Origin of the sequence: Nostoc sp., assembly GCF_036919495.1 — a bacterium.
Taxonomy (GTDB): Bacteria; Cyanobacteriota; Cyanobacteriia; order Cyanobacteriales; family Nostocaceae; genus Nostoc.
Map to the genome: position 1 here is coordinate 1 of NZ_JBALBZ010000029.1, position 57,671 is coordinate 57,671.

General features: G+C 41.5%; 54 protein-coding genes, 1 tRNA gene and 1 pseudogene (1 of these 56 running past the window's edge). 28 read left to right on the forward strand and 28 right to left on the reverse strand.

What is annotated here, in order from left to right; translation table 11 throughout:
• The 11 genes from der to V7K25_RS03705 form a co-directional block, all read left to right on the forward strand.
• The coding region (gene der, locus V7K25_RS03655) for a ribosome biogenesis GTPase Der (RefSeq protein ID WP_335155165.1) at positions 1-1,314 on the forward strand (1,314 nt) is incomplete at its 5' end.
• 159 nt (positions 1,315-1,473) lie between these two features.
• Positions 1,474-2,391, forward strand: coding sequence for an energy-coupling factor transporter transmembrane component T family protein (locus tag V7K25_RS03660; RefSeq protein WP_335155167.1), 918 nt, complete (start codon positions 1,474-1,476; stop codon positions 2,389-2,391).
• A 22-nt stretch (positions 2,392-2,413) separates the two neighbouring features.
• A complete protein-coding gene (locus V7K25_RS03665; RefSeq protein WP_335155169.1) occupies positions 2,414-3,952 on the forward strand; it encodes an anthranilate synthase component I in 1,539 nt (512 codons plus the stop codon).
• A 694-nt stretch (positions 3,953-4,646) separates the two neighbouring features.
• Positions 4,647-4,925, forward strand: coding sequence for a transcriptional coactivator PipX (pipX, locus tag V7K25_RS03670; RefSeq protein ID WP_109010971.1), 279 nt, complete (start codon positions 4,647-4,649; stop codon positions 4,923-4,925).
• Positions 4,922-5,590 (forward strand): YggS family pyridoxal phosphate-dependent enzyme, encoded by a 669-nt coding sequence (locus V7K25_RS03675; RefSeq protein WP_335155171.1) that lies wholly within the window; start codon positions 4,922-4,924, stop codon positions 5,588-5,590. Before pipX ends, V7K25_RS03675 begins: the two co-directional genes overlap by 4 nt.
• Positions 5,591-5,954: 364 nt before the next feature.
• On the forward strand, positions 5,955-6,557 hold the full coding sequence (locus tag V7K25_RS03680; protein WP_334744616.1) for a cell division protein SepF: 603 nt from the start codon (positions 5,955-5,957) through the stop codon (positions 6,555-6,557).
• A 106-nt stretch (positions 6,558-6,663) separates the two neighbouring features.
• Positions 6,664-7,482 carry a pyrroline-5-carboxylate reductase gene (gene proC, locus V7K25_RS03685; RefSeq protein WP_335155173.1) on the forward strand — a complete coding sequence of 273 codons (819 nt, stop codon included), beginning with the start codon at positions 6,664-6,666 and terminating at the stop codon, positions 7,480-7,482.
• Positions 7,483-7,602: 120 nt separating this feature from the next.
• Positions 7,603-10,281 carry a DEAD/DEAH box helicase gene (locus V7K25_RS03690; protein ID WP_335155175.1) on the forward strand — a complete coding sequence of 893 codons (2,679 nt, stop codon included), beginning with the start codon at positions 7,603-7,605 and terminating at the stop codon, positions 10,279-10,281.
• Positions 10,282-10,615: 334 nt separating this feature from the next.
• Complete coding sequence (locus tag V7K25_RS03695; RefSeq protein WP_335155177.1) at positions 10,616-11,218, forward strand: hypothetical protein; 603 nt, start codon at positions 10,616-10,618, stop codon at positions 11,216-11,218.
• 33 nt (positions 11,219-11,251) lie between these two features.
• Positions 11,252-11,554: a helix-turn-helix domain-containing protein gene (locus V7K25_RS03700; RefSeq protein ID WP_335155178.1), complete on the forward strand. Its 303-nt coding sequence runs from the start codon at positions 11,252-11,254 to the stop codon at positions 11,552-11,554.
• A gap of 129 nt (positions 11,555-11,683) precedes the next feature.
• Positions 11,684-14,374 carry a TonB-dependent siderophore receptor gene (locus V7K25_RS03705; RefSeq protein WP_335155180.1) on the forward strand — a complete coding sequence of 897 codons (2,691 nt, stop codon included), beginning with the start codon at positions 11,684-11,686 and terminating at the stop codon, positions 14,372-14,374.
• 317 nt (positions 14,375-14,691) lie between these two features.
• Here V7K25_RS03705 and V7K25_RS03710 read toward each other — a convergent pair whose 3' ends face one another.
• On the reverse strand, positions 14,692-15,075 hold the full coding sequence (locus V7K25_RS03710; RefSeq protein ID WP_335155182.1) for a hypothetical protein: 384 nt from the start codon (positions 15,073-15,075) through the stop codon (positions 14,692-14,694).
• A 17-nt stretch (positions 15,076-15,092) separates the two neighbouring features.
• Between V7K25_RS03710 and V7K25_RS03715 the strand changes: the two genes are divergently transcribed.
• The 4 genes from V7K25_RS03715 to V7K25_RS03730 all read left to right on the forward strand — a co-directional run bounded on the left by V7K25_RS03715 (position 15,093) and on the right by V7K25_RS03730 (position 18,689).
• A complete protein-coding gene (locus V7K25_RS03715; RefSeq protein WP_335155184.1) occupies positions 15,093-15,275 on the forward strand; it encodes a hypothetical protein in 183 nt (60 codons plus the stop codon).
• Positions 15,276-15,594: 319 nt separating this feature from the next.
• Positions 15,595-17,571, forward strand: a complete 1,977-nt coding sequence (locus V7K25_RS03720; RefSeq protein WP_335155186.1) for a heavy metal translocating P-type ATPase — start codon at positions 15,595-15,597, stop codon at positions 17,569-17,571.
• Positions 17,572-17,682: 111 nt separating this feature from the next.
• Entirely contained in the window at positions 17,683-18,378 is a 696-nt protein-coding gene (locus V7K25_RS03725; RefSeq protein WP_335155188.1) for a hypothetical protein, read from the forward strand.
• A 182-nt stretch (positions 18,379-18,560) separates the two neighbouring features.
• The gene (locus V7K25_RS03730; protein ID WP_335155189.1) at positions 18,561-18,689 is read left to right on the forward strand and encodes a hypothetical protein; all 129 of its coding nucleotides are present in this window, start codon (positions 18,561-18,563) and stop codon (positions 18,687-18,689) included.
• Positions 18,690-19,114: 425 nt separating this feature from the next.
• Here V7K25_RS03730 and V7K25_RS03735 read toward each other — a convergent pair whose 3' ends face one another.
• Positions 19,115-20,203 carry an aromatic ring-hydroxylating dioxygenase subunit alpha gene (locus tag V7K25_RS03735; protein ID WP_335155191.1) on the reverse strand — a complete coding sequence of 363 codons (1,089 nt, stop codon included), beginning with the start codon at positions 20,201-20,203 and terminating at the stop codon, positions 19,115-19,117.
• A gap of 336 nt (positions 20,204-20,539) precedes the next feature.
• On the opposite strand from V7K25_RS03735, the gene V7K25_RS03740 reads away from it, so the two are divergent.
• Positions 20,540-20,974, forward strand: coding sequence for a heavy metal-responsive transcriptional regulator (locus V7K25_RS03740; RefSeq protein ID WP_335155193.1), 435 nt, complete (start codon positions 20,540-20,542; stop codon positions 20,972-20,974).
• A 242-nt stretch (positions 20,975-21,216) separates the two neighbouring features.
• Here the strand turns inward: V7K25_RS03740 and V7K25_RS03745 are convergent, their stop codons facing one another.
• From V7K25_RS03745 to V7K25_RS03755, 3 genes are all read right to left on the reverse strand, one after another.
• Positions 21,217-21,444 carry a hypothetical protein gene (locus V7K25_RS03745; protein WP_335155194.1) on the reverse strand — a complete coding sequence of 76 codons (228 nt, stop codon included), beginning with the start codon at positions 21,442-21,444 and terminating at the stop codon, positions 21,217-21,219.
• Positions 21,445-21,463: 19 nt separating this feature from the next.
• Positions 21,464-23,773, reverse strand: coding sequence for a heavy metal translocating P-type ATPase (locus V7K25_RS03750; protein WP_335155196.1), 2,310 nt, complete (start codon positions 23,771-23,773; stop codon positions 21,464-21,466).
• Between the two features lie 238 nt (positions 23,774-24,011).
• Positions 24,012-24,206: a heavy-metal-associated domain-containing protein gene (locus tag V7K25_RS03755; RefSeq protein WP_194042273.1), complete on the reverse strand. Its 195-nt coding sequence runs from the start codon at positions 24,204-24,206 to the stop codon at positions 24,012-24,014.
• A 386-nt stretch (positions 24,207-24,592) separates the two neighbouring features.
• Between V7K25_RS03755 and V7K25_RS03760 the strand changes: the two genes are divergently transcribed.
• A complete protein-coding gene (locus tag V7K25_RS03760; RefSeq protein ID WP_335155198.1) occupies positions 24,593-26,032 on the forward strand; it encodes an RtcB family protein in 1,440 nt (479 codons plus the stop codon).
• A 1,378-nt stretch (positions 26,033-27,410) separates the two neighbouring features.
• Here V7K25_RS03760 and V7K25_RS03765 read toward each other — a convergent pair.
• Positions 27,411-27,611, reverse strand: coding sequence for a hypothetical protein (locus tag V7K25_RS03765; RefSeq protein WP_335155200.1), 201 nt, complete (start codon positions 27,609-27,611; stop codon positions 27,411-27,413).
• A gap of 261 nt (positions 27,612-27,872) precedes the next feature.
• Between V7K25_RS03765 and V7K25_RS03770 the strand changes: the two genes are divergently transcribed.
• Positions 27,873-28,235, forward strand: coding sequence for a response regulator (locus V7K25_RS03770; RefSeq protein ID WP_335155202.1), 363 nt, complete (start codon positions 27,873-27,875; stop codon positions 28,233-28,235).
• 38 nt (positions 28,236-28,273) lie between these two features.
• Here V7K25_RS03770 and V7K25_RS03775 read toward each other — a convergent pair whose 3' ends face one another.
• Both V7K25_RS03775 and V7K25_RS03780 read right to left on the reverse strand, forming a co-directional pair.
• A complete protein-coding gene (locus V7K25_RS03775; RefSeq protein ID WP_335155204.1) occupies positions 28,274-29,398 on the reverse strand; it encodes a hybrid sensor histidine kinase/response regulator in 1,125 nt (374 codons plus the stop codon).
• Positions 29,399-29,433: 35 nt separating this feature from the next.
• Positions 29,434-30,765: an ATP-binding response regulator gene (locus V7K25_RS03780; RefSeq protein WP_335155206.1), complete on the reverse strand. Its 1,332-nt coding sequence runs from the start codon at positions 30,763-30,765 to the stop codon at positions 29,434-29,436.
• Positions 30,766-31,872: 1,107 nt separating this feature from the next.
• Between V7K25_RS03780 and V7K25_RS03785 the strand changes: the two genes are divergently transcribed.
• Entirely contained in the window at positions 31,873-32,598 is a 726-nt protein-coding gene (locus V7K25_RS03785; protein ID WP_335155208.1) for a response regulator transcription factor, read from the forward strand.
• Positions 32,599-32,677: 79 nt separating this feature from the next.
• Here V7K25_RS03785 and V7K25_RS03790 read toward each other — a convergent pair whose 3' ends face one another.
• Positions 32,678-34,039, reverse strand: coding sequence for a lipid-A-disaccharide synthase-related protein (locus tag V7K25_RS03790; RefSeq protein ID WP_335155210.1), 1,362 nt, complete (start codon positions 34,037-34,039; stop codon positions 32,678-32,680).
• A 553-nt stretch (positions 34,040-34,592) separates the two neighbouring features.
• Here V7K25_RS03790 and V7K25_RS03795 point away from each other — a divergent pair.
• Positions 34,593-35,306 (forward strand): type 1 glutamine amidotransferase domain-containing protein, encoded by a 714-nt coding sequence (locus tag V7K25_RS03795; protein ID WP_335155212.1) that lies wholly within the window; start codon positions 34,593-34,595, stop codon positions 35,304-35,306.
• Positions 35,307-35,945: 639 nt separating this feature from the next.
• Positions 35,946-37,583, forward strand: coding sequence for a serine/threonine protein kinase (locus tag V7K25_RS03800; protein WP_335155214.1), 1,638 nt, complete (start codon positions 35,946-35,948; stop codon positions 37,581-37,583).
• 114 nt (positions 37,584-37,697) lie between these two features.
• On the opposite strand, the gene V7K25_RS03805 is transcribed toward V7K25_RS03800, so the two are convergent.
• The 4 genes from V7K25_RS03805 to V7K25_RS03820 all read right to left on the reverse strand — a co-directional run bounded on the left by V7K25_RS03805 (position 37,698) and on the right by V7K25_RS03820 (position 39,980).
• Positions 37,698-38,864: a CapA family protein gene (locus V7K25_RS03805; protein ID WP_335155216.1), complete on the reverse strand. Its 1,167-nt coding sequence runs from the start codon at positions 38,862-38,864 to the stop codon at positions 37,698-37,700.
• A 246-nt stretch (positions 38,865-39,110) separates the two neighbouring features.
• Positions 39,111-39,195: transfer RNA gene (locus tag V7K25_RS03810), tRNA-Ser, on the reverse strand.
• Between the two features lie 251 nt (positions 39,196-39,446).
• Complete coding sequence (locus V7K25_RS03815; RefSeq protein ID WP_335155218.1) at positions 39,447-39,617, reverse strand: hypothetical protein; 171 nt, start codon at positions 39,615-39,617, stop codon at positions 39,447-39,449.
• A gap of 171 nt (positions 39,618-39,788) precedes the next feature.
• Entirely contained in the window at positions 39,789-39,980 is a 192-nt protein-coding gene (locus V7K25_RS03820) for a BP74-related protein (protein ID WP_442948058.1), read from the reverse strand.
• 363 nt (positions 39,981-40,343) lie between these two features.
• Here V7K25_RS03820 and V7K25_RS03825 point away from each other — a divergent pair, with 363 nt between their 5' ends.
• Complete coding sequence (locus V7K25_RS03825; RefSeq protein ID WP_335155221.1) at positions 40,344-41,366, forward strand: serine hydrolase; 1,023 nt, start codon at positions 40,344-40,346, stop codon at positions 41,364-41,366.
• A gap of 124 nt (positions 41,367-41,490) precedes the next feature.
• The gene (locus tag V7K25_RS03830; protein WP_335155223.1) at positions 41,491-42,495 is read left to right on the forward strand and encodes a 2-hydroxyacid dehydrogenase; all 1,005 of its coding nucleotides are present in this window, start codon (positions 41,491-41,493) and stop codon (positions 42,493-42,495) included.
• 43 nt (positions 42,496-42,538) lie between these two features.
• On the opposite strand, the gene V7K25_RS03835 is transcribed toward V7K25_RS03830, so the two are convergent.
• The 6 genes from V7K25_RS03835 to V7K25_RS03860 all read right to left on the reverse strand — a co-directional run bounded on the left by V7K25_RS03835 (position 42,539) and on the right by V7K25_RS03860 (position 47,260).
• The gene (locus V7K25_RS03835) at positions 42,539-42,799 is read right to left on the reverse strand and encodes a hypothetical protein (protein WP_335155225.1); all 261 of its coding nucleotides are present in this window, start codon (positions 42,797-42,799) and stop codon (positions 42,539-42,541) included.
• Positions 42,796-43,539 (reverse strand): M50 family metallopeptidase, encoded by a 744-nt coding sequence (locus V7K25_RS03840; protein WP_335155227.1) that lies wholly within the window; start codon positions 43,537-43,539, stop codon positions 42,796-42,798. The genes V7K25_RS03835 and V7K25_RS03840 overlap by 4 nt, the downstream gene beginning before the upstream one ends.
• 175 nt (positions 43,540-43,714) lie before the next feature.
• Positions 43,715-44,593 carry an FHA domain-containing protein gene (locus V7K25_RS03845; protein ID WP_335155229.1) on the reverse strand — a complete coding sequence of 293 codons (879 nt, stop codon included), beginning with the start codon at positions 44,591-44,593 and terminating at the stop codon, positions 43,715-43,717.
• A 213-nt stretch (positions 44,594-44,806) separates the two neighbouring features.
• Positions 44,807-45,529 carry a 6-phosphogluconolactonase gene (gene pgl / locus V7K25_RS03850; protein WP_335155231.1) on the reverse strand — a complete coding sequence of 241 codons (723 nt, stop codon included), beginning with the start codon at positions 45,527-45,529 and terminating at the stop codon, positions 44,807-44,809.
• Between the two features lie 258 nt (positions 45,530-45,787).
• Positions 45,788-46,531 carry a ribonuclease PH gene (gene rph, locus V7K25_RS03855; protein WP_335155233.1) on the reverse strand — a complete coding sequence of 248 codons (744 nt, stop codon included), beginning with the start codon at positions 46,529-46,531 and terminating at the stop codon, positions 45,788-45,790.
• 105 nt (positions 46,532-46,636) lie between these two features.
• Entirely contained in the window at positions 46,637-47,260 is a 624-nt protein-coding gene (locus tag V7K25_RS03860; RefSeq protein WP_335155235.1) for an adenylate kinase family protein, read from the reverse strand.
• A gap of 344 nt (positions 47,261-47,604) precedes the next feature.
• Between V7K25_RS03860 and V7K25_RS03865 the strand changes: the two genes are divergently transcribed.
• Both V7K25_RS03865 and dcd read left to right on the forward strand, forming a co-directional pair.
• A complete protein-coding gene (locus V7K25_RS03865) occupies positions 47,605-48,141 on the forward strand; it encodes a P-loop NTPase family protein (RefSeq protein WP_335155237.1) in 537 nt (178 codons plus the stop codon).
• Positions 48,142-48,227: 86 nt separating this feature from the next.
• Positions 48,228-48,797, forward strand: coding sequence for a dCTP deaminase (gene dcd, locus V7K25_RS03870; protein ID WP_335155322.1), 570 nt, complete (start codon positions 48,228-48,230; stop codon positions 48,795-48,797).
• Positions 48,798-48,815: 18 nt separating this feature from the next.
• Here dcd and dut read toward each other — a convergent pair whose 3' ends face one another.
• The 4 genes and pseudogenes from dut to thyX all read right to left on the reverse strand — a co-directional run bounded on the left by dut (position 48,816) and on the right by thyX (position 51,400).
• Positions 48,816-49,256, reverse strand: coding sequence for a dUTP diphosphatase (gene dut, locus V7K25_RS03875; protein ID WP_335155239.1), 441 nt, complete (start codon positions 49,254-49,256; stop codon positions 48,816-48,818).
• Positions 49,257-49,291: 35 nt separating this feature from the next.
• Entirely contained in the window at positions 49,292-50,092 is an 801-nt protein-coding gene (locus V7K25_RS03880; RefSeq protein ID WP_335155241.1) for a dCTP deaminase domain-containing protein, read from the reverse strand.
• Between the two features lie 205 nt (positions 50,093-50,297).
• A pseudogene (locus tag V7K25_RS03885) lies at positions 50,298-50,504 on the reverse strand (DUF2887 domain-containing protein); the annotation flags it as partial.
• A gap of 173 nt (positions 50,505-50,677) precedes the next feature.
• Positions 50,678-51,400 (reverse strand): FAD-dependent thymidylate synthase, encoded by a 723-nt coding sequence (gene thyX / locus V7K25_RS03890; RefSeq protein ID WP_335155242.1) that lies wholly within the window; start codon positions 51,398-51,400, stop codon positions 50,678-50,680.
• 239 nt (positions 51,401-51,639) lie between these two features.
• Here thyX and V7K25_RS03895 point away from each other — a divergent pair, with 239 nt between their 5' ends.
• On the forward strand, positions 51,640-51,855 hold the full coding sequence (locus tag V7K25_RS03895) for a chlorophyll a/b-binding protein (protein WP_099101899.1): 216 nt from the start codon (positions 51,640-51,642) through the stop codon (positions 51,853-51,855).
• A gap of 141 nt (positions 51,856-51,996) precedes the next feature.
• Positions 51,997-52,578, forward strand: a complete 582-nt coding sequence (locus V7K25_RS03900; RefSeq protein WP_335155244.1) for a thioredoxin family protein — start codon at positions 51,997-51,999, stop codon at positions 52,576-52,578.
• Positions 52,579-52,658: 80 nt separating this feature from the next.
• Here V7K25_RS03900 and V7K25_RS03905 read toward each other — a convergent pair whose 3' ends face one another.
• From V7K25_RS03905 to V7K25_RS03925, 5 genes are all read right to left on the reverse strand, one after another.
• Positions 52,659-53,171: a hypothetical protein gene (locus V7K25_RS03905; protein WP_322654766.1), complete on the reverse strand. Its 513-nt coding sequence runs from the start codon at positions 53,169-53,171 to the stop codon at positions 52,659-52,661.
• An 810-nt stretch (positions 53,172-53,981) separates the two neighbouring features.
• Complete coding sequence (locus V7K25_RS03910) at positions 53,982-54,950, reverse strand: glutathione S-transferase family protein (RefSeq protein WP_335155248.1); 969 nt, start codon at positions 54,948-54,950, stop codon at positions 53,982-53,984.
• Between the two features lie 208 nt (positions 54,951-55,158).
• On the reverse strand, positions 55,159-55,449 hold the full coding sequence (gatC, locus tag V7K25_RS03915; RefSeq protein ID WP_335155250.1) for an Asp-tRNA(Asn)/Glu-tRNA(Gln) amidotransferase subunit GatC: 291 nt from the start codon (positions 55,447-55,449) through the stop codon (positions 55,159-55,161).
• Between the two features lie 119 nt (positions 55,450-55,568).
• Positions 55,569-56,090, reverse strand: coding sequence for a photosystem I assembly protein Ycf3 (locus V7K25_RS03920; RefSeq protein ID WP_229472988.1), 522 nt, complete (start codon positions 56,088-56,090; stop codon positions 55,569-55,571).
• Between the two features lie 115 nt (positions 56,091-56,205).
• Entirely contained in the window at positions 56,206-56,907 is a 702-nt protein-coding gene (locus V7K25_RS03925; RefSeq protein ID WP_335155252.1) for an SOS response-associated peptidase, read from the reverse strand.
• Positions 56,908-57,103: 196 nt separating this feature from the next.
• Here V7K25_RS03925 and V7K25_RS03930 point away from each other — a divergent pair, with 196 nt between their 5' ends.
• Positions 57,104-57,671: the 5' portion of a glutathione S-transferase family protein gene (locus V7K25_RS03930; RefSeq protein ID WP_335155254.1), read on the forward strand. It continues 44 nt past the right edge of the window; 568 of the gene's 612 nt are visible here — the first part of the coding sequence; its start codon is at positions 57,104-57,106; the stop codon falls past the right edge of the window.

The following is a 57,671-nucleotide window of genomic DNA, read 5'->3' on the forward strand; positions in this document are numbered from 1 at the left end:
GTTAATCGACTCGCCGGGGAACAAACGGCGATTGTCCATGATGAACCGGGAGTGACACGCGATCGCACTTATCTACCAGCTTTCTGGAATGGTCGCGAATTTTTGGTAGTAGACACTGGTGGTTTAGTTTTTAATGATGATACCGAATTTTTACCACTGATTCGCCAACAGGCAATGACAGCCCTTGCAGAAGCGTGTGGTGCTATTTTTGTTGTAGATGGTCAAACAGGCCCCACCTCGGCAGATTTAGAAATTGCCGAATGGATGCGCCAACAAACTGTACCTGTGCTACTAGCTGTAAATAAATGTGAATCCCCAGAACAAGGCTTAATGCAAGCTGCCGAGTTTTGGGAATTGGGATTGGGCGAACCTTACCCCATCTCCGCGATTCATGGAAGTGGCACAGGAGAATTACTCGACGAGTTAGTTAACCACATACCTGCTATTGAAGACATCCCAGACACGAATGAAATCAAAGTAGCAATTGTGGGACGCCCGAATGTAGGCAAATCGAGCTTACTGAATTCTTTTGTAGGAGAAGAGAGGGCAATTGTCAGCCCAATTTCTGGCACAACCCGCGATGCTATTGATACCGTCATTGAACGAGAAGGGCAAACCTACCGTTTGATTGATACCGCAGGCATTCGCAAAAAGAAACACATAGAATACGGCACAGAATTCTTTAGTATTAACCGTGCTTTCAAAGCGATTCGCCGCGCTGACGTGGTTTTATTAGTAATAGATGCCGTAGATGGAGTCACTGAGCAAGACCAAAAATTAGCTGGGCGGATTATCGAAGAAGGTCGAGCTTGCATCATCGTCGTTAATAAGTGGGATGCTGTCGAAAAAGACTCTTACACAATCTACGACTACGAAAAAACTCTGCAATCGCGGTTACATTTTACCGAATGGGCAGAAACAATTTTTGTAAGTGCCTTGTCAGGACAACGGGTAGAAAAAATTCTCGAATTGGTGAAAACTGCGGCTGAATCACACAAACGCCGTGTCAGCACATCAGTAATTAACGAAGTCTTAACAGATGCCGTCAGTTGGCATTCACCGCCAGCATCTCGTGGTGGGCGTCAGGGCAAGATTTATTATGGTACACAAGTAAGTAGCCAACCACCAACGATCGCACTATTTGTCAATGATTCCAAACGCTTCAACGACAACTACCGTCGCTACATTGAACGCCAATTCCGGCAACAGCTAGGATTTAAAGGCACACCAATTATCTTGCTGTGGCGGAGCAAAAAAGTCCGTGATGCTGAAATTGGTAATGTTAATAGAGCAACTCGCGTCAAAATAAGTTAGGAGACGCGATGAATCGCGTCTGTACAAGAGAGAGCGATGAATCGTGTCTGTACAGGAGTTATGAGTTAAAAAAGCCAAAATTGCTATTTTTAAGCCTATGTCAACATAATAGGTTAACCCAGAAGTCAAAACTCCTAACTCCTAATTCCTAACTTTCAAATGGATTTATTGCGATCGCTGCCACTTGGACTTTATTTAGAACAACCTCAAACTTGGCTGCATAAAATCGATCCGCGAGTCAAGTTCGCCTGGTTGATGAGCTTTTTAACAAGCTATGTTTTAGCTAACAACTTTTGGCGGGTGCTGCTAGTTGTACTATTGATTCTTGCCACCTTGATTGCCAGAATTCCCCGCCGAGTATGGCAGCAGCAAATGGGTTGGCTATTAATGCTATCGTTTTTTGTCTTAGCGATCGGAGCCATCAGTCCTGATGGAATGGGTGTAGATTATCAGCCACGCCTCCCAGCTAATGAACAAATATTAACCCAGGCAGTAAACCCCAAAAATATTATTCAAGAGCCAGCAAGTAATAACAAATACAGCTATGTGCTATTTCACAAAGGGCCAGTCAAAGTAACTCGCTATTCCTTGGATTTGGCTGTACGTCTGAGTACAATTATATTTACCGTAATTTACAGCACCAACCTGTATCTGCTGACAACCGCACCAGAAGAAATCACATCTGGCATAGAAAGCCTAATGCAACCCCTGCGACGCTTTAAGTGGCCTGTCACCGAAATTGCTTTAACTTTAACCTTATCCTTGCGCTTTATCCCCCTAGTTTTAGAAGAAGTGCAAAACTTATTTCGCTCCGTGATGACAAGGGCAATTAATTGGAAAAAGCTAGGATTGAAAGGAGGATTTAAAGTTTGGATGACAGTCGCAGAGAGATTGTTAGAAAATCTGCTCTTACGAGCCGATCAAATGGCGAATGCAATGATGGTGCGGGGTTTTACCAGTCCCAACGAGCATCGAGTGCAGTGGCACGACTTACGATTTAAAGGGCGTGACTGGCTTGCGATCGCAACTTTAATTTTATTCTGGGGAATACGGCTAGCTATAGGAACTCAGGTCTAATTTTGCAACGCTTATAAACAGTATGATCAAGGCTTGGTATTGGCGATCGCTACCCTTAGAAAAGCGCACAGGTTCGGAAGTTTTTGCTGCTCTTTTTCACTCCACCTCCACACCGGGAATTGCTACCCTACTGGAAAGTCCCTACCCAACGCCAATCGATCATCCTCAACTCAGCCGATATTCTATCTGTGCAGGCGCTCCTCGCCTAGTCGATGGCATCCCCCAGATGTGGACACCAGAAGTAGGAGAAGTTTTTCCCTTCCTAGAAAAGCTCTTACAGCAAGGAGTGGGGAGAGATGAGGGGGATGAGGTAGTATTTTCTCTGCCATCTCCCCCTGCTCCCCCCGCTTCTTTGCCTCCCCATCTCCCCTTCACGGGCGGTTGGTTAGGTTGGCTAGGCTACGATGTAGCATGGGAAATTGAACAGTTACCATATCGTAAAATTGATCCCCTACCATTTCCTATAGCTTTTTGGTATGAACCAGATTGTTTTGCCGTTTTAGATCACGCGCAACAAATTCTTTGGCTAGCCGCCAGTGATGCAAGTAAACTCGATGAGTTCCAGCACAAATTAGAGAACAGAAAAGGAAAGTTGGGGAACAAAGTAGAATTTTCTCCCCCATCTCACTCATCTCCCTCGCCTCCTCAGTTTTTGACATCGCAAGCAGATTATGAAACAGCTGTAAACCAGGCAAAAAAATATATTCAAGCTGGAGACATCTTTCAGGCAAATCTTTCATTGCGATTTCAAGCGTCTACATCGGCTTCTGGTTGGGAAATTTACCAAGCCTTGCAAAAAATCAATCCTTCTCCTTTTGCTAGCTATTGGCAAACGCCTTGGGGGGAAGCGATCAGTTGTTCGCCGGAACGGTTGGTAATGTTGCAAAATCGGCAAGCCGAAACCAGACCGATCGCTGGGACGCGATCGCGTGGTGCCACTCCACAACAAGATATGCAACTAGCACAAGATTTACTCAGCAACACCAAAGAACGTGCAGAACACATCATGCTGGTGGATTTGGAACGCAATGATTTAGGGCGAGTTTGTGAATGGGGAACGGTTACTGTTGACGAATTGCTGACAACTGAGCGATATAGCCATGTAATGCATCTTGTCAGCAACATCAAAGGTACTTTAAAAGGCGAATACACTGCCATTGATTTGATTCGCGCCACGTTTCCAGGTGGCACAATCACAGGTTGTCCCAAAGTCCGTTGCATGGAAATTATCGAAGAACTAGAACCCGTGCGACGCAGCTTGTTCTACGGTTCCTGCGGCTATTTAGATTGGCGTGGTCATTTAGATTTAAATATCTTAATCCGCACCCTGCTACTAGCCCCTGTGTCTCAAGAAGCAGGGGGAGCAGAGGACACAGGGGGAGTAAATTCTTCTTTATTTCCGCACTCAAGACACATCCCCCAGCACTCAGCACTCAACATTGTCTGGGGACAAGTTGGCGCGGGAATTGTCGCAGACAGCGATCCTGAGAAAGAATGGTATGAATCTCTGCACAAAGCTCAAGCACAACTGGCAGCCCTGAAAATGCTAGATAGGGAATAGGGAAGGATGAGGGCGATGAGGAAGAAGCAGGGCAATACGGTTCGGATAAGACTCGATCCCCCCAACCCCCCTTAAAAAGGCTTGCTCAAAATGGCTCTATTTCCCCCTTTTTAAGGGGGACTAAGGGGGATCTTTAAGACCTATGCACCTTAACTGAACCGTATTGAGAGGCAGGAAAGCAGGGAGCTATTATGGGGGAGAATAAAAAATTACTTCTTTCTCTTTCCCCTCTGCTCCCTGCTCCCTGCCCTTCTGCCTCTTTCCACTCCCCACTCCCAAATTTTGTGCCATTCAGCCACACTTGTGGCAGTATGGAAAGAAGTTGAGAAGTTAGCTGTTGCCGTTGGGAATTTCAAAGGGTGTTTTCCCTTGCCACGCTAAAGTTTCAATAAGAGGGTCAGCACTGTTTTATGCTTTGTGCCGCCAGGTTCGTGTATTTGAGTCACCAAAGCATAAGGCGAAATCTATGACAAGCCTCTACTCTTCGAGTCTACGTTTCGCGTGTCATGTTGTACCATTTCGCTTCACTACCACTAGCTTCATCTGCCCATCAGAAACTAGATCAAGGTCTTCGCAACCGCAGTTTTGCATTTTAAGGAAATATTCTGACGAATGTTGGTATTATCGTCTGAATGTTTGGAATTCACTGCGAAAAGATATACATACTCCACCTTGACTACACCTTGACTCTTAAATGAATCCAGAAAACGCAGAAACTTACATAAACCATCCAACTTGGGGTTTACTTTACAAAATCTGTATGGTTGATGAAAACCAGGATTTGTTCACCACACTTTATGCGCAGCGATTGTTTTTTTTGGTTGCAAATGACGTTAAAGGTGTTAAATTCCAGTCTCTAGGACGGACTGAGGCTAGAATGATGTTGGAAAATCGCTTACGTACCCTGCGGCGCAGTGGACAATCTCAAGAGTACGATCAGCTTCAAAGTGTTTTCCAACGCACCTTCCAATGAATAGTTCGATTTCCGAACGTATTGTTTCCATTCGCTCCTCTCTACCAACTTCAGTCAAATTGATTGCTGTTAGCAAGCAAGTTCCTGCCCAGGCCATTCGGTCTGCCTATGCCGCAGGAATTCGTGATTTTGCGGAGAGTCGTATCCAAGAAGCCGCCAGCAAACAAGCCGAGTTGCAAGACTTACCGGATATTACCTGGCACTTTATTGGACATTTGCAAAGCAATAAAGCCAAAAAAGCCATTGAACAATTCTCTTGGATTCACTCCGTCGATAATTTGAAGCTGGCACAGCGTTTAGATCAATTGGCACAACAGCTAGGAGTGAGTCCCCAGGTTTGCCTGCAAGTGAAAATTCTCCCCGATCCCAACAAGTCTGGTTGGAGTGTGCCAGAACTTTTAGCTGATTTACCCACACTCGATCAATACAAAAATTTACAAATTCAAGGTTTGATGACAATTCCACCTTCAGGATTAAATGATCCCGAAATTTTGAATGTATTTAATCTCAATCGTGAGCTAGCAAAGAAAATCCAGGAGCAGAACTGGTCACATATTAAAATGCAGCACTTATCTATGGGTATGTCAGGCGACTACGAACTGGCAGTGCAAGCAGGTGCAACGATGGTACGATTAGGAACAATTTTGTTTGGCGATCGCTCCTAGCCTTTGCCGATCAGCCTTGCTCTTCAGTATTAATAGAGATCAGGATTTGATGACAAGAATTTTGTAGCAGACTGGTGCAATTAGAAACAAAGGATATAGTATTGACAAAAGCAATCGCTAAGGGAAAATAGGGTAAAAAGAACTTCCCTTCGGACAAACCTTAGGATATAATCTTGACTCATTATTATGTTTAGGCGATGCACAGACCTTTGCATAAAGTGTCAGTTCATCGCCAAAACCAGTAGTATGGGTTACAAATAGCAATATACTTGCTGAAGTATCCACCGATGTAGCGCTCGCTTTTACTCAATCAATCCTAAGCCAAGTCAATATCGGCTATTCGCACCAGGAGAGTACACAGACAATGAACAATATATTTTCTAAACTCAGAGACTTTGTGGGTCTAAATGAGCAAGTTGAATACGAGTATTACGAAGAAGAACCAGAAACAGATAATAATTACCAAAATCTGTATCAGCAAGAAAATCCCCAACCAGCAGCACCACAGGAAAGCCCAGCCGCTCAAAATCGACGCTGGCGGGAACCAGTGCCTACAATGGGAGATGATATAACAGCAGGTTCAAAGCCAATGGGGAATGTGATTGGTATGCCAGGAGCAATTAACGGAATTTCGGAAGTTTTAGTACTCGAACCACGCACCTTTGAAGAAATGCCTCAGGCAATTCAAGCGTTGCGAGAACGCAAGTCAGTGGTATTAAATCTGACAATCATGGATCCAGATCAAGCTCAACGAGCAGTAGATTTTGTTGCAGGTGGTACTTACGCACTAGATGGACATCAAGAGCGCATCGGTGAGAGCATCTTCTTATTTACGCCAAGTTGTGTCCAAGTTAGCACCCAAGGTGGCGTTCTTCATGAAGTACCACAACCCCCAGCACGCCCTTCTCGTCCTACAGGTTCTCCAAATCAAACCTGGGGCAACGAAACTAACCGGATGGCACAATAAAGTTAAATTAGTTGTTAGTCCTTTGTCCTTTGTGATTAGTCATAGATTTTGATAATAGTGACAAATGACAAAGGACAACCGACTAATGACAAATGACAAATGATAAATGACTATAAAATTTGGTTTAATTGGTGGTGGGGTAATGGGAGAAGCGCTCTTATCCCGCCTTATTGCGCGTGGAATTTATCACTCATCAGAAGTTATAGTTAGCGAACCGCTATCTTCACGCCTAGATTTTTTAAAACAGCAATACAATGTTGCTGTGACTACAGACAATAGCCAAGTTTTCGCTCAAGTCAAAGAAGTTGTCTTTTTGGCAGTAAAACCGCAGGTGTTCAGCGCGATCGCTCAAGAATTAACAGATATTGATCTTCTTAATAAAGAACACTCACCTCTAATCATTTCCATATTAGCAGGTGTGCCTTTGAGTCAGCTAGAAGCTGCATTTGTGCAATTGCCTGTTATCAGAGCAATGCCCAACACCCCAGCAACAGTGGGAGCAGGAATTACCGCCATTTGTTCGGGTGCATATACCAATGCCAAGCACCACCAAATAGCACAGCAGGTTTTTTCTGCTGTGGGGGAAGTCGTAGAAGTCTCAGAAGGGCTGATGGATGCAGTCACAGGGCTATCTGGTAGCGGCCCGGCTTACGTGGCGCTACTAGTAGAAGCACTTGCTGATGGCGGAGTATCCGCAGGTTTACCTAGAGCAATTGCTAATCAACTAGCATTGCAAACCGTACTAGGAACAGCGAAACTGTTACATGAAACCAAAATGCACCCAGCAGAACTTAAAGATCGCGTTACCAGTCCTGGTGGTACAACCATTGCGGGAATTGCCAAGCTAGAACAGGCAGGATTTCGTTCAGCTTTAATAGAAGCAGTCAAAGCTGCCACAGAGCGATCGCAAGAACTGGGAAAATAATAAAGAGTCATTAGTCATTGGTCATTTGTGAAAAACTAATGACTAATGACAAATGACTATTAACGAAGTTGACAAAAGACTCGTTAGTATAGTAAACAATCTGGTTGCAAATGTGATTGAGTGAATTATCCTGCACCGTCTCCAGAACTTGACCTAGGGTCTATATTTCCCTTTGATCTGGATCAGTTTCAAAAAGAAGCGATCGCGTCCCTAAACGCCGGACGCTCCGTAGTCGTATGTGCCCCTACAGGTTCGGGCAAAACATTAGTCGGGGAATACGCCATTTATCGCGCCTTGGCGCGAGGAAAACGTGTATTTTATACTACTCCCCTAAAGGCCCTGTCGAATCAAAAATTACGTGACTTTCGAGAAAAATTCGGGTTTGATCAAGTCGGACTGTTAACTGGAGATGCCTCCATTAACAGAGATGCACCGATTTTAGTGATGACCACAGAAATTTTCCGAAATATGCTCTATGGCACACCCATTGGGCAAGTCGGCATCTCATTAGTAGACGTTGAAGCGGTGATACTTGATGAGTGCCACTACATGAACGATCGCCAGCGCGGTACTGTTTGGGAAGAATCAATCATCTATTGTCCCCGAGAAGTACAACTGGCAGCCCTCTCAGCAACGGTTGCCAACAGCGATCAACTCACCGATTGGCTAAACCGCGTTCACGGCCCAACTGACCTGATTTACTCCGATTTTCGCCCAGTTCCCTTGGAATTTTACTTTTGCAATCCCAAAGGGTTATTTCCCCTGCTAAATGATAGCAAAACCAAAATTAACCCCCGCCTTATTCAGAAGAAGAAAGGGAGAGGGGGAGAAAGGGAGAGGGGGAGAAGTGGTAGACCGGAGGCTCCTGGAATCGTTTTCACCTTGAGCCAGTTAGAGCAACGGGATATGCTACCAGCGATTTACTTTATTTTCAGCCGCCGGGGATGTGATAAAGCCGTGGCGGAAGTTGGTGATTTATGGCTGGTAAATAATGAAGAGTCCCAGATTTTACGGCAACAGATTGATGACTTTTTAGCCCGCAATCCCGAAGCCGGGCGTTCTGGGCAAATTGCACCTCTATACCGGGGAATTGCTGCCCACCACGCCGGAATTTTACCTGCTTGGAAAGCACTGGTAGAAGAACTATTTCAGCAAGGGCTGATTAAAGTAGTATTCGCCACTGAGACACTAGCGGCAGGAATTAATATGCCCGCCCGGACAACAGTAATTTCTACCCTTTCCAAACGTACCGATACTGGACATCGCTTGTTGAACGCTTCCGAATTCTTGCAAATGGCGGGACGAGCAGGCCGCCGAGGGATGGATAAACAAGGTCATGTGGTGACAGTCCAAACTCCCTTTGAAGGAGCTAAAGAAGCAGCGTATTTGGGAACATCCAAACCAGACCCCCTTGTAAGCCAGTTTACGCCCAGTTATGGCATGGTACTCAACTTGCTGCAAACACACACCCTAGAGCAAACCAGGGAACTGATAGAACGCAGCTTTGGGCAGTACATGGCCACCTTGCATTTAAGACCAGAATACGATGAGATTGCCGAACTGCAAAACCAATTAGCTCAACTACATGAGCAAATCGCCGCAGTTGATGAAAATGAACTGGCTGTTTATGAAAAATTGCGGCAACGCCTGAAAGTAGAACGCCAGATATTGAAAACCTTGCAAGAGCAAGCGCAGGAAGATAGACAAGAAGAATTGGGGATGATGTTGGGATTTGCAGTGTCAGGAACTCTGTTGAGTCTCAAAGGTAAAAACATCACAGTGTCTACACCTGTAACCGCGGTGTTAGTGGGCAAATCGCCTGGTTCTGGTCAAGCTCCTTACTTGGTATGCTTGGGGCACGATAATCGCTGGTATGTGGCAACGACAGGGGATGTAGTCGATTTGTATGCCGAACTGCCGCGAATTGAAGTGCCACCTGATTTACTACCACCGCCAGAGATGCCTTTGAAGCCAGGACAATCACGCCGGGGTAATCAAGAAACATTTGCGATCGCCGCGCGTATTCCCAATCCAATAGAATCTTTGAATCTAGCACCAGAAGTAGCAGAACAACTCAGTCGCACTGCTGCCATCCAAGAGCAATTAGAAGCTCATCCCCTACATCAATCAGGCAATGCTGCCACGCTTTTCAAGCGCCGGTCCCGCTATGTCGAACTAGAAGCCGAACTTGAACAGGTGCAAGGGCAAGTAGAGCAACAGTCACAACGTCATTGGGAAGAATTTCTCAATTTAATCGCAATTCTGCAACACTTTGGCGCTTTAGATAACTTAGTGCCCACAGTATTAGGGCGAATTGCTGCCGCCATTCGAGGCGAAAATGAATTGTGGCTAGGTTTAGTATTCGCTAGTGGTGAATTGGACAACTTAGATCCGCATCATTTAGCCGCCGCCGCCGCCGCTTTGGTGATGGAAACTCCCCGTCCAGATAGCAAAGTTAACTTTGAACTTAGTAATGAAGTTGCAGAAGCCTTAGCAAAATTGCGCGGAATTCGCCGCCAAATGTTCCAACTACAACGGCGGTATAACGTAGCGCTGCCTATCTGGTTGGAATTTGAGCTAATTGCCATAGTCGAACAATGGGCGCTAGGAATGGAGTGGATAGAACTCTGCGAGAATACCACCTTGGATGAAGGCGATGTGGTGAGAATTCTACGGCGGACGTTGGATTTATTATCGCAAATACCCCACGTTCCCCATTTGCCAGACTCTTTCCAACGCAATGCTCATCGGGCGATGCAGTTGATTGATAGATTCCCTGTGAATGAGGTGGTTGAATAAGGGACTTCCAAATAAAAAAACATCCCAAAACTGACGCAAAAATTCTCTCTTATAAGGTCAGCACAATTCGCTTTTTCGCGCATTTGCCCATTCGCAATTAATGCCCACGGATAAATCCGGGGGCTTGAACCAAGCAAAGTTTAAAATTTATCTATCTATAAAATGAATTTAGGGGCTTGTACCATCAAGGAATAATTGGTCAGTAGTTCAACTTGTATAAGGTTAAAAAACAAGTAATAATTAATCTCAATAAGCTTTGGTTTGATTAATCTCTACCACCTACCATGACTATTACTATAACAGCGCTGGAAGGAGGAGGCAGAAGCTGAAATGAATGAATAACCTGCAAAACCCAGAGCCAGATGAGTTTATTTATCAAGTGCCTAGTTGGGAGGGTAAAGGATATGAGCGAGAGATTAAAGTGCATCCCAATCTCTCACTTTGTATTACGGACATAGAATTTCACCATGACTTGCAAAGAAAAATTATTGAATGGGATCATCCCCTACAATTTAAAGTTACCCTTTTAGGCAAAAGTCTAGACGAGCACGGAGGACAGGTTGGGGAAGGCTACACACTCATTTCTGGTAGCGGCGTGCAACGAACAAGGTTAGTGGCAACTCCAAAAGGTCAGTACACAAGTGTTGACATCGAGATGACACCTAATTTACTCAGAACCTTTTTCCCGACAGAGGATGGAGATATTTCTCCCCATTTGAAGTTTCTCACAAAGAGTAATGATTGGCAGACATTGATTTACCCGGAAATTACAACCGCTATTCAAGGAGTAGCACAGCAAATCGTTAACTGTCCCTACCAAGGAATGATAAAGCGGATGTATTTGCAGGCAAAGATCCAAGAATTAATGGCGTTGCAGTTAGCTCCCATTCTGGCAGAGTCGGATGGACTGCAACCATACCCACGACTAAAGGCTTAAACTATTGTCCGTATTCACCATGCTAGGGATATTTTGCTTTCCCGTCTGGAGAATCCGCCATTGATACCGGAATTGGCGCAACTTGTGGGAGTGAGCGATCGCACTCTCGGTAATGGATTTAGAGAACTCTTTGGCACAACGGTGTTTGGTTATCTTACCAGTAAACGTATGGAACAAGCAGAGCAATTACTACGCTCTGGTAAATTAACTGTGACTCAGGTTGCCAATTTAGTGGGTTATGCCCAACAAGGACACTTTGCGATCGCCTTCAAACGCAAGTTCGGCATTACACCCAGTGAATGTTTGTCAGGGAAAAAGAATATTTCCAGCTCTTAATGCCGTTTTGCGACTGTAATGCCGTTTTGGATATAGACCCACCCGCGATCGCTTCTCTATACTCAGCCAATATTGCAATTAATAACTATATGCAATAAGCATTTTAATCAAAACGGTGTGGGGAGCGGTATGAAAAGTTGGCAGCCCAATATCTATCTATGGGTAACAGCAAGCGTGGTCGGAATTATCAGCGCCGTGGTAACTCAACCTGCTTGGGCAGAAACAAAACTTGAGAATAGAGATAAATTATCTCAAAAAGCTATTGACAGTTCACTTCAACAAATAGATTCTTCTGCACAGGGCGATCGCCTGACAAAGCGGGGGGATCAAAAAATCTGGCAACTGAGCGACCTAGAAACCTCCATCACCAGCGCTCAACAATTGCTAGTGCAGTTGCCCACACCGCAAACTACACCCACGCCAACAATTACACAAATAACAGGGGTAAAAGCAAACCCTACAGAAAAAGGTGTGGAGGTAATTTTACAAACCACTCAAGGGGAAAAATTACAACTTATAAACCGCAGTGCTGGTAATAATTTTATTACCGATATTCCTAACACCCAATTGAGTTTACCATCGGGCGAGGGTTTCACCTTCCGCTCGGAAAAACCCCTTACGGGAATTACTGAAATAACAGTCACAAACATAGATGCAAATACTGTGCGAGTGACGGTGGTGGGTGAAAAAGCTTTGCCTACGGTTGAGTTATTTGATGATAATGCAGGGCTGGTTTTTGCCGTAGCATCTACTGCAACAGCGACACAGCCACCACAGCAACCCCAAACACCGCAAGCCGACAAAAAGCCAGCAAGCGAGACACCCCAGGATGAGCCGATTGAGTTGGTGGTGACGGGGGAGCAAGATACGTATAACATACCAGATTCGTCAACTGCCACTAAAACCGACACACCATTGCGCGATATTCCCCAATCGATTCAGGTGGTGCCGCGACAGGTGCTGGAAGATCGCAACGTCAGAAGTGTAAATCAGGCAGTGGAAACGGTCAGTGGCGTTGCTGATGGCGGAAATAACTTCGGTGCGCCTTCAGGAAGCAGAATCATTAGAGGATTTAATCAAAGCGGAAATTTCCGTAATGGTTATCGAGATACTGATTTCTTCAGTTTGACAGGCGTTGGGACGATTGAACAAGTAGAAGTTCTCAAAGGCCCCGCCTCAGTTCTATTCGGAGCCGTAGAACCGGGTGGAATTGTCAACGTTATCACCAAACAACCCTTGAGTGAACCCTACTACAGTCTCGGATTTGAGGCGGGGAATTTTGGCTATTATCAGCCCAGCATTGATTTCTCAGGCCCATTAAATGCCGATAAAACTGTACTCTATCGCTTTATTGCGAGCTATCAAAGTTCGGAGGGGTTTCAAGATTTCGTCAAAACAAATATAACCACGATCGCACCCTCAATCACTCTCAAATTGGGGGATAGAACAGACCTGAATCTATACTATGAATACACTAACTATAATGGATATCCTAATGAGTCTGGCAGTTGGTTTTTCAGCGATGGTAGCTTCCTGCCTCGGAATATCTTTCTCGGTTATCCTAATTTAACCTTTATTGATGCCAAGACTCAAAAATTTGGCTACATCCTGAATCAAAAGTTGAGCGACAACTGGCAGATTCGTAACAATTTTTCAGTGGCTACTACTAGAACTAGAGACGCATTTGCTGGAGGATCATATCTAGTTGATGATAGTTTTCTAGTAGGTATTAATGCTGAAAGACGTGGATACTCAATAGATAATTATTTTGGACAGCTCGACTTGCTTGGAAAGTTTAAGACGGGATCGATTTCGCACCAACTTTTAGTGGGTTTTGATTTTAATCGCAATGTTCAGACTTTTGAGGCTTTTATTTCCGATTCTGCTCTTCCTAATCTAAATATCTTCAACCCAGATTACAATATTTCAAACCCCGTATATATTCCAAATTATAGTTTCGATTCATATACTCAATCTTATGGTGCTTACCTTCAAGATCAAATCAGTATTTTAGACAGTCTGAAGCTATTAATTGGCGGGCGCTTAGATTGGGTTTCACTGAATGGGACAAATAGCGGAATTGATTCTCCTGAACAAAATGATAGTGCTTTCAGCCCCCGAATTGGGTTAGTGTATCAGCCGAGTAAATCGGTTTCTCTCTACACCAGCTATAGTCAATCTTTTCTTCCTACCTCTGGATTCAATCCTGATGGTAGAGCGTTTAAGCCGACCAAAGGAACCCAATATGAAGCAGGCATTAAAGCTGACTTTCTAGACGGAAAGCTTTCAACAACATTGGCAGCCTATCAAATCACCAAGACGAATATTACAATACAAGACCCAAATGACCGTAATTTTCAGATTCAAGTAGGGGAGCAAAGGAGTCAAGGGATTGAGTTAGATATCGCGGGTGAGATTTTACCAGGGTGGAAAGTGATCGGTTCTTATGCCTATACCGATGCAGAAGTTACCAAGGATATTGACATTTCTGTAGGTAACAAATTGCTGGGTGTCCCAGAAAATCAAGCTAGCCTCTGGACAACCTATGAAATCCAGAAGGGCGATCTCAAAGGTTTAGGATTTGGTTTAGGTCTTTTTTATGTGGGTGAGCGGACGGCATTTTCAGACAACTCGGTTGAACTACCCAATTACTTGCGTACCGATGCGGCGATTTACTACCGTAGAGATCGCTTAAACGCTGCGATCAATATTCGTAATCTATTTGATACAGACTATTTCCGAAATAGCTATGGTTACACTTTAGGTCTTGAAAGAGGTGCGCCCTTGACAATCATCGGCTCTATTCGTTGGGAGCTTTAACTCGCTGTTGTGTTGGTAATCGGCTGAACAACGTGTTGCAATCTTTGAGAGGACTAGGACTTGCCTTAAAACTATTGGTGATTATTCTCCATGCCTCATTACCCATACCCAAAAACTCCATTCACAAGGGTATGGAGTTTTTTATTTGAGGGGTTTAAAATAGTACTACAAACTGCCCCAAAAATCAATTTACATTTGACCAAATATATAGTAATGGTAAGTGGTTAAAAATGCTTTTTTGGCTTCGTATATGTTCTATACGTGATTAATCATGTGTATCTAACAGAAGTTATAGTCGCTGTCAACGGTTTTCAATCTTAGTACACCAAGTTCCCAGTACCCTGCAACTGACGCAAAGAATTTATACATAGCGGGCAGTCACATTTAAATAACCTAATTGCAGCATCACTTTCCGCATCAGTAAAATTCAACATGGCAATATTCTGATCTGATACTGATGTGACAATGGTCGAGGAACGTGCAGATGAGGTATACGGTACCTTTCTCTCTGAATCTCGAATGCACACAAAATCTGTTCCACCATGTGGATTAGTGATACAGGTACGACCGTCTTGTGTGTGCATCAATCGCTGTGTAATACTGCCACTAGCATGGGCAGGATGAAATGCCACCAGTGTAGACATCATCGATACAAAGATTGAGGAAGTGGAAAGCAAATTCAGAAGAATTTTTTTGTTCATGGATTTACTTGAGAAAATTGTCTACTAGTTTAGGGTATTCGATTCACTTTCAAACTTCAAGTGGATTTTCCCTAAGAATAGCTAGCCTGACACTTGTTATCCAAGAATGTTCCCTATCTACCCAGTGCGATCGCCAATTAGCTGCTACAGCAGAATTCAGATGGCTTGAAAACCTTAGTCGTCTACTTGAGCAAATTTAAATCCGCTCTATATCCCCAAGATGGTGATTGTTGGCTTGATGTCAGCAATTCCCTTTTGAAATCTTATCTTATACAGAGCGATGAATAGCTCACTACGAACAAAAGTCATTTCGTACATTATTCTATACAACTAAGAATCAGTATAAATATCTTTACAAGCTTAAAAAGCTTAATTTTAGCTAAAAATAGGATAAATATTGAACAATAAATTTGATATAGATTCTCGTTCTTAAATTATCAACTTGTAAAAAGTTCTTTTTTTCATTAAAGTTGAAAAAAGGCTCATATATCAAGTAATTTACTAGCCTCAACAGAAAAAATGAAGCAGAAAGTACATTCAGAATCTTCAGGTTCTTGCAACTGTGAACATGACCATCACGAGAATCATAATCATGATGAGAATCATAACCATGACCACAATCACGACCACGGTGGAGAATTCAATCTGAAAAATGAGGTATTGCCTTTAGTAGCGATTTTAAGTTTATATGCGCCTGGTGTAATTTTTGAAAATCAATTACATAATACATTCTACTCAATAGGTGAATATCTGCTTTTTATCCCAGCTTATTTATTAAGTGGATGGAGTGTTTTAAAAACTGCTGGGCGCAATATTCTCAAAGGCAGAATATTCGATGAAACGTTTTTAATGGCAGTAGCGACACTAGGGGCGATCGCAATTCATAAGTTACCCGAAGCTGTCGGAGTTATGTTATTTTATAAAATTGGGGAATTGTTTCAGGATATTGCCGTTAGTCGTTCCCGTAATTCCATCAAAGCTTTATTAGAAGTACGTCCAGATTATGCCAATATTCAAACAGAGGGAGAACTAAAAAAAGTATCCCCAAATACAGTAAATATTGGAGATATTATCGTCGTAAAACCTGGGGAAAAGATTCCTTTAGATGGTGAGATTATAGATGGGAATTCGCAAGTCGATACATCTGCATTAACTGGAGAGTCTGTACCACGATCGGTAAGGTTGGGAGAGACAGTTTTGGCTGGGATGATTAATAAAATGGGTGTTCTCAGCATTAGAGTAACAAAACTATTTGATGACTCTTCCATTGCTAAGATTTTAGACTTGGTGCAAAATGCCAAAAGTAAAAAAGCAGAAACAGAAAAATTTATTACCAAATTTGCCAGATATTATACGCCAATAGTAGTTTTTACATCTCTAGCAGTTGCATTATTACCTCCTTTACTCATTGCTGGCGCAACTTCTTCAGAATGGGTTTATCGCGCTTTAATTTTACTAGTTATTTCCTGTCCCTGTGGACTAGTTATCAGTATTCCCTTAGGTTACTTTGGAGGCGTAGGAGGTGCAGCTAAACGTGGTATTTTGATTAAAGGTTCTACTTTTTTAGATGCTTTAAATGCAGTGAATACAGTTGTTTTTGATAAAACTGGAACGTTAACTCACGGCGTATTTAAAGTAGCAAAAGTAGTACCATCAAATGGCTACGTTGAACAAGAATTGCTGCAATTAGCCGCCAAAGTAGAATTACACTCAAATCATCCCATTGCTCAATCTATCCGCAAAGCTTATGGTGGAAAAATTGATGAATTTGAGGTGATAGATTATGAAGAGATAGCAGGTTATGGAATTAAAGCCAAGGTTGAAAATAGGGTAGTGATAGCGGGAAGCGATCGCCTATTACATAGAGAGAATATTGCTCATGATAATTGCCAGTTAGAGGGAACAGTTATTCATCTAGCAGTAGATAATATTTACGCTGGATATATTATCATTGCTGATGAAGTAAAAGAAGATGCAAGACTTGCTATTCAAGCACTCAAGAGAATGGGTGTAGAGAGAATAGTAATGTTGACAGGAGATAATCAAGCGATCGCATCCCGGATTGCTGAACAACTAGGTATAGATGCTTACGAAGCAGAGTTATTACCAGAAGAAAAAGTCAATGCCATTGAGAAGTTAATCAGCACCGTTGGCAAGCATAGTAAAGTTGCCTTTATTGGGGATGGCATTAATGATGCGCCAGTGATTGCTAGAGCAGATGTTGGTATAGCAATGGGTGGGTTAGGCTCAGATGCAGCGATAGAAACAGCTGATATTGTAATCATGACAGATGCGCCCTCAAAAGTGGCAGAAGCAATACAAATAGCCAGAAAAACCCGCACAATTGTTTGGCAAAATATTGGTTTTGCGTTAGCAATTAAAGGTGTATTCATTGGATTGGGTATTTTAGGCGTAGCGACAATGTGGGAAGCTGTATTTGCTGATGTGGGAGTAGCTTTACTTGCAATTTTCAACGCAACTAGAGTGATGAAATAAATTTATTGGTAAATCGGGAATCTGTAATTAGGAAATTGTAGAAGTTAAAACTGAAAAGCAATAATTGAATATATTGAATACTCCCAAATCGGATTCTCCCAGAGGTAGACTGTGAACCCATCTATTAAAAGTATCGCTACGGTTGCGTTAGCTTTACTATTAACTAACCCAGTAGTTGCATTACCACAAAAAACCAATCAACCGCCAACCGATGCGCGATGTCTAACGACAAGCCTCTGCGCGTCTACGCAACTCTCAAAAGACACCTTAATCGTTCCTGGGGAAAGAATTGGGCCGATAACACGCAAAACCACCAAGCAAGATTTAGCCAAGCTGTTTGGTGCATCCCATCTCGTTGACAAAACCATTTCTGGCCCTGAAGGAATGGGTAGTTTTGCAGCTACTCAGGTAAACCTAAATCAAGGACGCTCTCTGCTAGTAGTTTGGAGTGATAATACTCGTACCAAACCTTTAGATGTGCGTAACCTGGGTTCAGCTTGGAAAACCCGCGAAGGTATTGGAGTGGGAACCCCATTGAGCGAATTACGCAAGAAGTTAGGTGATTTTAAACTCTATGGATTAGCGTGGGATTACGGCGGTACTATTTTGTTAGATAGTAGCCGATTATCCCGCGATCAGGGCAAACTCATCCTGCGAGTAGATACGGCTCCCAATGCTTCTGAAAAGTTCCCCAATGACTACCAAGCAGTATCTGGGGATGGTACTTTTTCCTCCAGCAATCGCCACTGGAAACCTTTGGGAATTAGGCTAGCAGAAATTATCGTTGTATTGAATTCAGGTGAGTAGTAGTATGTTAAACACCAGTTTAGCTTTCTGAAAGTATTACAAAGAATGAAAAAAACTCAGTGGGAAAACCGTAAACATTCTGGGAGCAATTAGTTATTGGGATTGATTTTCTCTCATTTTTTCCAATAAAACAATCAAAAAACGCCGATGATTATCATCTTGGCAGGTAGAAGTTAAAGCAGATGAAGAAAGCTGTAGCTATTGAGGCTGGTACGGCAGTAAAGTTTCAATTAGAACAGCAGCTTCTTGATAAAGAGGCAAAACTGGCACATGTTAGCGATGAACTAGATAAACTTGAGTCTGCATTGTAATCATGAGACTATGTAAATATACAGTTATTTGGCTGATGAAAATCAGGATTTTTTGACCGAGAAAATAAGGAAAACATAGATATTAAGTTAATTGGTGTTTGTTTATACTATTTCAAATTTTTGTAATGGTTATACTCATGACTTAGGTTCTACCTGGGAATTAGGAAGTGGCTTTGCCACTTCTTTTTATTTATCTGCTAGCCTAGTAAAAAATAAATTAAAAGTTCAAAGTAATTTCATTGAACTTTTATTAATTGTTATACCATTTACCAAAATACCTGCTATTTATGGCTACATTTTTAGGGACGTGCATCTCGCCCCTAGAGCCGATTTATTTGTTGCAAAGATTGTTGACAATGCTATGATTTCGTGTGCATTTAATTGATTGAGCAGCCTGACGCAATTCTGGGCATATAGAAATAATGTTAGTCATTACTCATTTTATCTTGCCATCTCTCACGCTTGGGCTTGCTTTCGACATCACGCGATCGCACTTCTTGCCAAGTCCCCCACATTAGGGATTGCTGTTTTTCAACATGGTTAATAAACTGCATGATCGACTGATCTGCTTTGATGGGAGTTTTCAAATCAAACTGAATTGTTTGAAGAATCTTAATGTCACCCATGAGAAAGTACTTAGCTGCAATCTTAGTCAGCCATAGCACAACTCGATTGTATAACCAACCAAAAATTCCTTTACGTTTTTTAGTCATCAACAGAACTTGACCTTCAGTTTTTCCTGCTTCGTGGAGGCGAACTGCAACCATCATGTGGACATAGAAGAAATCAGGGCCAAGTGTCACAATGCCAATGCTACCATACCAATAGCAAATACTGTAAGTTATGGCATTTTTATAGAAAATACGAATGAGCTTAATGAAAAAGAAATTGTCTTTGATAGGTGTAGTATTACTGAAGATAATTGCATTCTCGTTCAGTTCTTGTCTTTCAAAAATAATTTCTATTGGCAGCTTGTGAACTGTATTGAGGTGTTGAGCATCAATCGCATTAATCATCACCACGCTGGGGTGACAGTTCATCACAAAATGAGAATGGATGGCGACATCACACTCTTTTTGTTCCAACTCTGGAACAAAAGGTAAGGGTTGTTGTGGTATTTCTCCAGTCCAAACCCAAATCATCCCGTATTTCTCAGCAGTAGGCCAAGTTTGTAATTTTAAGGAAGGTGGTGTATCTAAACATGGAATATCAATACACATCCCCTCAGCATCAAACTTCCAGTGGTGGAAAAAACAACGTAGTGCATTACCCTCAACTTTGCCTTCAGCAAGGTGAGCGCCCATGTGTGGACAGTAGGCATCAAAGGTAGTTACTCTTTTGTCTTTACCCCGGTAAATCACTAGTTCTCTGCCCAAAATTGTTACAGGTTTTACTTCACCCACCCGCAGATTTTGAGAGGGTATTACCCAATACCATCCCTCAATAAAATGCTCTGGATTATTGAAGTTTTTAGGTTTACGGGTTGAGATAAAAGTCTGCGAGTTGAGATTCATTTTATGGTTTCACTTGAGGTGAAGCTATTGATCTAGAAGTAACATGAGAACAAGAAAAAAACAGTTACTTTCAGTACCATGAGAAACAGTTACCTAATAAAATGAGCAAATTAAAAAGACTAAATATTGAGTTAAGTTTATTAAAAATGTTAAAATTATGCTAGCCAAATGTCAGCTTATATCTATAAAAAATAGATATTTGAAAAATCACAACTTAGTAATATCTCTAATTGGATAAAAATTAAACTACGGACACCAAAATTTTGCTAACCTCTCAAAGGAGTTAATATATTAGAAAAATATGTAATAATAATTACAATAATCGGGAAATCTGCCATGTTAACTCAGGAGACAAAACTGCTTTTAATTGGTCAGGTAACAGATATAAGCAAAATCCCTATCAGGACAATTCGCTATTACGAGAGTTTAGGCTTAATTAAATCATCAAGACGAACAGAGGGAGGCTTCCGCCAGTTTTCATTGGATGTGCTGACTCGTCTAGCATTTATTAAAAGGGCACAAAATCTTGGTCTTAGCCTAGAGGAGATAGGAAATATTCTTCAGGTTTATGACCAAGGACAAGCTCCCTGTGGTGAAATTCAAGAAAAGCTCGAAGAAAAGCTATCGCAAATTGATCGCCAAATTGATCAGTTGTTAACTTTACGGTCTGAAATAAAGGGATTACTTTCAGGCTGGAAGAATATAGGCGGACAGCATGAGGATACAATTTGTCCTATTATTCAAAACACTAGTACCGCAGGACGGAATTAAAAATTAAAAATGAATACAGCGTCAGCATTTCATTAATTTGGAATGGGTGCTTTATTGGTGTCGTGCTGTACTAGTACTTTGTCAAACTAGTTTTTAGTATTTGTAGTGAGGACTTTAGTGTTTATAAAATAAGGACTAAAGTCCTTAGTACGAACTTGTTTAGCCATTAATTTAAACTTGAGAAACTACTAGGAAAGGCAGAATTAAAAATTAAAAAATAAAGCAATTTTTTTGTTCCTCATCTAAGACTCAGGACTTTTATAGAGAAGAAACCACCACAACTCTAGTCCAATCAAGGCTAAACCTGCGATCGCAACCCCAACTTTCAAGCCCAAAGGTTGCTCAATCTGGTGAAATTGGCTGTTTTGCTCTGGCGAGTGGGCTGGCATTTCTGCTAATGCTACACCTGATGTTCCAGTGAGAAGCACTAAAGTTGTAAGGCTTCCCCAAAGCATTTTTTTACTGAACATTTCCTAAATTATCCTGAAATTATGAGATAGTTTTTGGTTGAAAATTACGCAATCTGAGGGCATTACTAACAACAGAAAGCGAAGAAAGAGCCATCGCAGCGCCGGCAATAATTGGATTGAGTAACCAACCAAAGATAGGGAACAAAATTCCAGCCGCAATGGGAATACCAATAACGTTGTAAATAAAGGCAAAGAAGAGATTTTGCCTGATATTGTTGATAGTGGCGCGACTAAGTTGAATAGCTGTAACAATTCCTTGTAAATCGCCAGAAATTAGGGTGATATCGCTAGCTGCGATCGCTACATCTGTTCCTGTCCCAATAGCGATTCCTACATCAGCTTGTGCTAGGGCTGGGGCATCATTTATACCATCACCTACCATTGCAACAAGGGAATGGGGGGATGAGGGAGAATAATAATTGTTTGCTTGCTCCCCCTGCTTCCTCTGCTCTCTTTGAAGGGATTGGATAATCGCGGCCTTTTGATCTGGACGGACTTCGGCAAAGATTCGCTGGATGCCAACTTGTCTTGCGATCGCATCAGCAGTTTTACGATTATCTCCGGTAAGCATTACTACTTCTAAACCTAACTTCTGTAAAGCTTTCACTACTGCTGTTGAGGAAGGTTTGAGGGCATCGGCAATACCCATTATTCCTTGCAGTTCGCCATCTACAGCAATCAAAATTACTGTTTTACCAGCCGCTTCCCAGTCATCTTTATACTGCTGGAGACTTACGGTATTAATTTCAAGTTCTGTTAACCAGCGTTGTGTACCAATTTGCACAAGTTGATTTGAAACAACTCCTTGAACACCACTACCTGCATTAGCCTGAAAGTTCTTTGCCTCTGTTAAACTCACCTCTTGAGACTGGGCATATTTCACCACTGCTGCCGCTAAAGGATGCTCAGAATTGTGTTCTACCGTTGCTGCTAACTGTAAAAGCTTGATTTCATTACCATTAGCTGTGCCATTGATAGTTACAAAGTCTGTAACTGTAGGTTTACCCTGAGTCAAAGTGCCAGTTTTATCTAGAACGATGGTTTGAATTTTGTGTGCTAGTTCTAAGCTGTCTGCACCCTTAATCAAAATGCCATTTTCTGCACCTTTGCCAGTCCCCACCATTACAGAAGTGGGGGTAGCTAAACCCAAAGCACAGGGACAAGCGATAATTAGTACACCTACCGTTGTCATTGTTGCTAGGGTAAGGTTGCCAGTGAAATTAAACCAAATGACGAAAGTGGCGATCGCGATCGCAATCACAGCTGGTACAAACCATCCTGTAACTTGATCTGCCAAGCGTTGAATTGGTGCTTTAGAACCCTGCGCTTGTTGCACTAGTTTGACAATTTGAGCCAAAAACGTATCATTTCCGACTCGTGTCACCCGAAACTGAAAAGCACCTGCACCGTTAATCGTCGCCCCAATCACCTCATCTCCCGCCTGCTTTTTGACTGGCAAACTTTCACCCGTCACCATCGCTTCATCTACCGTCGAAGCGCCTGTAATCACTTCACCATCTAATGGAATCTTTTCACCAGGACGCACCAAAATCACATCATTAATTCTGACTTCGGCGATAGGAACATCAATTTCTATTCCATCACGGATAACTCTGGCATCTCTAGCTTGCAATCCGATGAGTTTGCGGATGGCTTCAGAAGTTTGCCCCCTAGCGCGATTTTCTAGTAACCGCCCCAACAAAATTAAGGTAATGACAATGGCGGCAACTTCGTAATAAATATGAGGTATTAAGCCCTGAGCAATAAAAAAGTTTGGGAAAATAGTGACAAACAAAGAATAAATATACGCTGCACTTGTGCCCAAAGCGATTAGCGTGTCCATCGTCGCCGTATGGCGCTTGAGGGATTTCCAGCCATTGCGGTAAAAAGATCCACCACACCAGAAGACGACGGGAGTTGTCAGCAGTAATTGTATCCAAGGATTTTGTAAGAACCTTGGAATTAAAGGCAAGTTCAACCCAGTCATCATAGGGAACGACCCCAAAAATAGGAAAATGCTGATTATACCTCCCACCACTACCTTGAGGGAGAGTTCGCTCTGTAATGCTTGCCTACTCGCAATCTCTGCATCATCTTCTTCGGTGAGCAATTCTTCCTGGAGTGAGTAAGAAGAGTATCCCGCAGATGCGATCGCACTTTGGATTTTCTCTAAATTGGCTAGAGAGCGATCGTACTTGATAGCGGCTTGTTCTGCTCCAAAGTTAACGTTGCAGTCCCTTACCCCAGGAACAGAGCGAATTGCCTTTTCGATGTTGTTGGCGCAAGCGGCGCAACTCATGCCTCGAAGTTTGAGTGTGAGAGTATCCATGTTGGGGATTAGGGATTGGGGATTAGGGATTGGGGATTAAGCTAAAACACATCTCATTTGCATATCAAAATTTTATTAATATCTTGTGGGGTAGGCATCTTGCCCGCCCTGATTATGCAACTTGAATGTCGATTAGCTTAGGGATTGGGGATTAGGGGTTAAGAATTGGGAATTAGAGACTCGTTCATTCACTTCAAAACCTCAAATCTCCCAGTACCCAGTCCCCAGTCCCCTTTCTTTAAGCAACTGGATAACCAGCAGCAGCTAACGCTTCCTTAATTGCTGTTTCTGATGCTTGAGTTTCTACACTGACAAGCTTGGTTGTTGGATCAGCCTGAACGTTAGCATTGGCATCGACTGCCTGAAGTGTTTTGGTGATGGTACTTGCACAAGCAGAACAAGCCATATTGGGAACTGTGAGTTGGAGAGTCATAGATTTACGGGATAGAGTGGAAAGCTAGCCAAACCAAAGTGGATGACTGGGGGAAATCCTTCAACAGTCAGAAATAACTGAAAAGAGAGTCGCCTTGAATTTATCCTAGACTCTCTAGCCGGCTGGAGAGTCTAGAGAATTTTAAAAGTTTTTCGCTAAACTTCAAATTTCTTTACAGACGTAGTACATAAACGGCTAAAAATACAAAATACTACAAAAGACTTGTTTCCCGATGCAAGTGTGTGTTATTAAGGCTATATAATCTGTTGTTTTCCCCACAATTCTGGGAAATGACCTCCGCACCACTTGAGACGCGGCTGCTGAACCCAAGTCTCCTAATCTCTTCACAACAAAAGGTCTTTTTTAAGACTTTATTTGGAGTTTTCATGCAGCCAAAAAATTTGAAACGTCTCCTGCGTGCTTTAGAGCGGCAGGGTTTAGATGTAACTTATAATAATCGTACTTATTCAGTTCGTTTAGTTAATTCTCCTGATAGCCCTGTAGCAGAAGTGCTACTGCCAGAAGGCTTCCCGGTAGAAGCTAAAGCATTAAAGCAGTTAGCAAATTTGGCAAGCGTCCGTCACCCTTCAGGTGGATGTGTTTGTCGTGCCTGTGCTACGCCAGACTTTCACCCAGGTGATGCGGGCATTGCCATTGGTTCAGTTGTAGAAACTGTGGGTCAAATTATCCCTGGCGCTGTTGGTTCTGACATCAATTGTGGAATGCGCCTGCATGTTGCTGATTTGACAATCGATGAATTTTTGGTAAAGCGCGACCAATTCGTAGAACGGATGAAGGGGGATTATTTCTTCGGTACGCGTGATGTAACGATGACTGCTGACGCAATGCGATCGCTATTTCAGTACGGAGTTCCTGGTTGGCTGGATGCCATGCTATATCGGGCTACAGGGAGTGTAATCAAATCTGATTTGCAACAACTTGCCCAAGAGAGCGATCGCATCTTCTTAGGTGGTTCAATGGATGGTAACTGGAAACTTGCGCCTGAAGAATTGGTTCCCGATGCTGGACTGGTACGCGATGGCGGACTGGCAACTATTGGCGGGGGTAATCATTTTGTAGAAGTGCAGCGAGTTGATAAAGTTGAAAATCGCCCACTTGCCCACGCCTGGGGAGTGCGCGAGGGACAGCTAGCTTTTATGATTCACTCCGGTTCCCGAAATGTGGGTAAGTATATTGGGGGAATATGGCGAGATAAAGCTAAGGCGACTTGGCAAAAAGGTCTGAAGTACCCTGATTCTCTGATTTTTCCTCTCTCTACTTATTCTCACCCCGAACTAGTCGCCAGTTACCTGCAAGCTGAGGCTACTGCTGCTAACTATGGGTTTGTAAATCGCCTGTTGTTAGCAGAACTGCTACGTCTGCGTTTGCGAGAAATATACAAAGATGTGGAAGCACCTCTAGTTTATGACTTGCCCCATAACATTACCTTGCCAGAAGGTGAGGGATGGGTAACACGCAAGGGTGCAAGTCCAGCCCATGTAGGGCAACCTGTGATTATCCCTGGTTCAATGGGTGCTTATTCTTATCTGATGGTGGGTAGAGGCAATCCAGCATTTTGTAATTCTGCCTCACATGGAGCGGGAAGAATTCATTCTCGCTTCGACCTCAACCGCAGAGGTGCATCTCAAAGTGAGGCGGAACTGGGATTAACCGGAGTAGACTGCATCACCCTGCGTCAAGAACGCCGAATTGAAGAAGCACCCTTTGCCTACAAACCGATTCAGTCTGTGATTGATGTGCAGGTTGAAGCAGAAATGGTAGACGTTGTGGCGCGGTTAAGTCCGGTGTTGACCTTTAAGGCGTAGCCCCTAAATAAAAAGCCCCTGGTCAACACCAGGGGTATCCATCTTTATTCCCTGATATTAGGATCGCATCTATGGAGCCATTAAAAATCTGGATAATGCAATTAACGCATAAAGTTAATGCTTATTTTGCAATTAATTAGTTATACCAATTCACGAAAATCCTGGTACATATAGATTTCTCGTAGGGGCATGGCATTGCCCATTGGGGTCAACTTAACGCGAAACGAGCGGTTAGAAACCACTTTTGGGTGCATCCTAGTTTTTATTATTCGATGAAATATTAAAATTTAATATGTTATTGCGTTCGCAATGACAGAAGATTGTTAGATTTTGCAAAAGTGGGATGCTCCCGATGCTTTTTCCTCTTCATTTGATCAGAAAAAAGGTTTATGTGAGTGCTAAACCTCTAGATATTTAGTACTTAGGCACAGTTCTCAAATTCATTTAAAATTACTTTTCTAGCAGTTCATCTTGCTATAAACTGTCTCCAAATATCCTGAAGACTGATACATAATTACTTAATCAGTCATAATAAAAGGCTTGGTTAAACCAAGCCTCTACATATACCAAGCATTTACTACACCAAGATTAATTTAGACTGAGCCTTGCTTTACTTCATCTTGCTATAGGCTGTATCTAAATATTCTAAAAGCTGATATACCACTGGCTCCCCTTGGGAGATGGCTCGAAGAGTCAATTTACCTCTATTCCGATGAGAGTCTATCTTTGACTTATCTAATGTTTGCTAAAAAAAGACCCTGGGTATTATTCCAGGGCGCATACACGTTTTTCAGGCATTAATAGGCTGAATAATAACTTTGTAAAATAGTTATTTCTACTATCTATAGAATGATACAAATATCGATCCATATATGTTACTAGTAGTTTTTTGTTGCTAGGTCTATTTATAGCTGGTATTTTAGAAAACTAAGCTTGGTAGAATTTGATGATATTTTTTATTCCTTTAGCATTAGAATAAATATTTTATAATCTAATATTAACATAAAGTTAGATTCAGAGATTGCAGAGTAAGGATTACCCTAATTATTTATAGGTTTTCCTTGCTTGATATTACTCATAAAAAAGGCATGGCTAAAAGCCACACCCCGTACATACCAGTGTTTTTCATTTCTATTTTAGAATTAATTTGATCTCAATTCATCTATCTATAGTGTGTTAAAAAAATATTCTAGTTAGGTACTGAAGTACCTACTAACAGAAATCCCCCATAGGTCGGGGGCTACAAGTCAAAAGATAATATTAGATTGGCTTAGTTGCTATGGTAGCGCTTGCCTCACTTGCAAAAACACTTCAAAAGTTTGAATCTTCTTTAAAGAAGGATTGTGCTAACCAACACAAACTAATATCCTTATAAGGTTTAATCCTTTTCATTATCGTCTTGTGGTCGTTCAGTAGCAGCAGGATTGACCACAGTTCCTTGGGCATCGAATGGGTAGCCACCACCTTCAGGGAGAATCTCCTGCGGCTCTACTGTGAGGTCAGTAGCAGTATCAATCTGTCCGTTATCATGGCTATGTTTAATGGAAGCGCTTTTATGGCTGGCATGACCGTTTGGCATGAGTTTATCCTTAATTAGTGAATACGGACGATTCTAAATTTATTTAGGTATGGGATTCCCCTATCTTGAGGTTTAAATCAAATTAGCAAACCTCTGCTCTAAGAGGATGTTTGAAAAGTCATGATTGATGTATCAAATATTTTTTACCCCACCCTAACCCTCCCCGATATATTGGGGAGGGAACCGGATTTTCTTGTTTCCTGAAAATGTTGGGTTTCGTTCCTCAACCCAACCTACACATTTCAAGGTTTTTGGCGCTAAGTGGTAATTAGTTATGCTCTTGAGTCAATTGGTTATAGATTCATTTGTCAAACGGATTCTTCGGCAACGGTGCTGATAGCTAAAGAATATCAACCAGACTTAATCTTATTGGATATTTTATTACCAGGTCTTAGCGGTATGGATGTTGTGCGTCATCTAAAGCTTGAACCCCTAACTTGCACAATTCCAGTGGTGGCTGTCACAGCTTTAGCTAGCACAGAAGATCGTGAGTGTATTCTCAAGACAGGATTTAATGATTACATCAGCAAGCCCTATATGCTTGAGGAATTAGAGGCTATAATTCGCCGTGAGTTGGCAAGAAAATTCACCCCTTACCCAGCTTTGAAGCTTTGTCAGGATTAGCAATCGGGCATAAAAATATGAAGGTGAAGGTGAAAGACTTAAATGTTTTTAGGTAGTTGCATAGTGAACAAACTACCTTTACCTAGTTCAGAGGTGACCTTGATAGTTCCTGCGTGCGCTTCTATAATCCGGTGGGATAGATGTAGCCCTAAACCACTACCTGAGCGTTTATGTTTGCCTTGGCGAAATCGCTCGAAAATTGTTGCCTGATCTTCGGGCGCAATCCCATATCCTGTATCCTGGATCTCGATTGTTACCGAATCTGCATTTTCTCGATTAGGTGGTGTTTCAAAAATACGGATTGTGATGCCTCCTGTATCTGTAAATTTGATGGCATTTGCGATCAGGTTGTTTATCACTCGCCGTAGTTCCAAGCGATCGCCCATAATAATCCCCGCGTTTTTACCCTGTGGATCTAATTCACGAGTGTCTATTTTCAGAGTCAAACCTTTTTCACTAGTTAGAGGACTTAGTTCGCTGACTACTTCTTGAGATATCTCACGTAAATCGCATTCTTCCCAATTCAACGTTTTTTTACCTGCCTCGAAGCGATAGACTTCAAGGAGGGTGTTTACCATGTCCATCAAATTTTGGTTACTGCGAATCATAACTGCGATCGCCTGTTTCATTTCCGGCGAAATTTTGCAGAATGTTTCCATCTCAAACAAATTCAACATGCGATCGGAGGCTACTAGGGGAGTTCGCAAATCATGAGTCAAACGGGAAACAAAATCCTCCCGTTGGCGGGCCATTTTTTGTTGTTCGTCCAAACTGTGCTTGAGACGCAACAGCGATCGCACCCTTGCCAATAGTTCATCAGTATCAAATGGTTTACGAATAAAATCGTCTGCACCAGCATCCAAACCTTCGACAACGCTAGATTCGTGAAAGGCAGTAATCAGTAGAATAGGAATATAACTAATTGCTGGGTTATTCCGAATCCGACGTGTGACTTCATAACCATCTATCCCTGGCATCATCACATCTAAAAGAATCAGATCGGGTGGAGATTGTTCAACTTGCTGCAAAGCCTTTATTCCATCTGAAACTAAATGAATTTCATACCCCTCACTTTCTAAAATTGCTTGAACCAAAATGAGATTATCTGGAGTATCGTCAACTGCGAGAATTCGATAAATTCTATTATTTTCAACTACAGACATAATTTATTAACTTTTATCAGTTTTTGGAAAGTAATTTATAGTTTAAATTTAGAATATCCTATTGGTGCTTGCCTAGCTTGAGAAGATGAATGATGCGGATTTTTAGTAGAGGAAAAAACCTGGTTGCTATCTATCGGTAAAGGTGGAGCATCGCCTCCTACAGCCGATATGATTTGACGCGGCAATTCAATTTTAAACGTTGAACCCACTCCTAATTTGCTCTCAAGAAAGATTTTGCCACCCATCATTCGCACCAGGGAATCTATAATTGCCAAACCCAAACCTGTACCTGGATATTTCCGAGTCAGAGTTTGATCGACTTGTCGAAATGCTTCAAAAATACGTTTAAAATCTTTGGATGCTATACCAATACCTGTATCCCGAACAATAATTGTTAATCGATTTGCAGGTAGTTCTTTAACTTCAACCCCAACTTCACCACACTCTGTGAACTTAATGGCGTTGGAGAGCAGGTTAATTAAAATCTGTTTGACGCGAACTGGATCATTAAATACTAAAGTATTTTGCAGATCGATTTGCACTAACAATGAAAGTTTTTTGGCGTCAGTTAGGGAACGCATTTCATTTACAGCAAGATTTATTACCTTTGAGACATCAAATTGTTCCGCTTTTAAGTCTAATCGTCCTGTTTCCAGCTTGGAAAAGTCAAGAACTTCATTGACTAGCATCAGCAAATGTTTTCCATTATTCAAGATGCGCTCAACCATATCTGCTTGCTGGTGCGTTAGTTGACCGAATTTAGGACGCAGCAGTATTTGCGAAAAACCAATAATCGCATTCATCGGCGTTCTAAGTTCATGGGACATAGTTGCCAAAAAATGTGATTTTAGCACTGATGCTTCTGATAGCTTGAAGTTTTGCATTTGAAGCTGTTGCTGTTGTCTCTCCAATTCTTGGTTCTTACGAAGAAGTTGTTCATGACTTTCTCTAAGCTGATCTTTTGCCAAAGCTACTTGTATTTCAGCCCGATAAACCCGAATTGCACTCCGCAAAACTTGTGCCAAGTTTTCTGGAGATATTCTAGACTTAGAGAGATAGTCTGTAGCACCAGTTTTTAATAATTGGAGAGCAGTTTGTTCATCTTCTTGACCAGTTAGGACTACTAAAGGAACTTTAATTTCCGAAGAACGTAGCTGTTGAATTAAGGTTAGTCCATTCTGATCTAGTAAGCGATAGCCGAGGAAAACACAATCATACGCAGTAGTGTTTAAAATAGAAAACGCATCATTGCCATCGGCTACTTCAGATAGTTCCATTTGAATACCTGCTTTAGTCAGGGCACAACGGACTACCATCCGGTCTACTTCATCATTATCTACAACCAAAATTTTCAGCGTATCTTCCATCGGTTTTTATTTTTGCCGCTAAACATAGGTTGATGTATAATATTCCTCTCTTGAGATTATCTAACTAAAATATAAGGTTTTCGGACATCTAAAATCTGTAACTTTATTGACTAAGGCATTTCGCACAATATTCAATACTTATTGAGCTTTGCCATCATCTCTAGAAAGTTAGGGAAGGTCACTTAGCTCCGAATTAAAAATTAAAAATTAAAAATTACCATAAATAAATTTAGAGGCTTGTATCATGAGTCTGTTTGTGTAATTAACAAACCGAAAACTATTGGTCTGAAGACAGCAAACATAGCTGACATAAAGTAAAATTAAATACTTTATTAAGCTTAAAACAATTGTAATTGAGTCAGCAAGCGACCGTCGTCAGCCATTAGTGAGAGTTACATACCATTGTTATGTACCATAAGCTTGAGTAGTTATACTCATAATATTGATTAATTAGGTAGATAAGAAAGTAGCTCCCTATACCGATTTGTGAATCTGAAGTAATCCTACCTCCTGAGATTTCGACAATTTTCTTAACGATCGCTAGACCCGTGTTAGTATTTTCCTGGCGATCGCGGTCTTCCACATCCAGTGAAAAGTCGGTACAGCAAGCTTCCCACGAAGGATAACGAATTACTTTGCTGCTAGTAATTCCACCAGATTTTAACGCCGTCTAATTCTCTTCCATGAGGATACCCATCAGAGGGATTAATCTAATGAATCCAAAGGTTTGGTTAAAAATCACTCGAAACCATCGTTCATTTTCTCGTAAGATAATTTTTACCTTTTGTAATTTGTCCATTTTTGTAAGCTTTATACAAGATAATAGGAATTAACTAATGGAACATGGCTACTAAAAGCTGATTTTTTTGCACAGGAGGAGGAATTCTGCATTAGCCTCAATCTTTCATACTTATTGTGCAAGTATCTATATATCTCTAGCTAGATTTATTCTCTATCTAAATGTTAAAAAATAGGAGGTCTATTATTTCTATCGGTGGATGCAGGGTGGTTGAAAGATCATCTATCTTAAGTTTGGGAAAATAAAAGATAGCGCTTACAAAAAGTAATACTTTGAAAGATGCAAACAGCGTAAGAGCGAGTGTAGCGATGAATGAAATTAGCATTATTTTAATTGAAGATCATGACTTAACGCGAATGGGACTACGAGCAGCATTACAGTCTCACAGCGCATTGAAAGTAATTGGCGAAGCAGCAAATGCTACCCAAGGACTAAAACTTTTAGAAACGGCAAAGCCAGATGTAGCCGTTGTAGATATCGGTTTGCCTGATATGGATGGCATTGAACTCACTCGTAAATTTAAACGCCACCAAGCTGAAACTGGGCAAACGGCAACCAAGATTTTGATCTTGACAATGGATCACACAGAGGATGCTGTACTTGCAGCCTTCGCGGCGGGTGCTGATTCTTATTACATGAAAGAAACAAGTATCAGTAAATTAACTGAGGCGATCCAAGCGACTCACGGCGGTAATTCTTGGATTGATCCGGCAATTGCCAACGTGGTATTGCGGAAGATGCGGCAAGGTATTCCTGGAGAGAGCCAAGGTTCTGACAAAACGCCGAAGACTGTAAAAATTGAGGCATTGGCGTCAGAATACGAGCAGGTTTTGGAAACATACCCCCTAACTCAACGCGAACTAGAAATCCTAGAATTGATTGTAGCTGGGTGTAGCAATGGGCAAATTGCTGAGAAACTCTACATTACAGTTGGTACTGTGAAGACCCATGTTCGTAATATTCTAAATAAACTATGTGCCGATGATCGTACCCAAGCTGCTGTAAGAGCTTTACGTTCTGGCTTGGTAGCATAAGGGACTGGGGATGAGGGAGCAGGGGGAGCAGGGGGAAAAAGAACTATTTATTGATTGTTGATCAATGCCTAATGCCCAATCAAAATCGTTCCTGTAAAGATTCTGCAATGCGTAGTGCTGCTCCGGGTTTACCCATGCGTCGTAGACCATTTTCGGCAATAATTTGCAAAATATCAGGATCTTTGAATAGAGACTGTACAACCTTCGCTACTTCTGCTGGCTGCTCAATTAAAATCAAAGATGAGCCTAGAAGACGACTTTGAGCTTCAGCAAAGCCACGGTTATATTGAGGCCCATTACCGGGAATCGCGATCGCAGGTTTTCCTAAACCGATAAACTGTTCTGTGGCTGTACCTGCCATAGCGATCGCTATATCTCCTAAATGTAAGCAATCATTATAAGCTTTTTGTGTCAGTAGTAGATACGCATTTCTTTGTTTAAATGTCAATACATTCGCATCATTAATTTGAATAGGACATGTTGATTCAGTGCGCCAGCCTTGGGATTGGACACTTTGGGATAAAATATGAGAGTCTAAACCCGGAGCGATCGCACCTAAAAACATCACTCTGTTAGAAGTATAGAAAATCGAATTTCGCTCCTGGAAACTTGCCATCAACGCAGATACAACAATCATAATTGCTTCCCAGTTGGCGTATGCCTCTGGCGGACGGGAACCAGGAAGAAGAGTTACTACAAAAGGTCGAACTGTCTCTTGTTGTTGGCTATCCTGACTATAAAATTGTTGGCGTGAAAAGGTTGGTTGTAGAGCATCCATCATGGGATTACCCAAATAAAAAGCTGGAATTGGCCATTGTTTTAATGTTTCGGTCGTCAGTGCATCTCTAGGAAACACCGCCTTACAACGGCGACGGCTCATTAACCAACGTTCCCAAGGATGGTAAACTGAACCAGAAAAGTTTTCCCAACGCGCATCTTTAGACTTCCGTGGTAATAATCCAGCTTCATCCCGCACATAATATTCAGATTTCGCCGTACCAACAAAAGCATAATTAGCGCCACTGAAAGTTGCAAACAACAGTGGGACAATATCTCCCACCGCTAAAATCGCTCTTCTATGACCTAACTTTTTTTGAGAACTTACCCAACGACGAATAGCTTTTATCTGGGTAAGAGTAAGTTGTAATAAACCACCGCGTACATCTCGCGCTAATTGGCGGCCATCCATATAAATAAAGCCGCCAGAAGGCATAGTGCGGACTGAACCGATGAGGGGAATATCCAACTGTTGGTAAGCATGTCCTTCACCCACCAGAGGTAAAGCAAAGATTTCTGGTGGGTTGGATTGTCGTTGGAGTTCTTGTAAAATCCGAACTGCAATCATATCTTCCCCATGACCATTGCTTAATACAAGTAAGTGTAAAGGAGAAGTTGCAGCTTGAGAGTTAGAGGTTAAGGATAATCGGGATACATTACTCATAGAATCTCGCATTAAGTATTGTGAGTATCAAGCGATGCTGATATCATGCCATGAAGAGTGTCGAATTCCGTTAGCCATAGCGGGATGTTTAGCCCGCGCCTCGGTTAGAGTTAAAAAGACCGCCTAAAAGAGGCAGAGCTTTTACCAATAGAACTTACGCAAAAACCCTCTAAAACTCTCATTCCTCCGTGCCTCTGCGCCCTCTGTGGTTAGTTTTCCGTTACCCGTGCGTAAGCCCTAACCAAATACAAAATTACTGACTATTTTGAATTAACTCAGGACTGGCTCAACGCCCCGCTACTGCTAACAGCACTCAGCACTGAGTTATATGAAAAGCACTCAAATTTTGATACTCCGCAACTTGGGTTAGTATAAAGCTATAGGAATTCTACTTGATTATTGCTAAATATACTGAGAACTAAATCTTCATACAGTAAGCTCTTAGCTCTTATGGTTTTTCAAAAATCAAGTATGAGTCCTATATCAGGTAAACACAAACTCTTTGAGGGTTTATCTGATGCCAATCTTTGATCTAATAATGGGAAATAACTTTATGTCTCAGAAAGTTCTAGTAGTTTTAACCAGCCATGACTCCTTGGGGAAAACAGGCAAAGAAACCGGATACTATTTACCAGAAGTGAGCCACCCAGTCGCCGTTTTCGAGCGAGCCGGCTTGAGTGTTGATTTCGTCAGTCCCAAAGGTGGGAAAGCACCCATGATTGGGATTGATCTAAATGATCCGGCAAACGCTGCGTTTCTCAACAACTCTGAGAAGATGGCACAGGTGGAGAATACTTTGAACCCAAGTGAGGTTGATCCATCAGTATATGATGCAATCTTCTATGCGGGTGGACATGGTACTATGTGGGATTTTGCTGACAATTCTCGGTTGGCTAGCATTGCAGCAAGCATCTACGAACGAGGTGGTGTAGTTTCTGCGGTGTGCCATGGCCCTGCTGGGTTGGTCAACATCCGACTTTCAAACAATGAGTATTTAGTAGCCGGAAAGAAAGTTTCTGTCTTCACCAATGAAGAAGAAGCAGCAGCAGGATTAACCGATATTGTACCCTTTCTGTTAGAAGCAAAGTTGATTGAGCGGGGTGCAACAGTAGATAAAGCACCGAACTTTCAGGCAAAAAGCGTGGTGAGCGATCGATTAGTTACTGGACAAAACCCAGCCTCAGCAACGGGTGTTGCTGAAAAGGTCGTGGAACTTCTGAAACAGCTAACTCCTAGCCTTTCCTCAAGCGCAGGTTGGGCCGGATAGAAGAAACAAGAGATAATATTTCTTTAACAAGAAAAATCATTATGGTGAGAAAGGGGTTACTGTCGGCAACCCCTTTCTCACTAGAATCTTCTCTTAATAAACAGAAATATTTATTAGGAGTAGATAAAAATACTATTTAATATTAAAACTTTATAGGAATCGTATTTTATTTTTGAAATTATCTAAGTAAGTAGGGAGTAGGGAATAAAGAATTAGGCTTTTCGATCTGTACCGAGCTTTTTCATAAATCAAATATTAGTCCCATATAAAACCCATTTTTCTGATAATTTTAAAGATTACTGAATTGGTGTTTTCAAGTCGAGTCAGTGAATGGCTCTTTGGCATTGCATCAACTAGCGGTGTCTAGTCGGGCTTTCTCCCTGATATCACGGATATGGGAGACAGCTTTATCCTGTTTATTACTTCAGGATTTCTTGACTATCGCGTTATCCTATAAAGATAAAACTGTTGTGTTCATGGGGAGGTCTTTCTTACTTGGATTCCAACAACTAAATCATCCCGTAAGATAGACAGGCAAAAACCCTGCCCTATATCAATCAAAAAATATGGGAAAATTTTTTAGGAATCCCTCAAGACTCAGGACTCGCTACTTATCTGCTCACTCAGGACTCAGGATTTATGTTAGCAGGCACAATTTTGCAGGATGGAAAATATACCCTAATTCAAGAAATAGGGCGAGGTGGCTTTGGCATTACGTTTAAAGCTACGCATCACTACTTGGGCCAGGAGGTGGTGATGAAAACCATCAATGAACGGCTGCGACAACATCCTGATTTTGCAAAATTTGAGCGCCAATTCCAAGATGAAGCCAGACGATTAGCTACGTGTATTCACTTAAATATAGTCCGAGTTAGTGATTTTTTTGTCGAAGCTGGACTGCCTTACATGGTGATGGAATACATTCGTGGCGAAACCTTGGGAGACGCATTTGTATTACCAGGGATACCGTTACCTGAAGCCACAGCAATTCATTACATCCGGCAAATTGGAGCAGCCTTGCAGGTAGTGCATAACAACGGTTTGTTACATCGAGATGTCAAACCAGATAATATTATCCTTCGTGAAGGAACTCAGGAAGTAGTACTGATTGATTTTGGCATTGCCAGGGAATTTAATGGCAGTGTTAGGCAGACTCACACAGGTATGGTTTCTGAAGGTTATTCTCCCATTGAGCAGTATTTGACGCAAGCGCCGCGCACACCCGCCACGGATGTTTATGGTTTAGCGGCAACCTTGTATTCACTGTTGACAGCACAGGTTCCTATGCCAGCATTATTGCGCGATCGCGAGCAAATGCCTTCCCCCCGCGAACTACAACCACACTTGAGTGCTTCTGTCAACCAAGCCGTAATGCGCGGTATGGCGGTGGAGTCTCGTTTTCGGCCAGCGACAGTTGCTGAGTGGTTACAACTGCTACCTGGAAATGGGTCCAATATGACACCGCAAGCTTTAGCCACTTATGCAGTGCCAACTGTTAATTTATCTGCCCAGCACGCAGTAACTTTAATTGGGAATGGGAAAACTTCCCAAAATCGCATTCATGAACCATCTGGGTTGGCGCAGCCCAACCCAGGCATCGCCAAAGAAAATGTACTGGCAAAAAAACTGGGGTCATCTCAAATATTCATAGGTATAGGTGTAGCCCTGGTTGCTGCTACAGCAGGTTTTGGCATCACTAGCATCTTACCCAAATCTCAGCCGCAGCCAACCGCAAAGCCGCTTTTTGAACAGCCAACTCAAGAACCACCTGCGAAAGTACCTAGCTTAGAGAGTCGTGAAGAGACTAACACCACCTCAAGAAGCGAATCAGCACCTGTTTATAATTCCAAGCAGCGCCGGCGTAATCGTCGTTCTTCCCCAGAAGAAACTCCCAACAGCCCTAGAGAATCACAACGCGGCGATTCTGAGCAATCCGCACCTTCACCTAGCGTTTCGCCTACCCCCTCGCTAGTCGAAAAACTAAGGGCTATTCGTTCATCTCGTAGTGCTTCCCCTGCACCACTACCAAAAAATAACTCACCGGCTTCTAATCATAATTCTCCTTCTCCTCAACGAATAATTCCGTCAAATCCTGTGGTTATACCAACAGCGCCAGCGACAGAATCCAAACAGTCAGAATTCAAACAGCCAGAATCCAAACAGTCAGATCCTTCTGCTGTAGTAGTACCGACACTGGACAAGCAAAATTCACCGGCTGATAGTCAACCTCAGAATGATCAGAAATCTCAGGAAAAGCTAAAAGATGACAATAATTAATCAACTTTAAATTTTTTCTGAAATTTACAATCTAAAATTTACAATCTAAAATTGAACGCCTCTTGCTAAAACAAAACATCTTTTTGTTTATTGTTTCATCTTTAGCAAAATTCCTTATTTACTCTTCTGTACAACAACTTCCCCCTTCTTATTAATCTTCACCGGATTTTTGGGAAAAGCTTGAGTATTTAAAGAACGCATAAGTTTCACAGTCCGAAAATACCGATCAATTTGAGGGATTCCCTGCCCATTCATCCGCACGGGGATAATTTTACTTGATACCAAATTTCCCGCCGAGTTGAGTTTAACTTCTAAAATCATAGAGTCACCCGTTTGGGCATTTGTAGATAAAGTTCGATATCCCAGAAAGTTTCCTAAAGAATAGGCGATGATTTTTCCCTTATAAATTTCCATCGCTCTCGGAACATGAGGCCCATGTCCTAATACTAAATCTGCTCCTGCATCAATCATGTTTCGAGCAAACTTGATCGAATTGCCTCGATTTTCTCCATAAAAAAACTCTGTCTGATTCTTAACATGTAGCGCCCCCGTTCCTTCGGCTCCAGCGTGCATCGATACTATTACAATGTTGGCCTTATTTTTAGCTTCTGCTACAAGTGCTTGGGCTGCTCCTAAGTTATTAATGGAATTATACATTTCATAAGGAGAAAACCCGACCATTGCCACAGGGATATTGTTAGCTTGCAGATAAAGAATTTGATTTTTATGACCTAATGTTGCAATACCCACAGCCTCAAGATTTTTCTTTGTATCTTTGAACCCTACCGGGCCGAAGTCCATTGCATGGTTATTAGCCATATTAAACACATTAAAACCAGCCTCAGCAAATAGTCGAGCATATGCAGGTGGGGAGCGAAAGGCAAAGACTTGTCCTCGGCTGATATCTTTGGCAGTATAGGGATAATTAGTTAAGCTACTTTCAAAATTACCAAACAAGATATCAGATCCTTGCAAGTGAACTCTCACTGACTTTGGTAATAATTGATCTCGAAAGCGGGGTAATCTATAGTTAGGGAAATTAGTGCCGGGAATAATATCTCCAACAGCTTTGATAGTAATAGTCTCTCGAAAGGTTTGTCCTTTTGTTGATGGCGTAACAGGAATAGCTAATGGGAATGATACAGGTTGAGTAGGTGTAGTAGCAGCGTTTAATCGCTGTGATTGCCCAAGCCGGATAATGATTCCTATACTAATACCTAGATATAAACAGACACTGATAACAAGAAATGAGGACGCTTTCCCCATGCTGCTATTTGCCATCGTTCACTCCTCACACAATGGCATTAGTGTATCCCGAAAACCTGTGTAGTCAGTGTATATTTTAATGTATTTTTGGCAATATTTAAGCAGGTAAATACGGCTATATAATACCGTTTCACACAAGCTCCCTTACATATATATACTTAGGGGCGTACATCTGTGTGCCCTTACTTGTAAATAGTCCTATATAGCATCTATGAAGCTAAACATTATCTGTTTGTCTAGTTCTTCGGTAATTGTTTTAAACGGAGAGGGGGGGATTCGAACCCCCGTTGGGTTTCCCCAAAACGCATTTCGAGTGCGTCACCATGAACCGCTCGGACACCTCTCCAGGTATATTATTCACACATTTGAATATTCAAATGCCGTGAAGTAAGGTAAATCTTACCATATTCCCTATAATACTATAACATTATCGCTTTATCTGCGTAACGGAATGCTTCGGATAAGTCTAATGGCTAATTAAGTGTGTAGATATGGAAAAAGATATCATAAATTTTATCTTATTACATTAGCATGACTTAAAAATAACAGCACTCTTATTATTCCGTAAAATATTTTTTTAATCAGCATCCTCTGATCTCAACCACTCCCATAAAAGCGATCGCACTTGGAGAACCTAGCAAAAATACCCCGAAAATATCCCTTTTTTTCTCTAAAATCCAACGTATAATTATATTTCACAGGCTGAAATCCAATCGCACCTCTGGACAAGGACACTAACGAAAGTGCGATCGCTGGATAAATAATCACGCTCTCAGGTGTGAGAATGCTGATAGGACATAGCTTTCAGCCTGAATCGACAAAAACGAGAAATCAGATAAGAATCGAAAAATCGGTCAAATAACGATAAAGCAAAAACCTGGAGGCTATAAAATTTACCCCAGGTTATTGTCCTATATTCTCTATACAAGGATTCTTCTTCTATGAAATTTCTTTAACTAACTGTGAACTCCAAGGACACCAAAATAACCCTGGTAAAAATGCGCCGCCTACCTCATCTAAATGGTCGTTAACGTAATTAGTTGTGGCATCACAAACCTCTATCGCCATTGGAAAAAAGCTAATTGTTGAAGGGTATGTAAGTAAGTCTTTTAGAAAATCATCAATAGCCAACGACTATTAGGCGTTTTGTATTCTTTTGTATTCTTCAGTTTCCAGTTTTTAATCAGTTCAATTGCGGGTGCCTTTTTATCACCATTGATATGTATAAATCATTGCTAGCAAAATTAAAACTGCAACCATAATCTCTTAGTATTTATATAATTACATAATTATTTGATGTAATATAAATATATTTTTTATATTCACCCTTATATTTTTTTATTACAATTCTTGTTTACAATGTTCCCTAAAATCTATTATTAATATCTCTTGACATCGGATATCTTAGTGATTACTATGTCAATCAATCCGGATTTGATTAACTTCTTCGGAAAATCTCTGTAAATAAATCCAACACGATCCTCACAGCACTGCATGAAAATACGCTCGCTCTTACTGAGCTTTACAAGTATTATTTTACTATCGTCCCCAGTCAAAGCAAATCCCAATACGAATCAGGTTAACAACATAAATCACTGGAGTGGAAATCAATCTAATTTACAACTACCAAAACTTAAGTTTATTCCTCCGGTTCCTTTAACCGATCCTGTCAACCCAATAAATACTTCTAAATTTACTGGTATAGTTCCTCTAGGACGCGAGATATCAGAACTAAAAACTCCTATTAAAGCATTAATGGCTCGCTATAGATTCCTCACTCCCGGAATCTTTTTTATGGACTTACAAACAGGGGATTATTTTAATTTTAATGGTGATAAAGCTTTTTCTGCCGCTAGCACAATTAAGTATCCGATTTTGATTGCCTTATTTCAGGAAGTAGATGCAGGGAGAATTAAACTAGGCGAAACTCTGGTGATGCAACGGAAGCATGTCACTGGTGGTTCTGGAGATATGCAGTATCAACGAGTGGGAACTAAGCTTAGTCTCTTGCAAACTGCAACTAAAATGATGACTATTAGTGATAACACTGCTACAAATATGATTATCGACCGTTTAGGCGGTGCATCTAAATTAAATCAAAAGTTTCGCCGTTGGGGATTGCAAAGCACTGTGATTCACAATATGTTAGGAGACTTTCAAGGAACTAATAAAACTAGTGCAAAAGACTTGGTACGACTGTCAGCTTTGATTACAAATAATCAGTTAATTTCTGATATAAGTCAATCCCAAGTTTTAGGTATTATGATTCATTGTCACAATAAAAGTTTGCTTCCATCTGGCTTAGGTTATGGTGCAAATATTGCCCATAAAACAGGTACTCTGAGGTTTGTACTAGGTGATGCGGGTATTATTGAAACTCCATCAGGTAAGCGTTATTTAGCAGGAATTTTCGTGCGAAGACCTAATAATGACATTAGAGCTAGGGATTTTATTCGTCAAGTTTCTCAGGTAATGTATGGCTACTTCGAGCAGGCAAAAGTCAGTCATCTACCTTGAAGCAATCCTGAATTCTTTTGTGTTCAAAGCTGCGATCGTTAATAGCCCATCATAGACATTGCTTATCTAACTGCCAAGGTATTATGTAGTCGAACATTGTGCAGTATAGAGTTTGAGGTTTTGCATGAAAGTAGCAGTCTTCAGTACAAAAGTCTACGATCGCAAGTTTTTGTCAGATGCAAATTCTCGTACCCAACACGAATTAGTCTTTTTTGAACCCCGTTTAAATCGGGATACAGCTATCCTCGCCGCCGGATTTCCGGCGGTTTGCGTATTTGTCCATGACCAGGTTGACGCGCCAACTTTAGAACTTCTCGCTTCACGAGGAACTCGGTTGGTTGTCTTGCGCTGTGCAGGGTTTAACAATGTAGACTTACAAGCCGCAGCAGATTTAGGAATTACCGTTGTGCGTGTTCCCGCCTATTCACCCTATGGGGTAGCAGAACATGCTGTGGGATTGATTTTAAGCTTGAATCGGAAAATTCATCGGGCTTATAACCGTGTCCGAGAAGGCAATTTTTCTTTAGATGGACTATTAGGATTTAATTTGCATGAGCGCACAGTGGGGATTGTCGGCACGGGCAAAATTGGTCTGATTTTAGGACAGATTATGAAGGGGTTTGGCTGTCACATACTCGCTTATGACGTTTATCGCAATCCAGAATTGGAGGCGCTAGGTGGAAAGTATGTAGAGCTACCTGAGTTATTTGCCAACTCGGATATTATCTCCCTACATTGCCCCCTGACTCCCGAAACGCATCACTTGATTAACGCTGAGACTATAGAACAGATTAAGCCAGGCGTGATGCTAATTAATACTAGCCGAGGAGCGCTGATTGATACTCAAGCAGTGATTGAGGGGTTGAAGTCTGGCAAGATTGGCTATCTCGGTGTGGATGTCTACGAACAAGAATCGGAATTGTTCTTTGAGGATTTGTCTGGTGCAATTATTCAAGATGATATTTTCCAGCGTCTGACGACGTTCCCCAATGTACTGATTACCGGACATCAAGCCTTTTTTACAGCAGAAGCTCTTCACAATATTGCAGAAACAACTTTTGCTAATATTGCTGATATTGAACAGGGTCGTCCTTGTGCAAATGAAATTCGCGCTCAAGTGTCAGCTTAGGTAATGCTTGGCGATCGCAATGATTTTGGACTAAAATCACTAGTCAATCCTGATCATCAGGCAAATTTTCTATTTCCTCAATAATTAGCGCCTGAAAATCTTCGTCACAATGATTATGCAGATGAACCGCAGCAGCTAAAAGTTCTGCGAGAATTTCAGATTGTTGGTTAACAGTTAAACTAGGTAACTGTAACTGGTTAACTAAGGCTTGTACTTTCAGACACTCTGTACTTAATTCAGCAATCAAAATACTAAGGGTTGAATTCGTGACTGCAAGAGGGCGATCGCTACTCTGTATTTTCATTCTGAACGATAGGCAACGCGGAGACTTTGGACTAAAATCACCAGAGATGCGATCGCCATCAACCCGCCCCAAAACCAGTAAGGTAAAAGCAAATATCGCTGCATTTGCGCTGTATCAGAGAGTCCAAGGGAGCCAGCAGAACTACTAAATAGATAATCAAGTTGATGGTACGTACTCACACAAGCTTGTACACCTAGAAATTGAATCGCAAATCCTTGTGCCCAACGAGGTGCTTTCAGGGCAATACCCAAGATTATGAAACCTAGTAAGGGAATTGCCACCAATCCAAACGAGGAACGTACCCAAATTAATGCGGAAAATAGCAAAAAACTCCCTAATATTTTTAAACAGAGGGTTGCTGCTGTAAAACTGCGGGAAGCCAGAATCAAACCTGCACCGGCAAGAGGCGGCCCCATTGGGCCTGCGGCTGCGACTATTGCCGGGCCAATTGGCCCCAATGTCGGCTGAATGCCATAGGTTGCGACACCAGAACCATTACTAAAAATCTGCAATTTCTGAAACTGTCCCCCTAATAGGAGTGCCATTAAGCCGTGACCCATTTCATGAAACCAAGTTGCCAGAATTGTAAATGGGTATAAGATATAATCCCCTGCTGGTATTTGCCAGAGTAAAGCAGTTGCGATCGCTGCTGCAACTAGCCAGGTTAAGCCCATGCGTTCAACAACTGGCGGGGCTTCTTTGGTAAGCAAGGGTTCAAAATTTTTGCTTGGTTCCCTCATAGGTCACTCAATTTTAGATTTTAGATTTTAGATTTTAAATTTTAGATTATCCCCCCGATTAATTTGTGGGGCATTCAATTTTGGATTTTAGATTTTAGATTTTAGATTATTTCTTCAATCTAAAATCCAAAATTCAAAATCTGCAAGACTGATGTCACAATTGATCGAGAATCAGTTAAGCAAGTTGAAAAAGGAATGTCATTAAGTCTCCTTTACCCAAGCTGATACGATCGCCTGGTCTTAAGCGATGACGATTTCCTGGTAAAAGTGGCAAATTATTAATGTAAGTGCCATTGGAACTTCCTACATCCTCTACATAATGAGCATCTCCCTCGACGCGAATATCTGCATGAATTCGCGAGACAATTTCTGAATTGGGAAATCCTGAAACATCTATATCTGGGGGAATCCGGTCATTGGGCTTGCCGATATGAATCACAGAGAGATTTTGCGGCAATTCAATTAAGCGATCGCTCTGAACGTGGATTAACCGCCCTGTAACCTGCTGTAATTGTGTTCTGGCAACAGTTGCAGTTGGCGCTGGTGTGGCTAGCTCCTGTACTTCGGCTTCAGGGGCTGGCGCTGGTTCCAACGGTGGTGGAGTAGGAATACTTTGTCCAGAGACTACGGGTTGAGCTGCGATCGTTGGTGCTGGTTCTGGAGGGCTGCTTTCTGCCACAGGTACCTCTGGCGGAGCGGCCGGGGGAGCTGCCAGTTCCGTTGCTGGTAAAGATGATTCGGGAGGATGAGACTTAGTAGAACCACTTATTCCCAAAGCATCTGGTTGTAAAAGTTCTAGCAGGGGATCGGGTGGAATTAACGGCGGAACTTCTACAGGAATATCGGGAGTAACTGTTACAACTGCCGGATTATGAACGTGTGGAACTCCTGCGGAGTGAAGGTTATAGCCACACTGACCGCAGAATGCAGCATCTGCCTGCACAGTTGCCCCACAACTGGGACAGTTAGTAGTCGCGGGTAAGGGTGTATAGCAAGCTTCACACTGGACAGCGCCATCAGGGTTGGGATGATTGCAATTAGGGCAGACGATCATCAATATTTAGCCTTTGTTCAAGATCATCATAAATATAGTTAGGACTGGCAAGCAGAGGGCGGCCCTAGCTTTAGATTCTAGCAATTACTGCTGATGGAACTATTAATTGGACACTCTTAGACAGGGGGCAGGGGAGGCAGGGGGAGCAGGGGAAGAAGAACTATGATATTGACCAATGCCCAATGCCCCATGCCCCATGCCCAATTCCCAAGTTTAATGTTGGAGTTCCAAACCTGCTGCCGCATCTAGCAGCCACCAAAGTTCTCCTTGGGGCCGAATTAAACGGGATGGGTAAGTGAAGTCATCGGCTACAGGTGCAAATACTTGCGCCAAAGCTGGTCGTTTATTAGCACCAGCAACTAGAAAAATCACACTATTCGCAGCGTTGATGAAGGGGTATGTGAAACTTATCCTGAGGTTTCCCTCTTTGTTACCCACGGTAACTAGGCGATCGCGTACTTTGAGAGCCTCTGTATGGGGAAACAAAGATGCGGTATGTGCATCATCACCCATTCCTAGTAATACTACATCCAACGAGGGAAACTCGACCCCAGAAGAATTGAAAAATTCTTTCATCTGTTGTTCATACTTAGCAGCAGCCACTTCTGGATTGGCTTCTAAGGTTGGTACGGGGTGAATGTTAGCTGCTGGGATATCAACACGATCTAGCCACGCCTGACGCGTCATCAGTTCATTGCTATCAGGGTGATCTGGTGGTACGTAACGCTCATCTCCCCAGAATATATGAATTTTATCCCAAGGCAGTTTTTGATTAGCGATCGCTTCGTATAACGGTTTAGGTGTACTGCCGCCAGATAAGGCGATGCTAAACCGCCCTCGCTGCTCAATGGCAGTTTCTAACTTCGACAGAATTAATTCTAGCGCTCGTGCAACTAGCGCCGGCTGATCCGGTAAAACTTCAACGGTTTTGTTCATGGCTTCATCATCATATTGCTGGCTTCTGGCAATACAATACCGAACTTATTACAATCCTCCTTTTTAACTTTTGAAACATTTAACATCGTGCATTAGGCAGGGAGGTAGGAGGCAGGAGGAGCAAATCATGGGGGGATTCGACCCCAAATGATTTGGAGCCACTCTCATGATTATTTTATTTACACCCAGTTACTTGATACTTTGTTGATTAACGCCACAAAGTATACATTTATTAATTCTTATTAAAAATTAATAAAACTAATTAATTACAAACAGTGCTTCCCAGTCAGCGATCGCTTCGCGTTGAGTAATTAACAATTCCTGAATTCCTTTTTGGGCGACATCTAGCAGTTGATTTAACTGAGTCCGGCTAAAACTGCCTTCTTCGGCTGTTCCCTGGACTTCAATGATTCCCAGGTGTTGATTCATCACCACATTAAAATCTACTGTTGCAGCCACATCTTCGATATAATCCAGATCCAAAAATGGCTCTCCCTCCACTAATCCTACGGAAACTGCTGCTACCTGTCCACACAGAGGCGATCGCTCCAACACCCCCTCTTGTAACAATTTAGAAATCGCATGAGCCAACGCCACAAACGAGCCTGTAATGGCTGTTGTCCGAGTTCCAGCATCTGCTTGCAACACATCAGCATCCACAGTTAGCGTGTGTTCTCCCAGTGCCTCAAAATCCACTGCTGCGCGTAAACTGCGGCCAATTAGACGTTGAATTTCTTGCGTCCGTCCAGATAATTTTAATAATTCTCTTTCTTGCCGTTTTTTGGTAGCAGATGGTAGCATCCGGTACTCAGCAGTTAACCAACCTTTACCAGTTCCTTCGAGAAACTTTGGAACTCCCTTATTAACGCTAACAGTACAAAGTACTTGAGTATCACCGCATCTTGCGAGAACAGAACCGGGGGCAAAGCGGGTGAAATTGGGGTGAAAGCTGATCGGACGTAGTTCGTAAGCAAGACGACCGTCAGGACGCTGCCAAGCCATTGGAGTTGCCTCAAGTTTTACAATACTGCCTTAAGATTACCTTAGTGTTATTGGGCATTGGGAAGTGGGCATTGTTTATTAATTCTTCTCCCCCTGCTTCTTTATCTAAGGAACTGAAAGCAGAGTCAAAATATTTTGCTGTACCATATCTGGTGACTGGTCGCCGTTGATGGTCAACAAGCAGCGACGACGATCGTAATATTCAAGTATTGGAATGGTGCGATCGTAGAATAATTCTACACGGCGTTGTACGATTTCTGGTTGGTCATCTGGTAGCGATCGCCCCAAGGATCGGCTAACCATAACAGCTTCTGGGACTTGGAGATAAATTGCCCAATCTAGCTTTTGCTCTAAATTATCCAAGAAAAAATCTAATTCTTCAGCTTGGAAGGCGGTACGGGGATAGCCTTCCAACACCCAATCGCAGTTAATATCTGGTTGTCTGAGGCGAGTTCGGATCAATTCAACGATCATTTCGTCTGGAACCAATTCCCCTTTTTGCATATAGGGTCGGGCATGGTAACCTAGTTCACTCAGGCTAGCGTAAACAGAAAGAGAAGTCCGGGGGTCAGCTTCCGACCATTGCAACTCCGGGAGCAGGCTATCGCCAGATATCGCTTTCCGTAAAATCTCACCAGTAGAAATCAAAGGAATATCAAAGTATCTGCAAAGCCTTTGTGCTTGAGTGCTTTTACCCGATCCTGAACCTCCCAGAATCACAAATTTCACAACATTTTACTCCTCATCCTGTCAAATTCACTACTTGCTAAGTCTGTTTTGCCCAAACAACCGATAAATCTAACATTTAGGGATTGTCAGACATTATTCTTAGCTTTTTTAAATAATTGGAACTGTAATTCTAATGTTTTCATTTTTGCAACTAATTACCGACAAAATACGTAAATCTAAATCAACAGAACTCTTGACTTCAGCACAAACCTAGTGTTTGACTAAGAATGCAATTTGCCAAATTCACCACAACTGTGAAAAACAGATAGATTATATAGGCAGATTTGTAATAAGTACCCCCAGCACAAACCTTTAATTTATTGTAAATTTTTGAACTTTACCCTATGGTTGCCCAGCTAGAAACTCCAAGTATAAATTCACCCCTTACCTTACCATATCCAGTGGAAGGACTAGTGCAAGTTTTCACTAGCTCCCATCGCAACTTTTTTACAACTGTTATGGCCCAAGCACTGAGAATAGCTGGACAAGGAACGCCAGTATTAATAGTGCAGTTCCTCAAAGGAGGCATTCGTCAAGGACAGGATCGACCTATACAACTAGGACAAAATTTAGATTGGATTCGCTGTGATTTGCCTCGTTGTATTGATACACCACATTTAGACGAGACGGAAAACCAAGCTTTACAAAAGCTGTGGCAGTATACACAGCAGGTAGTGTGTGAGAGTAAGTATTCTCTCGTTGTCTTAGATGAGTTAAGTTTAGCGATTAACTTTGGTTTAATTCCTGAAACGGAAGTTTTAGCGTTTTTGGCAAAACGCCCTCCCCACGTCGATATAATTCTCACAGGGCCAGAGATGCCCAAGTCTCTTTTGGATGTAGCAGATCAAATTACAGAAATCCGCCGGAGTTATCGACCTTAAATAAAATGCTCAATTCAGGATATCCTAGTAATTCGGTTTGAATTAGCTGTGAAGTTGTGATTAAAAACGATATCTGGATTACTGAAATGGCTCAAAAGGGTTTAATTTTACCCTTTGAGCCAAGTTTAATCCGAAAAGTACAAAAAGATGAGTCTGTAGCGGTTCAACCTGTAATTAGCTACGGTTTGTCTTCTTATGGCTATGATATACGCCTTTCTCCGGCTGAGTTCCGCATTTTTCGCCACATCCCCGGAACTGTAGTTGATCCAAAAAACTTTAATCCCCAGAATCTGGAGCCAACAGCACTGCACACAGATGCTAATGGCAATTACTTTATTTTACCTGCTCATAGTTATGGACTTGGGGTTGCTCTAGAAAAACTAGAGGTTCCTGAGAATATTACTGTGATTTGCATTGGAAAATCTACGTATGCACGTTGTGGCATAATAGCAAATCTAACTCCTGCTGAGGCTGCATGGCGGGGTCATTTAACTTTAGAATTTTCCAATTCTTCGAGCGCAGACTGTCGCATCTACGCGAATGAAGGTGTGGTGCAATTACTCTTTTTAGAAGGCGAACCCTGCGCTATTAGTTATGAAGCCCGTCAGGGCAAATATCAGGATCAGCATGAAATTGTGACTTTGGCTCGCGTATAATCTAAATAGTATGCAATTTTACATTTTTGCAGTCATTCCTGTTGAACCAAAACCACCAATTCCTCTAGATGTATGACTGAGGTTATCCACTTCTTCCACTTCAACATGAATTACTGGTGTGATGACCATTTGGGCAATTTTCATTCCTTCCGTAACTTTAAAAAGACTTTTACCATGATTTATTAAAATTACACCTATTTCTCCTCGATAACCTTCATCTACTGTACCGGGAGTATTAAGAACTGTAATTTGATATTTAAGAGCTAGGCCGCTCCTTGGACGAACTTGAGCTTCAGTTCCTTGAGGTAATTCTATTGAAATACCAGTATGTATTAACCTGCTTTCTCCACAAGGAATTTTTATTTCTTCTATGGAAAATAAATCTAGTCCAGAATCATTTGAATGTTCGTATTTAGGAACTATAGCTAATTGGTGTAATTTTCGTATCTTCAGTTTCATCTTTTTTGATCTCAAAATATCATTTGTTCCATATTCTAGCTTCTACGCAAATCATTTGTAATTAATACAATTAATGCACCAAATGCTAAATATGTCGTTCGATCAGCAATAGACCTTACTGTATTATACCAATGTTTTTGTGAGAGAACTATGCTATTAGCATCTAGATAAAGATAAAAGCATAAACTTAAAATTGTAAGTAATATTAGAATTATATATGGGAGCATATAAAGCAAATTGTCTAACCAATTTTTTTTAAACTTTTTGAAAACTTCAGATTCTTTTAGCTGTTTTCTTAAAAGTGTTTCATTTTTTCTAAAAGGCTCATCAAGCCAGCGTCTTTCCTCTTCACTACGCTGAACGCCATTTAGTATATCTGGTCTACCAGGATCATTAGTATGTGGAATCGATGATTTGGTTTTAACATAATAAAACATCAGAGAGACAAAAGTATCTGTTTCTGGCTTCAAATGTACAGATTTGTCACTATGGTTATGAACTGCTATTAAAGAATTACCGATATAATCAGGATCTAAAGTTGTACCAATATGTCCTATGCCTTGAGAAACCCAACCAACTTTAGAATGATATGTTCCAGTGATTCTTTTTGAAACCCAAATAGCTTCATTAGTTTGAATTAAAACCGTAGAATTTTTAGGGATAATAATTCTCTCTACAGAACTATCATAAGCACTTTTTCCATCCTGGATTTTCCACGCAAGCTTACTTGCTGTCAAATTGTAACTTGCTCCTTTAAGGTTGCTTTCATTAAAAGGATATATTAGTATATCCCTGCCCAACTCTCGCTTGATATCTTGGTCACTTAATGTACTCATGTGTGAGCTAATTTTTATCTAATTTACTAGGTTTTATTGATTGCAGCGTAGCATATTTTATTTTTATCATCATCGTAATTACCTCAGAAATGTATCTTTTTTTGCAAAATAAAAATGCAAGGTTCTAAACGATGAAAAGCTTTTTACTGGAAACTTTTAATACTCCAAAAAAGTTAAGGTGCTAATCTTGCTTTACCTAGACACTTTGAAACTGCACCTCGCAAAAATATACAACTCCAGCACCATCACTTTCAGGTGGTAGAAATACTCCGTCAATTTCAAATTTTGGTTCTTTTACGGCGACTGAATCAAAACGATAGCTATCTGCATTATTTGGAGGATTTGCCACTAGTTCAAACAGCAAAGTGGGAGACTGTTGAAACAGTTTGTAAAATATTGAATCTCGACGCATGAAAGCATTTTACAAATTTTTTATAAGGAGAATTCAGAACTAGGAGTCGAATTCAGCATGATATAGCGGTTATCGATTCTATGAGAACACCAAAGTCCTTGCTGTCAAATCATTTCAGCAAAGTTTATGTATCTCACTGAACTGCACACCGCTATATTTGCCTCAAAATATGATTATGGTGCTAATCTTGCCTTACCTAGACGCTGCTTTTCATACCATTGTGCGATCGCAGGTGCCCAATCTTCAAAATGAGGCCACATCATTTCACACAACTTTTGAATTTCAAGTTGAGCATCTTTCTTATTTCTCAGGTCACAAAAATGTAAGAAAGACCTTAAATTGAAGCTAACTACAAAATGCTGGCGATAATCAAAAGGCACTTTACCTCTTGCGTGTTCTTCAGACATTCCACCTTCAAAATCAGCTTTATATCGTTTAGCTGCTTCTAGACACCACTGCAAGTCTGCTGCTCGTTGCTCTGGTGAATAATGGTACTTTTTTCCTTGCCTATCAGTGTAATAACCAACAGGACGTAGATAAAAAACATCTTCTATGTCTTTCTTACGTTCTACTACGTCAATAAATTGGTTGCCTGTGTATCTAAAAGACTGAACATCAAATGATACTCCTACCCGATGAGTACGAGCCTGCTGCATCACGCTGTGAGGAAAGTAGCCACAGTTGAAAACAATCTGGGGATGCTCTAGAGGCCCATAGTGTCCTCTCTCACCCGCTAAAAGTCGCTTAACAATAACTTCGCCGCTTTGTGACTCCGAGGGCCAAGAGTCGCGCTCATCATACACGAACCCATCGGTATAGTCTTGGTGCATCGCGGCATAAATCACCTGCTGCGGGTTTGGCGTTTTGGCAATAACCTCTACTCGAAATCGATGCATTAGTTTTTGGGGAATGGATTAGTAAGGTAGTTCGGTCTTGGGGGTTTCCCCCATGAGAAACTACCGTGACTGAGATTGCTTACGCAGAAGGAGCGGAGCCTGTTTGTTATACATAGCTTTGAACTCGATCCATGATCATATCTCTGGCTGGGACTTCTACTTGAGCAGATTAAGATACTTTACAAAAATTAATAATTTTGTTACAGTTATTTACATAAAGAGAAGACAGGGAAAAATCCATGCGTACAAACACTGCTATAATTGACGACCAAGGCAAACTGAACAACTTTGCGATCGAGCCAAAGGTTTATATAGATGAGCAAGGCGATCGCACTGGTTTCACTCCCTATGCAGAAATGCTCAATGGTCGTTTAGCAATGATTGGTTTTGTCTCTTTGATAGCATTAGAAGTATTCACAGGACACGGCATCGTTGGTGTTTTGGCAAGTCTGTAAAAACTAATTTCCATAACTTAATTCTTAGCAAATATAAGAGACGGTAAATTTACCGTCTTTTAATTTATGGAAAACTTAGTGCTAGAGTAAAAATATACTGATAGCAAAAGCCGCTATCAGCGTAAAAATATTGGGTGAACTATGGCTTTAACTGCTTCAACTATGTTGCCATTAGGCACAAAAGCACCAGATTTTAATCTACCGGAAGTAGTATCTGGAAAGGCAACTTCACTTTCCACCTTCGCAGATAAAAAAGCGTTGTTGGTAATGTTTATTTGTCGGCATTGCCCATTTGTAAAGCACATTCAACAAGAATTAGTCCAGTTAGGAAAAGATTATTTTACAGGTGATTTAGCGATCGTTGGTATCAGTGCTAACGATGCAAAAAATTACCCAGATGATGCGCCAGAGTCGTTACAAGCATTTGCAACAGAACAAGGGTTTAATTTTACCTTATGCTACGACGAGAGTCAGGAAACGGCAAAGGCTTACACAGCAGCTTGCACACCTGATTTTTTTGTATTTGATGATCAACGCCAACTTGTTTATCGGGGACAATTAGATGATAGCCGCCCCAGCAATGGTAAACCCGTAACAGGCGCAGATTTACGCGCGGCCATTGAAGCAGTGCTGGCGGGTAAACCTGTTACAAGCGACCAAAAGCCAAGTGTTGGTTGCAATATTAAATGGAAACCTGGAAACCAACCCAGTTATTTCGGTTGAAAAAGATTTGGAATTGAGCATTGGGTATGGGGCATTGAGTATTGGTAAAACTTTTCCCTACTCCCTACTCCCCATAACCATCAATGTTTAATTTCCAAATTCAGTATGTAGCATCCTAGTTGAACTTTTTCTGCCCATAATTCATATTCCAGACGCAAATGTTCTGGCAAGGGATGTCCGTTGAGAATTAGGCTACTAGTAAAATTTCGTAAACGAATAGGATTGTTAGGTTGCAACGACTCAGTTGGCAACCAATAGCGACTAATGCCATAAACGCCCCGTTCCCAAAAGTGACGGTAACTCACTTGAGCATTACCTTGCATAGTCATAATGACTCGGTAAGGGGAAATCTCCAGCCACAAAATTCTGGGACTATTAGGGGCGTAAGCTTTGCTCTTACTTTGGGGCAGTGTATCCTCTGGACTTACGACAGTCTCTACTTCACAGCTAATTAGAGGTGGTGCGGTCAGCAGCAAATGGAATCTATCAGTATCTTTTTGATACAATGTCGCGGCAGTTTCCACAACAGACCAAATTGGTAGGTCGGTGGAAATAAGTGATAAGCACACGGGCTTGCGGTGATGGGTCAGCATGGGAGCGATAAGGGCTAAAAGCTATTGAACAAAGTGAAATGAACACACTAAGCAGTTTAATAGGTCAGCGTAAGAAACTAAATAGTAAAACAGGCTTAATATTAATGAATCCGCTGATTTGTTAAGCTACACAGATACGAATCGAAACAGGTAGAATGTCAGCTTAGACAGCAAAAACGGTACTTTCTCTAGAGACAGGTAATTCGTAAGTAAAGCTTGTAAATATTCTAAGGCTATAGCCTCAAAACAGTGGGAGTCTTTTTAGATGCTCAGAAACCTTCTTGAGGAAGACTCGCCGTAGATTTAAGTAAGTTTCATACAGCAAAAAGCAATAGGATACTTGGCAGGAAGTCACTAGCAGCGATTTTGTTTGTTGCTGCTGAACTTCCGGTGTATTCAAAAGCCAGTGTATCCTAATGTCGCCTTCTGTTATAACCGTAGAAACTCACGAAGACTTTTCTCATAAGTTAATTATTCAACGGCTCCCTTTTGGGTGTCTTTACGGGGTCATATCTGGGTGGTTGGGGATTTATCCTTATCGTCTAATGTTGGGCGCTTTAACCGAAATTTTGTAACTTCTTTTAAAAGAAGAACCCCCCACAACTGCTAGTTGTTTTCAAGCTCGACAAAAGGACTTTTCAAATATCCCCTCAACTTTATCGAATTAATGTAATTTTGAGTATTTGTACTGAATTAGGTATATTTTGCCAAAATTAACGCTTTAAAATTTTTTATCCCAGATGAATGGTACTAAGTTCTGGGCTGCATGTAATACTCATAAACCGATGACACGACAAGCCAATAAAACAATTAAGCAAATATTTTATCCCGGTTATGGGATGCATCAAAATCAATCAGTGGCCCTTTTGGAACGATGCGAGTTGGGTTAACTTGAGGATGGCTTCTGTAATAATGCCGTTTGATGTGGTCAAGATTGCAAGTCTCTTTCACTCCCGGCAGTTGGTAAAGTTCTTTGAGATAATTCCACAGATTGGGATAATCGACAATTCTGCGTAAGTTGCACTTGAAATGCACATAATAAACTACATCGAAACGAAACAGAGTAGTGAAAATACACCAGTCTGCTTCAGTAATTTGATTTCCACAAAGATAGCGTTGATTTGCTAATACTTTTTCCCAGTAGTCAAGAGCGGTGAATAATTCCGTTACTGCTTCATCATAAGCAGACTGAGTGGTAGCAAATCCCGCCCGGTAGACACCATTATTTATTGGTTGATAAATTTTATCAATTGTCTCGTCAATTACTTTTTGTAAATGTTCTGGATAAAAGTTGATATTTTGTTTAGCGAAAGCATTGAATTCTGTATCAAACATCCGAATGATTTCGCGGGATTCATTATTGACAATTGTCCCATTTTGGATATCCCATAAAACTGGAACTGTCACCCGACCGCTATAGTTAGGGTCAGCTTTTAGATAAAGTTGCCAAAGATATTGAGTCCCGTTGACTGTATCGGGAATGCACCCTGGTTCATCACCAAATTCCCAGCTATTTTGATCAATTTCTGCGGCAACAACTGATAACCCAATGACATCTTGGAGTCCTTTTAATTGGCGGAGAATGGCAGTACGACACGCCCAAGGGCAAGCCCAAGAAATATACAGATGATAGCGCCCTGCTTCAGCTTTCAACCCACTAGAACCATCAGCTGTAATATGGTTGCGAAAAGTAGTTGATGGACGGATAAATTTACCTTCTGAGTCTTCTTGATCCCTTTGAGATATCCACTGGCCATCTTTAAGAATTCCCAAACCCATAATTATCTCCTTAGTTATTAGTCAAAAGTCAAACAATTTTGGATTTTCAATTTTTGGTTTTAGATTGTTCCGCCCAGCCAACTGCTTGCTCAGGGCATGAATCGAAATAATTTTTAATTTTTTAATCTAAAATTGGCACGGTCAAGAATCTAAAACTTTTGACTTTTGACTTCTCCGTTCGCGCAGCATTCCATAGAGAAGGGGCTGACTATTCAGCGTTGAGGATTTTTGGTACTTTGAAAAATTCGCCTTCCTGTTCAGGCGCACTGTTGAGGATGCTTTCTCGTTCAGGATAGGGTTGCAATTTATCCTCTCGTGTGATGTTGCTAACATCAATTGCCCGCGTTGTTGGGGGCACATTATTAACATCAAGTTCATCCAACTGTTGAATATAATCCAGAATACTTCCTAACTGAGTAGTGAATTGTTTTTCTTCTTCGGGAGTTAATTCTAAACGAGCAAGATGAGCTACTTTATGAACTTGTTCTTGGTCAATCATATTTTTTTAGTTAGGAGTTAGGAGAGATGGCATTAATCGCGTCTATTAGGAGAGACGCGATTAATCGCGTCTGTACAAGAGTTAGGATTGAATGGTTCATAATTCCTAACTCATCACTTTTAGAAGAATACGTCAATTTGCGATCGCCCGGTGGTTTTTAGCCAGTTTTGAGCTTCAATGTAGTTATTGGGAGCCATCCGAATAGCTCGAATCCAATAGTCTGCTGCTTGATCAAAGAGTGCTTCGCCAGCCTCGTTATCTCCAGCTTCTTTCTCTTTTTCGCCTTGGTAGTGATAAATCACGGCGATGTTGTTCAAGGCTTGGGGCATCCGTGGGTTTAACTCAACTGCCTGGTGATACAGTTCTAAAGCTTTTTTGTGGTCGCCGTTGCTGGCATAGATTAGCCCCATATTGTAGAGAATATAGCCGCGATCGTTGGTATCTTCCTCTAGTGTTAGAGCTTCTTCATAATATTCCAATGCTTCAGCATATTCCCCTTCTGCTTGGGCTGACATGCCATCTCGATAATAAACAAACGCTTCTTTAGCTTTTTTGTTGGTTGGCAGGATCTTCAGGATGATATCTGCCATCACTGTAAAGGATTTGTCAACAAAATTATCGTTCTTTTGTGTTCTTGGCATACTAGTCTCTGGATATTGGGCATGGGGCATGGGGCATTGGGAAAGAGGAGGCAGGAGTTCTTTAATTTTGAATTTTGAATTGATATTTTACCTCATCTCCCAGTCCACTCAATAGCTAATTTAACTGATTTGTGGGGGCATTCTTCTCACTGAGTGGAATGATGCACTCTGGACTATTATGCCGAGAGTTGTTTACCAAGGTGCTAACTGGATACGCAGTCATTGCTGGCGCTGGATAGGGACGCAATAGCTGTTGTAGGGTTTGGGGCGTTTGCACTTGGGAATCTAGCCATAAATCGTAATCTTTTGGCTCTAGAATCACTGGCATCCGCTCGTGGATAGGTTGGAGTAATTCGTTAGCTGCCGTTGTCAAAATTGTACAAGAGATTATTTCTTCGTTAGCAGGCGAACGCCATTTCTCCCACAAACCTGCAAAAGCGAAAGGTTGCCCATCTTGAAGGCGAAAATAAAATGGCTGCTTTTTGCCTTGTTGCCGTTGCCACTCATAAAAGCCATCAGCTATCACTAAACAGCGTCGATGCTTAAAAGCCGAACGAAAAGAAGGTTTTTCGGCAACAGTTTCAGCCCTAGCGTTAATCAGCTTTGCCCCTATCCCTGCATCTTTCGCCCATGACGGAATTAATCCCCAATATAACTGCTTAAATTCACGCTTTTCGCTTTCGGGATTTTGTAACACTGTTGCCACCATTTGCGTAGGTGCGATGTTATATCCGGCTGCAAAATCCAGAACTGGCTCGACATGAAAAACTTGAGCTAAAGCTTCTGCTGACTGATTTAGAGTAAATCTTCCACACATAGTTTTATTCTCGACCACTGACTAAATTAAATATCTCAATCTAGAAATGAATAATGTTTTTTATTTTTTCAGATAATTTTCTTTACTACTTCTAAGCTAAATCTTTAAACAAATCATCCGGTTTTGGGAAAATATTTTGGTAAGATATTGTATTTTAAACCTCTAAGTCTCAACATATTATTAACTGCATTTTAGCATGGAACTACTGCGTCTGTACGATTTTTTACCTTCTGGTAATGGTTATAAGATACGTCTTTTATTAACACAACTAGGTATGCCTTTTGAGAGGGTAGAGCTTAACATTTTGAAAGGCGAGACTCGAACACCAGAATTTTTAAGTAAAAATCCCAATGGAAAGATACCTATTATTGAAATCGAGCCAGGGAAATACTTGGCAGAATCAAATGCCATATTGGTATATCTAAGTGAAGGTACAGAATTTTTACCCTATGACCGCTTTTTACGAGCGCAGGTGCTGCAATGGTTATGTTTTGAACAGTATAGCCATGAACCTTTTATTGCTACATTAAGATTTTGGATTTCTATTTTAGGTAAAACTGAAAAATGTAGTGAAGCTATAAAGCAAAAACATGAACTAGGTTATGCAGCACTTAGCCTGATGGAAAAACACTTAAGTTCTCACACCTTTTTTGTAGGAGAGCATTACACGATTGCTGATATCGCCTTGTTCGCGTACACTCATGTAGCTGATGAAGGTGGGTTCGATTTAACACAATTTCCTGCTATCCAAGCTTGGATAGAAA

Bases quoted from the DNA above. Each gene is read 5' to 3' on its own strand.
- V7K25_RS03730 (WP_335155189.1), top strand. From the start codon at position 18,561: ATGAAGAAAGCTGTAGCTATTGAGGCTGGTACGGCAGTAAAGTTTCAA.
- V7K25_RS03760 (WP_335155198.1), top strand. From the start codon at position 24,593: ATGCAGCCAAAAAATTTGAAACGTCTCCTGCGTGCTTTAGAGCGGCAG.
- V7K25_RS03695 (WP_335155177.1), top strand. From the start codon at position 10,616: ATGAATAACCTGCAAAACCCAGAGCCAGATGAGTTTATTTATCAAGTG.
- V7K25_RS03925 (WP_335155252.1), bottom strand. From the start codon at position 56,907: ATGTGTGGAAGATTTACTCTAAATCAGTCAGCAGAAGCTTTAGCTCAA.
- V7K25_RS03785 (WP_335155208.1), top strand. From the start codon at position 31,873: ATGAATGAAATTAGCATTATTTTAATTGAAGATCATGACTTAACGCGA.
- V7K25_RS03675 (WP_335155171.1), top strand. From the start codon at position 4,922: ATGAATAGTTCGATTTCCGAACGTATTGTTTCCATTCGCTCCTCTCTA.
- rph (WP_335155233.1), bottom strand. From the start codon at position 46,531: ATGGCTTGGCAGCGTCCTGACGGTCGTCTTGCTTACGAACTACGTCCG.
- V7K25_RS03710 (WP_335155182.1), bottom strand. From the start codon at position 15,075: ATGAACAAAAAAATTCTTCTGAATTTGCTTTCCACTTCCTCAATCTTT.
- V7K25_RS03740 (WP_335155193.1), top strand. From the start codon at position 20,540: ATGTTAACTCAGGAGACAAAACTGCTTTTAATTGGTCAGGTAACAGAT.
- V7K25_RS03865 (WP_335155237.1), top strand. From the start codon at position 47,605: ATGGTTGCCCAGCTAGAAACTCCAAGTATAAATTCACCCCTTACCTTA.
- proC (WP_335155173.1), top strand. From the start codon at position 6,664: ATGACTATAAAATTTGGTTTAATTGGTGGTGGGGTAATGGGAGAAGCG.
- V7K25_RS03920 (WP_229472988.1), bottom strand. From the start codon at position 56,090: ATGCCAAGAACACAAAAGAACGATAATTTTGTTGACAAATCCTTTACA.
- V7K25_RS03910 (WP_335155248.1), bottom strand. From the start codon at position 54,950: ATGGGTTTGGGAATTCTTAAAGATGGCCAGTGGATATCTCAAAGGGAT.
- V7K25_RS03750 (WP_335155196.1), bottom strand. From the start codon at position 23,773: ATGGATACTCTCACACTCAAACTTCGAGGCATGAGTTGCGCCGCTTGC.
- V7K25_RS03895 (WP_099101899.1), top strand. From the start codon at position 51,640: ATGCGTACAAACACTGCTATAATTGACGACCAAGGCAAACTGAACAAC.
- V7K25_RS03735 (WP_335155191.1), bottom strand. From the start codon at position 20,203: ATGAATCTCAACTCGCAGACTTTTATCTCAACCCGTAAACCTAAAAAC.
- V7K25_RS03800 (WP_335155214.1), top strand. From the start codon at position 35,946: ATGTTAGCAGGCACAATTTTGCAGGATGGAAAATATACCCTAATTCAA.
- V7K25_RS03780 (WP_335155206.1), bottom strand. From the start codon at position 30,765: ATGGAAGATACGCTGAAAATTTTGGTTGTAGATAATGATGAAGTAGAC.
- V7K25_RS03775 (WP_335155204.1), bottom strand. From the start codon at position 29,398: ATGTCTGTAGTTGAAAATAATAGAATTTATCGAATTCTCGCAGTTGAC.
- dut (WP_335155239.1), bottom strand. From the start codon at position 49,256: ATGAAACTGAAGATACGAAAATTACACCAATTAGCTATAGTTCCTAAA.
- pipX (WP_109010971.1), top strand. From the start codon at position 4,647: ATGAATCCAGAAAACGCAGAAACTTACATAAACCATCCAACTTGGGGT.
- V7K25_RS03665 (WP_335155169.1), top strand. From the start codon at position 2,414: ATGATCAAGGCTTGGTATTGGCGATCGCTACCCTTAGAAAAGCGCACA.
- V7K25_RS03745 (WP_335155194.1), bottom strand. From the start codon at position 21,444: ATGTTCAGTAAAAAAATGCTTTGGGGAAGCCTTACAACTTTAGTGCTT.
- V7K25_RS03905 (WP_322654766.1), bottom strand. From the start codon at position 53,171: ATGCTGACCCATCACCGCAAGCCCGTGTGCTTATCACTTATTTCCACC.
- V7K25_RS03795 (WP_335155212.1), top strand. From the start codon at position 34,593: ATGTCTCAGAAAGTTCTAGTAGTTTTAACCAGCCATGACTCCTTGGGG.
- V7K25_RS03830 (WP_335155223.1), top strand. From the start codon at position 41,491: ATGAAAGTAGCAGTCTTCAGTACAAAAGTCTACGATCGCAAGTTTTTG.
- V7K25_RS03825 (WP_335155221.1), top strand. From the start codon at position 40,344: ATGAAAATACGCTCGCTCTTACTGAGCTTTACAAGTATTATTTTACTA.
- V7K25_RS03790 (WP_335155210.1), bottom strand. From the start codon at position 34,039: ATGAGTAATGTATCCCGATTATCCTTAACCTCTAACTCTCAAGCTGCA.
- V7K25_RS03805 (WP_335155216.1), bottom strand. From the start codon at position 38,864: ATGGCAAATAGCAGCATGGGGAAAGCGTCCTCATTTCTTGTTATCAGT.
- V7K25_RS03705 (WP_335155180.1), top strand. From the start codon at position 11,684: ATGAAAAGTTGGCAGCCCAATATCTATCTATGGGTAACAGCAAGCGTG.
- V7K25_RS03720 (WP_335155186.1), top strand. From the start codon at position 15,595: ATGAAGCAGAAAGTACATTCAGAATCTTCAGGTTCTTGCAACTGTGAA.
- V7K25_RS03755 (WP_194042273.1), bottom strand. From the start codon at position 24,206: ATGACTCTCCAACTCACAGTTCCCAATATGGCTTGTTCTGCTTGTGCA.
- dcd (WP_335155322.1), top strand. From the start codon at position 48,228: ATGGCTCAAAAGGGTTTAATTTTACCCTTTGAGCCAAGTTTAATCCGA.
- V7K25_RS03660 (WP_335155167.1), top strand. From the start codon at position 1,474: ATGGATTTATTGCGATCGCTGCCACTTGGACTTTATTTAGAACAACCT.
- thyX (WP_335155242.1), bottom strand. From the start codon at position 51,400: ATGCATCGATTTCGAGTAGAGGTTATTGCCAAAACGCCAAACCCGCAG.
- V7K25_RS03835 (WP_335155225.1), bottom strand. From the start codon at position 42,799: ATGAAAATACAGAGTAGCGATCGCCCTCTTGCAGTCACGAATTCAACC.
- V7K25_RS03900 (WP_335155244.1), top strand. From the start codon at position 51,997: ATGGCTTTAACTGCTTCAACTATGTTGCCATTAGGCACAAAAGCACCA.
- V7K25_RS03880 (WP_335155241.1), bottom strand. From the start codon at position 50,092: ATGAGTACATTAAGTGACCAAGATATCAAGCGAGAGTTGGGCAGGGAT.
- V7K25_RS03845 (WP_335155229.1), bottom strand. From the start codon at position 44,593: ATGATCGTCTGCCCTAATTGCAATCATCCCAACCCTGATGGCGCTGTC.
- V7K25_RS03765 (WP_335155200.1), bottom strand. From the start codon at position 27,611: ATGCCAAACGGTCATGCCAGCCATAAAAGCGCTTCCATTAAACATAGC.
- gatC (WP_335155250.1), bottom strand. From the start codon at position 55,449: ATGATTGACCAAGAACAAGTTCATAAAGTAGCTCATCTTGCTCGTTTA.
- V7K25_RS03680 (WP_334744616.1), top strand. From the start codon at position 5,955: ATGAACAATATATTTTCTAAACTCAGAGACTTTGTGGGTCTAAATGAG.
- pgl (WP_335155231.1), bottom strand. From the start codon at position 45,529: ATGAACAAAACCGTTGAAGTTTTACCGGATCAGCCGGCGCTAGTTGCA.
- V7K25_RS03840 (WP_335155227.1), bottom strand. From the start codon at position 43,539: ATGAGGGAACCAAGCAAAAATTTTGAACCCTTGCTTACCAAAGAAGCC.